Origin of the sequence: Chitinophaga ginsengisoli, assembly GCF_003014595.1 — a bacterium.
GTDB classification, from domain to species: Bacteria; Bacteroidota; Bacteroidia; order Chitinophagales; family Chitinophagaceae; genus Chitinophaga; species Chitinophaga ginsengisoli.
Window position 1 is genome coordinate 115,343 of record NZ_PYGK01000010.1, and the last position, 57,671, is coordinate 173,013.

Here is a 57,671-nt window from a genome sequence, read left to right on the forward strand (position 1 = left end):
TTTTCGTATTGCGAAGGTACCTTTGATAACATTTGGGTTCACTGATACTTTTCAATTAAAAAACTGCAAAAGATCACTTTTTGCCACACCGTCCATTACTATGAGTTTAGCAGGGTTATTTCCTATTGACAAATGGAATTTTAAATCTCAGTCCATTTTGAATAATCTGCCGGAGGATGAGCGCGCAGATCTCTACTCCCATATGCAGGAACAGCGATATGGTAAGGGGGAGATCATTTTTAGGGAAGGGACCGTGGCTTCCGGTATCTTCTTCATCAAAAAAGGGAAAGTCAAAAAATACCAGGTGGACCAGGCCGGAAAGGAACAGATCATCTATGTAGCTAATACAGGAGAATTAATGGGTTATCACGCTATTCTGGCGGAAGAATATTACCCCGACTCTGCCGCCACATTAGAGGAATGTATCATTTCATTTATTCCCAAGGAAGATTTTACTGCTGTATTGGAGCGCTCCAGCGTATTACCCCGCAGGCTGCTGAAAGCGCTCAGTCATGAGTTTACCGTGCTCACGAATAGTATTTCCGTATTTGCCCACCGTTCGGTGAAGGAAAGGCTGGCTATTGCATTAATTGTGTTACGCGAGAAATTTAAAGCGGAAACATTGCCCGGAGAAGAAATAGTGATCAATCTTTCCCGTAGCGACCTTGCCAATATGGTAGGCACAGGCAATGAGAATATTGTCAGGTTTCTCACAGAATTCAAGGCTGCAGGCATTTTGAATACCCAGGGAAGAAAGATCTGGATCACAGATGTAAAAGAGCTGATCAGGTTGTCTGGCTATGGTATTTCCGGATGATAATATAACCACCCCTATTTACCTGCATGGGCATAGTCGTTGTACCCTTATATACTGGCCCGTTCTCTCATCTCCCAATCAGTTATATGGATACATCTCCGCAATTCCTCGTGGTAACAGGTACATCCGCAGGCGGTTTGTCTGCACTCCGGCAATTGCCTGGCAGCGTCACCACTGATGGAGATGTAGCTTATCTGGGGGTGGTGACATTCCCACGGACTCATTATAGAATATAGGGATCATTTACCGAATTAAAAAATTTGCTTTTTATTAGAAACTCACTAATTTAACATTAGATGCAATCGATTGGCAAACCGAAACAAACGTTTACTCTTTAGATAAAGTTCAATTCCCTCATTTCCCTTCACCTCAAAATTTCCGTTATGAAAACATCCCTACGATGTGTTATTACTATGCTTTTTTTGTTTTCCATGTCTCCCCTTTTGCAGGCCCAGGTTACGTTATCAGCGAATGGGCCCGGCGATACATATGAACTTATTGAAAGCGTTTTAGGCAGTGGCACGGCCGGAGAAGTGCCGGACTGTGGTCATACTTCTTTTGGCAGGCATATTACTGAGGAATTTGACTCCCAGCTTAACAGATATGTCTTTGTATTCCACATCCATGTAACACCCGACAATGATCGTTGCAATGGCAGCACAGACAGGCAAAGGAATGAAATTAAAACACAGGGTAACTCTCCTGCCAATGTGAAAGGGTCACTGAATGAAACAGTTACCTATCGCTGGAAGTTTAAGCTGGACGCCGGTTTTAAACCTACGGCCAACTTCTGCCATATTCACCAGATTAAAGCCGGAGATGGCGATGATGGTGCTCCTATCATCACCATTACTCCACGTGCCGGCAATCCACAGAAACTGCAGATCATCCACAGCACTGGCAGTGGCGGTACGGGAGGGGAAGTCCATAGTGCTGATCTTTCGGCATTCAAAGGCGTATGGGTGGAAGTATTTGAGAAAATAAAATATAGTACGAGTGGCTCTTATGAGGTAGTCATAAAACGGGTAAGCGATGGCGCTACGCTGCTTAGCTACAGCAACAGTAATATCAATATGTGGCGGGATGGCACTACCTTCTGCCGTCCTAAATGGGGCATTTATCGCAGTCTCAACAGTATATCAGACCTGCGTGATGAACAGGTCCGTTTTGCAGATTTCTGTATCGCAGAGGGCAATGCTACCTGTCCCAGTGATGTCGGCAATGGTGGCGGCGGAGAAACAACTACATTAACGCCCACTGCAGATGCCTATGTAAGAAGTGGCACTTATGCAGGTACCACACATGGCAGTACGGATGCCGGCATTCTGATAGCCAAACTTAACTCTTCCGGTTCTGCAGACAATGACCGGCAGACCTATGTAACTTTTGACCTGAGCAGTGCTGGTGCTGATATATCCTCTGCTGTATTAAAGTTATACGGAAAGATCGACGATACCAGGTCATCAAATGTACCTGTTGGGGCGTACAGTGTATCCAATACTTCCTGGTCAGAATCTTCCATTACGTGGAATAATAAACCAGCTACTTCCAGCGCTGCACTTAGCACTGCAACGGTTACAGATGCCACTGCCAGGTATTACACATGGAACGTGAAAGACTATGTACAAAGTGAAATTAGTGCAGGTCATACAAAAGTATCCTTTGCATTAAAGAGTACACAGATCACTGATCCGAGAATAACTTTCAACTCTAAAGAAACAGGTACTAATCCGCCACAACTGGTTATTAATGGTGCCAGTGCGGATATATCGGAAGCGCCGCTTGCTTATTCGCATATAGAAAAAACAGCAACAACTGATCTGGCAGTGAATGTGTTTCCAAATCCATTGGGAAATAACACCACGATAGATCTTAACTTAAAACAGGCCGGCCGCACCCAGGTAGAAGTATTTGATCTGCAACAACGGAGGGTAGCCGTGCTGGTAAATGCCTATCTGCAGGCAGGAGTGCATCGTACTGTTTTCGACGCGAAATCTGTTCCTGTGGGTACTTATATCATAAGAATATTGCACAATGGCCAGGTAGTGACAAAGAAAATCTCCAAACAGTAACACAACATTTTATTTCCACATCATTTATTAACTGACCAAATCAACAACCATGAAAATCCCGGCAATAAGCAGTAATGCTATACAGTTGCTATGGCAGCTAAGAACACTGCTGATACTCTCTCTCATCGTTTTTCTTACCGGCAGTTGTAAAAAAGAGGCGCAAACACCCGATGAACATTCGTCCTCTTTATCTGAAACACAAAAGACTGCCAACATCAATGGAGATGTAACAATAGCTGCTGCAGTGGGTAGCGGATGGGTGGCATACTCCCCTACCAAAAAAATCCACCTGGACGATGCAGACGGCCTGCAGATATTTAACTGGACGTCTTACAAGTCGGTTGGAGACCCTATCTGTGCAGACTACCAGTATGACAATGGCACCGAGACCTTCCGCATTGTGAACAATCAATCGAACCGGTCAGAAATACGGCTACAGAATGAATACTCTTCAGGCAGTCGTCAGTTTGAGGGTTATGTCACTTTCAATGCTCCGCTGGACGATGAATCGCTGATGCAGATCTTCGGCAGTACCGAGGGAGCCACCCAGTTAATGATCCGTGGCTATGCCGCTGATGGAGGCTCTATCAGAGGAGCAGGCCAGACACTGGCGACAAACGTTTATGGGAAAGAAGTGCATATAAACGTCATTCATCTGCAGGAGGACAAGGGCAACAGGATCAAAATCTACATCAATGGTGTTAAGAAAGCAGATATTGCAGATAATGAAGCAGTCACCAACTATATGAAGTATGGCAATTACGGTACGCTTAGAACCGGTACTGCTACTGTAAAATGGAGAGGTGTGAAGGTGTACAGAGATGGTACTGCACCTAACTGATTTCTTTACGAACCTACAAATCAAAAAGGCTTTCAAACATTGTCTGAAAGCCTTTTTACACGTTTATTATCCGCTGTATTATTCTTTTATATCTACTACGCTTCCATCATGCGCATGGAGGCTCACTGTGTATTTACCAGAGAATCTTCCCAGGCTTTTACCGGTCCAATGATCGGTCATTTCACATGGCTTGTCCAGTTTAACGGTGATCGTTTTGGCAGTACTATCCCAGTTTAACAATACCAGGCTTTTTCCGTTGGGTGTAGACAACCTGCCTATTTCAAATTTCGTATTTTCAAAAGCAGCAGCATGGGCGGTGGGTGGCACTGTTTTCCGTAATATATTTAAGCGTTCCGGAGAGATCGTCGTCAGGTCATCTCCACTCAGCAGCATTCCACCGGTACCATATATCAATGCGGCGTGGAAACGGAACTCATTATCCGGCATTTTACCGGTCAGCAGCAGGCAGTCAGGGTCATTCCACCACAACCGTCCATTCTGCCAGGAACGGTACAAATTCTCCCTTCCTGAGCGCTCAAAAGTAGTCCATTGACGTTTGATATCCATGGAGCTGCGGGAGCCGTGTATAAGGCCTAATGAAGGCCAGAGCGGATGATTACAACCAAGGATAAAAGCATCTCCGGTACCCTTCAGTATAGCCTCCATGCCACGGCGATAAGCCTCTACACGGGTGGCCTGCTTATCATAGAAGTAGCCACCATGTATTGCACCCCAGAAATTGGCATCCAGTTTAAAATAGGTGCATCCCCATTGCTCACGCATGGTGCGGAACAGCGCTTCCAGGTGTTTTTGCACAGCAGGATTAGTACCATCCAGCACATACCAGGGCTTCAGGCGCCAGCCGCCAAATGTTACCAGATCACTACGCAGTGGTTTACCATTTGCGTCTTTTACCAGCCAGTCAGGATGCTCTTTATACACGGTTGAATTGCTGTCGCAAATAAAGGGAGCCACCCATATGGCAGGCTCAAAGCCTTTACTCTTTATACTATTCAGCACCGGCTGTATATTGCCGCCAAATGATTGCCCTGTTGAGAGCCAGTCGCCCATATGCGGCTGATAGCCGTCATCTATCTGTATATATCGCAGGGCGGGTATATTGGCCTTAATGTAATCCAGGTTATCATAGATATTCTGCGCAGTGACCCGCGGACCAAAACAATACCAGCTGCACCATCCGGTAGGTGGCTCCTTAAAGTCCAGTCGATGATGATGATGATTGATCCGGGCAGCGAATTTCTCCAGCAGGGCATTCCCTTCCCTGCCTTTCAGCAAGGCCCATTCTTCCAATTGAAAGCTTGCCCCGGGCGCTAGCGACAGGTTCTCCAGGTCCATTATCACTTTGACAGTGTCTGCGTTAAGATAGAACTTACCGACAAAACGCCTGCAACTGGTGAAACCTGCCAATAGCTCCGGCTCTCCTGCGGGATATAGCCGGAGCAGGTTGTACACCGCCAGGTATCCGGCAGGTTGTGGCATCCTGTAATGTCCTTCATCGGTGTAGTTACCCAGTACCTGTGGTTTTTCAAGGGTGCCACTTGTTTGTGTCAGCATCTGGAATCCCTCTGCATAGAAAGGTGTATTGCGCGGTAATATGCGACCTGCCTGCGCCAGTATTACTTCCCGGAGGTGTACCGGTGTATTGCCGGTGTTTACAATCCGGGCAGTACAAAAATCGCCTTCCCAGGTACGAGAGATCTGTATGGTAGCCGGCGCAGGTGCTCCATTGGCCGTAATAACAGTAGCTTTACTGCTTTTTAGGGCCTGCAGGAACTGATCTGCAGGACCAGCCTGTAGTACTCCTCCTGCCAACAGAGAGACCAATAAAGAGGCTAAAAATGGTTTCCTGAATATCATCTGTTTGCAATTTTTTGTCAGCTATTAAGGTGCTAAAGTGATCTCGAATAATTTCATCAATTCCTTACCATTGATCGCCTCCGGCCGGATACTTAAAGTATGTACACCAGCAGGTAAGGACAGATCGCCCAATGACTGTATCATAATTGTTTCCTTTGAGGATATTGCCTGTGTCTTTCCATTGAGTGTTTTCCCGTTTACCGTCACGATGAATTTATTCTCGCTGGTGGTGGAATCTGCCGCATATTTGATATTCGTGTGGAAATGCGCAGGTGCTGTCAACCGGAATGTCCAGCTGATATACTGTTCAGGTCTGGTCCAGTTATATACGTAATATTTAGGCGCTTTGCCATCACCATACAGGAAACCTTCTCCATGCAGCGTACCGTCGAAGGCTCGCAGTACATTGGTAATAGAGTGGGTATCCAGTATGCGGATGCTATCGGTCTTCACTTCCTGCAGGTCCAGCACTATTACGCTATTCATGGAGTCAATGGCTTTGGCCGGCAGCGCGATTGTAATGTCCTTGTCGTTCACCCGTTTTACTGGCAGGGCTTTGTGTTGCGGGTCTGCCAATAACCAGGCTTTGCGGACATTACTTTCTAAGCCACCTACATACAAGGGACCTTTCTCAGGCCAGGTGAATACATGCAGGTATAGGCGATTGCCTTTCAGGGTACTTTCCCCCCAGGGCTGTAAAGGAAGTGGAGAAGCGGTCGTACCATAAATGCTCTCTCCGTTCGTCTGCATCCAGGCGCCAATACTATGCAGTATAACTGTATCCCGTGGATCTACCAGTCCATTGCCCATAGGGCCAATATTCATCAGCAGGTTACCTCCTCTGGCGGCAGCCTTCGCCTGCAATCTTACGAAGAAACCGGCGGGCTTATGGCTGTTGTCAAACTTTGAATAACCGTAAGATTCGTTTGTAGTAGGAATGGCTTCCCAATCGCCGGTAACCGGGTAAAATTCTGCAGGACGATCCGAAGTGTTGATATAATCCCCAAAAGAGATACGTGCAGTACGTGCCAGACGACCATTTATCACCACGTTGTTATCTACTTCACGGATCGCTTTTAAGATGCGGATATTTTCACTCAAGGGTAATTTGCTCGGAGTATCAAACCATAGTATATCAGGGTGGTATTTCTGGATCAATTCTACTATCTGCGGTATTGCCTTTTCATTCACGTACTTTACGGCTTTGGGTAGCAGCTCTGGGTGAACATCAAACCAATTCAGGCCGCCATGCAGACGCAGGTCACCGGCAGGGTTATCGTAATCCCAATCATTACCCGGCGCATCCGGATGTTCCCAGTCAAAAGCATGGGAATAGTAAAAGCCGAAACGGATGCCATACTTCTTGCAGGCGGCAGACAGCTCCTGCATAGGATCACGTTTAAATTTAGAAACGCTGATATTCATATCGCTTACTGCAGAAGGATACATGGCTACGCCGTCATGATGTTTGGAGGTGATGATCAGGTAGCGCATACCGGCTGCTTTTATCATTCTCACCCAGGCATCAGCATCAAACTGTTCCGGGTTAAATGTTTTCAACAATTTCTCCCTGTACACAGCCCTGGGGATTCTTTCCTTCCGCATGAGGTGTTCTGCATAACCATCCACTTTCTTACCTTCCCATTCTCCGCCTGCGGCTGAATACACGCCCCAGTGAATAAAGCAGCCAAACTTCGCTTCCCGCCACCAGGCAATGCGGGCATCATGATTTTCCATGCTGTGTTTCCACCAGCCATTTACAGCTTCATTGATGGCTGCCTGATCCCGTTCAGCTCCTTTTTGTAATAAAAGGCCCTGCTCATCACCTTTGTCGGAGGCGCCAGCCTGCGTTTGCGCCTGTAGCCGAAATGACAGTATTATAATGACTACACTGAAAAATATTTTCCTCATAGTATTATGCGTTTATGGGTATTAAATCTGGTTATCTTTTGTGGTTATTTCAAGCTGCGTTACAAAGCAATAAATGCTGCCGGTATTCCTTTTACGGTAGCGCCTACCATACTTTTCCCTTTATTCAACTGCACGCTGATCTGCGCCTGTCCATTGGCCAGTTGTACTTTACGTGATCCTCCGGCAGTTCCCAGATCATCTATCAGCATACCACTGCCTGCAATGGAGAAATTGATATAATCTGTTGCATCCAGGCAGGGCACACCCTGTGCGTCTAACAGCTTTACCTTTATTACAGCGGTGTCGCCGGTGATTGTCTGCTCCATCATCAGCCTGGCAGGAGAAGTCCATTGGTCTGTCTGATAGGCAAAAGACATTTCATCCGTTACGGTTTCTTTTCCTTTGCGGGTGATAACTTTCACCTGGTAATCTCCTTTGTGTAAGGGCAGCTGCCAGCGAAGGCCTGCTGCGGGGAAGTCCTGGCTATTACGTTTCTTAACGCCATAGCTTTTGCCGTTCACAAATAGTTCAGCTTCCGGACAGTTTGAGTACGCCCATATCATTTTTTCTTCTCCATCTTTCCCCCAGCGTATAGGCCAGTTGTGTCCGTAAATATGCGCCATGGGCTGTGTAGTCCAGTAGGATTGAAATACATAGTAGGATTCTTTCGGCGTGAGATCGCGGGCTACTACGCCTTTCTGATTGACGTAGGGTATGGGATTATCTGGCCGTAAAGGAGTGGAGAAATCTTTAAAAATCCAGTAAGCGGTTCCGGTGAGTTGTGGTATAGTTTCCTGTTCTTTCAGGTGCCAGTCGATCAGGTTACATGCATAGGTTTCTGACCAGTCGCCATCTTTAGAAGCACGGGCACTGCCGCCTGTCAGTGCAAAGTCGCCGGTACGTTCATCTGCACCTTTACCTGTGGCTACTTTTTTCAGGGCAGCTTCAGGATATTCTGCATGCCGGCCCTGATGGCTGTCGGCGCCCCATTCTGCATGAAAGAAATGTGGTACGTCGGCAATGGCTTTTAAGGTTTCATCCTTATACTCTGTATAACGGCCACGATACCAGCCAGCCCAGATGGAAGGAGAATATACATCTACAATATCCTTACAAAAATCACATCGGCGGATGGTTGTTTTACGAGAGCTGTCCAGCTGATGTGCCAGTGCATTTAGTTCGCTCATGAAAGCGCGGATCTTTTGTTTGTCAAACTCAGGGAAATCACCGGGCCAGTCATTTTCATTTCCCAATCCCCATAAGATGACAGCCGGATGATTACCATGCTGGCTGATCATGTTTGTCAGCATACGGCGAGCCTGTGCTTTATACACCTCACCTCCCAATCCGCCACGGCACCAGGGAATTTCTTCCCATACCAGTATGCCCAGGCTATCACATAACTCCAACACCAGGGATGACTGCTGATAATGTCCCAGTCGTATGAAGTTAGCGCCCATATCTTTTATCATTTTCATCTCCCGGCGTATCATATCTTCAGTAAGTGCTGCGGCAACGCCGGCACCGTCTTCATGCCGGTGTGTGCCTTGTAATAACAGGCGCTGCCCGTTCAGTATGAAAGGACCATGGGTGACAAATTCGAAATGCCGGAAGCCAAAGTGTCCGCTCCATACAGCATCACCAGCGGTACTTTTGAGAGTAGCCTGCACTGTATATAATTGTGGTTGAGCCGGCGACCATAACAGGGGCTTCCTGATAGTAATGGAAGGTATGGTCAGTATGCTATCTTTCAGTGATACCTGCTGTGTGAGGTGTTGGACTACCTTTTTCTGCGGATCAAGTATATTGATATCAAGTGTAGCCTGTGCTGTGTGTTGTGGATTACGAAACGCTGCATATAGTTGTACTACACCTGTTTTCCCCTGTGCATCTACCTGCGGATGGATATGTAATTGCTCAAAGGATAATGCGGGAGTATATACCAGGTTTAAATACCGGTAGAGACCTCCGTACACATTAAAGTCAGACATGGAAGAAGGGATCATCTCTGCATCCCGGGCGTTGCTACACCGGAGTTCCAATGGTACTTTTCCTTTGTATCTTTTAGCATCTGCGCCTTGCAGGAATTGTTGTATTGCATCGGTGATATCCACCGTCCATTCATCATAACCACCCGTGTGATGGGCGACGAGTGTCGTGTAAATGTATACGTCTGTCTTTTGTCCGGCACCTTCGAAGTGTAACAATGTACGCCCCTGTGTATAAGGGTTTTTAATTTCCAGTGCCGCTCTGTACCAGCCAGGTCCCTGGTAATAGTTTACATCCGGATCCACAGCATCTTTTGCATTGAAGCAATGAGGCAAGGTAACTTTTTCCCATAGCGGTACAGATTCCGGGCTTCCTTCTGTAGCGGGGCGAACGGCTTCCCATGCACTGCTTAAGTCTTCCCCTAAGAACTCCCAGTCCTGTGTAAGGCGTTTGCTTTGCTGCGCCTTTGTCGCGGATAATAATAGACAAAAAATGAGTCCTGTTAATAGCAGGTGACGGATCATTATTAATATCGAATTATGTGTGTTAATACTGACGTTTGTGCATTACAGGCAATGGCCCGGCCATGCGTTACCTTTGCTGGCAACGGTGCTGTAATGATGGTATTTTTAAATTGAGAAAAAGAGGGATGGATAGTGGGTGTTTAATCCTTCTTTTTCATAAACCTGGAATCTTGTTGTAAGTTATGCAATCGTTTGCATTAAATGAAATTATTGGGGGAAAATTGAGTACTGGGGAATACTCGGCAGTTAGGATAGACGGGGATGTGGAGGATAAAATGTAGAATAATACCCTATCCTGATATTATTTTATCAAAAATAAAACATAGGTTAAGTGACGCCAGGTGCTAGTAGAAGAAGTGTGCGTATCTATAGGTTAGAAATAGTTTGACAGCGCAGACTTGTTTAGAGATTCCCGTAAGAAACGTTTCAAATATTTTTATATTTAACGTAATGGAACTATTAACAGAAAACGAGTTAATCTGGTCACCCATTGTTGCCAATAACCGGATGAATCGCAAGCGCATCGCAAGTGGAGTAAACAGCTATGAAAAGGAGTTGAATTTTAATCCGGGCATGTATTTGGATAAATGCCTGGAAGAACGAGGGCATGCGAAATGGCTGGATCTATGTTGCGGAGAAGGTAATGCGTTATTACAATATGCCGTAGAGGCCACAGACAAAAAGCAGCAGGATCGTATTACACTGAAGGGCATTGATCTTGTAGATCAGTTTCAATCAATCCCACCCGCTGTTAACTGCCTGCAATTTGAAATATGTTCTCTTGTCGACTGGGAAGAGAAGGAGCAGTATGATCTGATCACTTGTATTCATGGGCTTCACTATGTTGGCGATAAGCTTAAGGCCCTGATAAAGGGATTGAAGGCTATTAGCGAACACGGCGTGATGATGGCTAATCTTGATTTGAATAATATTAAAATTGAGGGTGATCAGAAAGGGAATTATCTAAAGAAGCTGTTTAAGGAAAATGAGATCGGATATAACGTCCGAAGGAAATTAATTACGTGTGAAGGTCCGAGGGATATTAAACTAAACCTTACTTATAAAGGTGCAGATGATAAGGCCGGTCCTAACTATACCGGGCAAGCCGCTGTAGATTCTTATTATTCAATAAGTGATTAAGCTCAATTCATCCAGTCTTTACCCCGATAATAACATCTGATCTAAAACCGTGCCCTCAAAGTTGAACTTTGCAACAAAGCAAATTGACCTTTATAGCAAAAGACACTATCCCATGCCACTGTAATTTTGCTAAAAAAGGAACAATGAAATACATAGATCGCATTTACATCAACGGACAATTTGTTACACCGAAGGGAACAGAGAAAGCAGATATCATTAGCCCTGTGGATGGTTCAGTCGTAGCGCAGCTCACTTACGCGAACGAAAGTGATACAAATGACGCTATTGCGGCGGCCAGTGAAGCTTTTAAACACTATTCCCAAAGCACGATAAAAGAACGGGCTACCTATCTTCAAAAGATCCATGACGAGATTATGAAGAGGATGGATGATCTTATTGAAGCCACCATTATTGAATATGGTGCTACCAAAGAGAGGGCAAAGTGGTCGAACATGCTTGCTGCAACTACATTTTCAAGTCATATATCAATCCTTGAACAATATCCATTTGAAAAGAAGGTCAATGAATCGAAAATTGTGATGGAGCCGGTAGGAGTGGCAGCACTATTTACCCCCTGGAATTCCAGCTCCGGGTCAATTGCAGTGAAGCTCGCTCCTGCGCTGGCTGCAGGTTGTACAGTGATTCTCAAGCCGAGTGAATTCAGCCCCTGGCAGTCGCAGATCATCATGGAATGCATTGATGCGGCAGGCTTACCTGCTGGTGTGGTGAATATGGTCAATGGACGGGGAGACGTTATCAGTAAGGCGCTGATGGAAAGTCCGGCTGTTACAAAGATCGCTTTTACCGGTTCTACACAAGTGGGAAAAATCATTGCGCAGCAATCAATCGCTACGATGAAAAGACTCACATTAGAGCTCAGTGGCAAATCTGCCAATATTATCTTAGATGATGCAGACCTCTCTATAGCGATTCCCATGGCCCTGCAGGCATCTTTCATGAACAACGGACAGGCATGTATTGCAGGTTCGCGTTTACTGATACCTGAAGGCAAAACGGCTGAGGTAAGGGAAGCGTTGTTAAAGGCTACCGGAAACTTTAAAGTAGGCAAGCCATATAATGATGGCATCAATGTTGGTCCGGTTGCTAGCCAGAAGCAATATGACCGTATACAACAGTATATCGGCATCGGTATTGAAGAGGGCGCCGAAGTAATATGGGGTGGGCCAGGTCGTCCTGAGGGACTTAGCGACGGCTTTTATGTGAAGCCTACTATTTTTATGGGCGTCAACAATAACATGCGTATCGCACGGGAAGAGATCTTTGGACCGGTTCTTAGTGTCATCCCATACCGTAACGAGGAAGAGGCTATTGCTATTGCCAATGATACTGATTATGGGTTGATGGCTTATATCAGTTCGAAAGATGTAAGTCATGCCGAAAAGGTGGCATCTAAGCTTAAGGCAGGCAGGGTATTGATCAACACACTGAAACATGATCCATTGGCGCCATTCGGCGGATTCAAGCACTCAGGCATCGGACGGGAGAATGGTACATTCGGATTGGAGGCGTTTATGGAAGTGAAGGTGCTTATCTCTTAATTCACTGATTGCTTACTCATTATCTAAATAGCAAGAGGCGGGAGCTCCCCCAAACTGATGACCGTCTGCTTTTGTAATGACCATACAGAAGCCTTGTCCATGCATCAGCAGATATCAGTTACCGTACAATAAAGGCTTCAGGTTTGTAACCTGAAGCCTTTATTGTTATACCTAATTTATTCATTTGTTGGTCGAATATTGCAGCCTGACACGGCTAAGCGTTTCACGGCTAACACCAAGGAATGAAGCTACCATGTGCAACGGTACCCGGCTGTAGAATTGAGGATAAGACTTAATAAAGTTTACATATCGCTCTTCAGCAGTTTCACTGATATTACTCATTATTCTCTTCAGACTGGCATCATAACTTCTGGCCTCCAGTCTTTCTCTAAATAGCCTAAACTTAGCAATTGTATTGGTTAACGCATCGAAATCCTGCTTTTTGATAAGCAATAATTCACTGTCCTCAATAGCATCGATATTACCTTTTGCAGGATCGCCAGAATTATAGCTTTCATAATCACTCATCCACCAATTCTCAACCGCGAATCTTAAGATATGTTCTGATCCGTCCTTACCAATACGGTACAGCCGCAGGCATCCTTTAGCGACAAAACAATTATAATGAGCAACGTCACCTTCCTGGAGCAGGTATTGACGCTTACGCAGCTTTTTCTCTATTGTGACTTGCTTCACAAGGTCCAGTTCTTCATCGCTCAGCCCCGCCCCTTCTCTCAAATAAACGGCAAAAGACTCAAACATAGTTTCATCACTTTTGACAAAGCTATGCAAAATCATTAACAGGGTTATTCTTAGGGAAACATGCAATTGTAAAAAATGCCCGCAGGAGTACTACGGGCACACGATTGTCACCTGGACTTTTGACTATTTCATCAGGCTGATATTTGTCATACCACCATCTACAAGGATCTCAGTACCAAGAATGAACGAAGATTCGTCAGACGCCAGGAATACGGCGGCTTGTCCGATATCAGCCGGCTGTCCAATTCTTCCAGCTGGGATAAGATTTACCCACAGTTGTTTCACCTGATCAACCTGGTCTTTAGGCGCTAATTTGTCGAATACAGGTGTGTCAATCGTCCCGGGCGAAAGTACATTCACTCTGATCCGCTTCTCCATTAAATCCAGGGAGAGTCCTTTGGCAAGCGACGCTACAGCAGCTTTGGCTGCACTGTAAATCGCCATTCCCGGAGCGGCGCGATGTCCGGCACTGGAACCGATGAGTACAATTGAGCTCCCGTCATTCAGGTATGGAAGTGCTTTTTGCACCGTAAAGTAGACGCTTTTCAGGTTCAGGTCCATGTATTGATCATACCCCTCTTCTCCGGTCCTGGTAATGGTATCCATTTGAGTGCCATCAACAACCCCACCCGCGTTCACCACGACGGTATCAATCCTGCCAAATTTTTCGAACGTTGTTTTGAAAACATTTTCGAGATCGTCCATATTGGTTACATCGCCTTTTAATCCGATGAAATTCTTCCCTAATTGTTGCACTGAAGCGTCGATTGTCTTCTGATTTCTGCCGGTGATAGCACCCTTAGCACCTTCATTGCTGAATGCTTCGGCAATCCCAAAACCTATGCCGCTGTTGCCGCCGGTTACCACGGCTACTTTGTCCTTTAATCTCATTTTGTTATTGATTTATTACAGTCCAAAGTTGAGCTACATTTGCGCTACAGCACAAGGATATTTGATAATAAGTTTGTGTGATAAATGTCACCATCCCGACGAAATAAAAGGGAGACAAGCAGCAAAAACCTGAAAACGAAACTGACCATTCAGGCTGGTTCCTCCTGTACATTCCGTGGAGATGACATGTTCCCTCCTATGCATCCGGAAATGGAATACTGGATCGACTGGTTAGAAACGTATGAATATTTCAGAGATGAAGGGAATGTGGTTATGCCGGAAGAAGATGATGAGTAATAATGTATTATTAAACTCCGTGTAAGTTATTTTACACGGAGTTCTTTTGACGCAAGAAATGTCTCAGGTTATAACTCAGGCCTTTTTGCCTTGTATCTCAAAACTTCACGCCTAAGTGTAAAGAAAAAAATAGGTGCTGAAATTAATAACATAATTACTCCAATAATAAGCAGGATGTGTATAAGACATCCATCACCACCACAAGGTTGTGATCCTTCTATAAGGAGTGTTATAGAACTTACAATACCTACAAAAGAGATAAGACAGCTAAATATATTGAGAATCTGGCCCATGGTTTAAAGATAGTAACTATATGAATTTTAGGAGAAGAATCTTGTTTGAAATAAAGAGGATCAACCTGCATTAATTCCTTTAACATTGTAGCGGGACCGGCGGATAATCCAACCTGTTGCTATCAGATTTGCTATCTTTAAGCTTCCTGATTACCTGACATTACATTGGTTAAAACCCAGAAAAAAGTAAAAATATATGAATACTCAAAGAGATAAGAGCAAAATAATAACCTATCCGCCAGAGACCTTAAGGACCTTTATCGTAGAAGCGTATCAGTGGATAGATAACCTGAATTTCACCATTAATCCGGAAGAGTGTTTGAAAAACGCGGAAGAATATATCAGTATAGCAAGGGAAATGTTTTTGGATGCGGGCTGGGAAGGAGATGGAAAAATAGAACTCATGTGGATTCCTCCTTTCATGTTGCAGGGTGGAATAACGGCGGCATCTACACTTGGCGTTACTATCTGGCATGTTAAACAATCAGAAGATGGTGTATCCTGGCTTTTATCACCAAATAGGATTACCACATTCAACTTGATCCGGAATCATGTCTCAGTTGATGAATAGTTTGAAAAAATCCCGCTATACCAGAAAAAGAAAAATATATGACTAGTCAAAGAGATAAAAGTAAAATAATAACCTATCCACCAGAAACATTGAGAACCTTTAATGTGGAAGCGTATGAGTGGATAGATAACCTGAATTTCACTATTAGTCCTGAAGAGTGTTTGAATAACGCGGAGGAATATATCAATATAGCAAGGGAAATGTTTTTGGATGCAGGCTGGTATGGTGACGGGAAAATAGAACTCATGTGGATTCCTCCTTTTATGCTACGTGATATATTAACGAAGGAATTAACAGTTGGCGTTACTATCTGGCATGTTAAACAAGAAGAGGATGGCACATCCTGGCTGTTGTCACCAATAAAATTGCCATGTTGATTATCTAAGCGACAATATAGAATTGGATAATTTAGAAGTAGTACCGGGGACTACATTATTTCAATTTCACTTAAAGAAAAAGGCTTTCAAGCGTCTGCTTGAAAGCCTTTTTACCAGTGTAGCGAGAAAGGGAGTTGAACCCTTGACCTCAGGGTTATGAATCCTGCGCTCTAACCGCCTGAGCTACCTCGCCATATTTCCACCGCTCCACTCGTCCAAAACGGGAGTGCAAAGATAATAGGGAATTTCCTAAAAGCCAAGAGCTACCCTTAAAAAGTTTCTAATATTTAATAAGCTAACAATTCTCTCATAGCTGCCGCTACCTTTTCAGGATTCGGCAACATCGCATTTTCCAGTATGGTATTGATCGGTACCGCCGGCAGATCAAGGGCTCCCAGCGTAAATACCGGTGCGTCCAGTGATTTGAAACAAGTGCGCTGAATCCGTCCTGCGAGTGCCTGTACAAAGGAATTATTCAGTTGTTCTTCTGTTAAGATGAGCACCTTGCCATGTTTTTTAACGGTAGAGAAGACCAGTTCTTCGTCCAGCGGGAATAGCGTACGCAGATCAATGATCTCTACCTGACCAGGGAAATGGGTGGCGGCTGCCTGCGCCCAGTACACGCCCATACCATAAGTGATAACGCAGAGCGTATCTCCTTTTTTCAGATCACGTGGATGGGCGGGTTGCACGACTCTTCCTTTACCTAATGGTAATACGTAATCGGAGTCTGGTTCTACAGTGATGGCTCCCTGTGTGCCAGGTACCTTACTCCAGTAAAGACCTTTGTGTTCCAGCATGACCACAGGATTAGGATCAAGGAAGGCGGCCTTCATCAACCCTTTCATGTCAGCGGCATTGGAAGGATATACCACTTTGATGCCTTTGACGGTCAGCAAGGTAGATTCCACGCTACCGGAATGGTAAGGTCCGCCACCACCATAGGCGCCGATAGGGACGCGTATAAGTGTCTGCACGGGGAACTTTCCATTGCTCAGGTAACAGGATTTGGAGATCTCCGTCACCAGCTGGTTAAAGCCAGGATAGATGTAGTCAGCAAACTGGATCTCTACTATGGGTTTGACACCCACAGCTGAAAGGCCGGCGGTCGAACCAACGATATAGGCTTCCTGGATGGCGGTGTTGTACACCCTGTTATCGCCAAATTTTTCCGCCAGCGTAGCTGCCTCCCGGAATACGCCTCCGAGCCTGCGACCTACGTCCTGACCGAAAAAGATAGCTTCGGGATACTGTTGAAGAATCTCCTCTACCGCGTGCAGAGCGGCGTCTACCATCATTACCTTATTACCGTTGGAGGGGAACCTGTTACCTTTTTCAGCGGTAACAGCTGCCGGAGCAAAGATGTGATCCGCTACTGAATCAACAGTAGGGTCTGATGCCTCTTTTGCCCGGTCGAATTCAAGACTGATGTATTTTGGGGTGTCTGACTCTATTGCCAACAGATCCTTCTCCAACACACCTATCTCCAGCAAGCGCTCTCTCAGCAGCGGTTTGGGATCCTTTGCCGCATGCAGCGCGAGATCTTCTTCAGTGCGGTACCACTCCTTCCTTACACCAGAGGTATGATGCCCTAACAAAGGCACACAGGCGTGTACTAAAATAGGTTTCCGCTCCTGGCGTACATAACCGATAGCGGCTCCCATTGCATGAAAGCATTCCTCGAAATTGCTACCGTCCACACGCATGCGTTCCATGCCTTTAAAGCCGGCCGCATATTCATATGCATCCATTACCCGGGTTTCTTCTGCACTGGCTGAAATACCCCATTCATTGTCCTGTACGAGGTAAATAATGGGCAATTCCCATAACACAGCACTCTGCCAGGCCTCACTCACCTCTCCTTCCGTCACACTGCCATCACCCAGGGAACAAAGCACTACCGGCGCTTCCCCTTTAGGTCCAGTCCTTAAGGAAGTAGCACCTATCTTTTCCAGGTAGCGGATACCTTGCGCCATACCGGTGGAGGGGATCACCTGCATGCCGGTGGCGCTGCTCTGATGCGGAATGCAGGGCTTCTCGGGGTCCAGACTGCTCGGGTGGCTGTAATAAGAACGCCCTCCGGAGGAAGGATCGTCTCTTTTGGCCAGCAGTTGCAGCATCAGTTCATACGGCGTAAAACCCATCGCCAGGAGCATGCTGTCATCCCTGTAGTAAGGACTGGCATAATCCCATGGACTTAACTGCATGCCGGCAGCTATCTGAATAGCTTCATGACCGCGGGAAGTGGAGTGTACATATTTGCAGATATTGCGGTTCGCTTCATAGACGGCAGCCATCTCAACCGCCTGACACATGAAGCGGTAAGCCTTTAATAGTGTAGCCTGTTTGCCGGAAGACCGCTCCTTACCGGGAACAGCAGCTTTTAAAGTTGGAACACTTATGCTATCTTTAAACACGTAAGAATTGTTTTGGTGTGTGATTATTTTAGTTGCTAAAGCAACTATTGCTATTGCAAATTAACGAATATGACTGATACTTTTGTAAGCAATCCGTCTTTTTTTAAGTTGGACGCTACCTTAAAACGGATACGGAATTACTGGCAAAAAACCTTTGACGCCCACAAAAAAGACATTACTGTAGACCAGTGGTTATTAATTGAAAACCTCTATAAGCACAAGAAAATCACCCACAATGAGCTTGCCAGAGTGACCTCAAAAGACATTACCACTGTATCCCGCATTATTGAACTGCTGGTAAAAAAGGAACTGGTGATCAGGGAAGGCTCCACGCATGACCGCCGTAAGGTATTTCTCCAGCTGACCACCAAAGGCTCGGATAAGTATAAGGATGTAAGACCCCTGGTACTGGAAATGCGAAAAACAGGTTGGGCGGGATTAACTGAAAATGATTATGCTGAACTGACCAGGATACTTGATGTGATCTACAATAATATTCCCTGACAACCACAACAGTGAATTGAAGACTACGCACGTCCTGACTATGAATGTTACCGTCTGACATCTGTCGTTAACGTAAGCTATCTGCCAGCCCTTCACCTCATCAATGAAACTTTCCGGATAGTCGTTTTGTTCTGCCAGTTTAGTAATACACTGCGCCATGCGCGGTGGGCGGATTATTGTGCATCATTGGTTGTATATAACACTGTCTGTCGTGCTAAATTCCCTTTCATGACGCTGAGATGTACATTAAACAAGAACGCTTAACGCAACAGATAGCAGTTGGCGTTAAGCGTTCTTTATAATTGCAGACGTTTATTTTATCATGAATTCCAGCAGGCTGTCATTTTCAATAAATGCTTCCAGCGTATCCCCTATCTCAACCGGTCCTACGCCGGCAGGGGTGCCTGTAAATACCAGGTCCCCAATGTTCAGGGTGAAGAATTTTGAGATGTAGGCAATAAGGAAATCAAAAGAGAACAACAGGTCTTTGGTATTACCCTGCTGCATCAATTCCTTATTCTTATAGAGACAGAAATTGATATCTTTCTTGTCCATCTCCGGCGTAATAGGAATGAACTGTCCTACCACAGCGGAATTATCAAAAGCTTTGGCGATCTCCCAGGGCAATCCTTTCTGCTTCTGCTTGTCCTGCAGATCGCGGGCGGTAAAGTCAATGCCGACACCTATATGATCGTAATATTTATCCGCAAATTTCTCCTGGATATGCTTACCGTTCTTGCTGATACGCAACACCAACTCACATTCGTAGTGAAGATTGTCGGTAAATTCAGGATAGTAGAACGGATGATTGTTCTGTAACAATGCATTCTTTGGCTTCATGAAAATCACTGGTTCGGTTGGTACCTCGTTTTTCAGTTCCTTTGCATGATCAGCATAATTTCTTCCAACACAAATAATTTTCATGACAGATTTTTCTTGGTTTTAAGGTTAAATAAACGCATCACAGCAGATTTCGTAAATTTATGGCTAATAAGGATAGACCAGGGTATTAAAGATATTCATGGTACGCGGTAAACCCACAGACGCAAAACTTTCGATCAGTTCCACACATTTCCCCAGCTTAGCCATCACAATAGCCCATTCCTCATTACTCCATTTACCCAAGACAAACTCTACCTGCCGGCCACGGGGAAAGTTATTCCCGATACCGAAACGCAAACGGGGATATTCTTTAGTACCCAACATTTCCTGGATGCTTGTCAGCCCGTTCTGACCGGCGTCACTACCACCAGCGCGAAGACGTATCACTTCCAATGGTAATGCCAGATCATCTACTAATACCAGTATATTTTCCAGCGGTACTTTCTCTTTGTCCATCCAGTATTTCACCGCCTTTCCGCTCAGGTTCATGTACGTGGTGGGCTTGATAACTACAAAAGTCCGTCCCTTCCATTTCACTTCGGCTACATCAGCCAGACGGTCATTCCGGTAACTACCTCCATGCTTTTCCACGAAAGCATCGGCAATATCAAACCCTATATTGTGGCGTGTATGCTCGTATTCTGCACCTATATTACCTAATCCTACTATCAGGTATTTCATCGGATTACAATTTTAATGCTAAACATCTGCATTACGCCCTGCCTATATATACGAAAGGAACGAGGAAACGTAACGCAGGGCAAAAATAGAAAAAGTCCCATCCCGGACGAGCCGGAACAGGACTTTTTGTAAAATATTCTGAAAGAAAACTTATTTCTTTTTGCTGTCTGCAGCTTCTTCCTGACGCAGCTGACGAGTCATTACTACGGAAGCGATAGGAATACGCGGAGAGTTCAGGATCTCGATGTTCTCAGCAACCACATCTTCTACACGGATGTTACCGTTCAGCTGCAAGTTGTCGATGTTCACCTCAACGTTCTCACGCAGGTATTTAGGCAGTGCCTTCACTTTCAGCGCTTTGATCTTAACTACCAGTTTACCACCGGCTTTAACACCTTCGGACTGACCGGTAATTCTGATTGGCAGCGTAACAGCAACAGGCTTATCTTCTACCATTTCCAGGAAGTCGATGTGAGCCAGTTCGTCGGTAACAGTGTCAAACTGTTTGTCTTTCAATACACATTTATAGGTTTTGCTACCTATTTTGATTTCAGCGATCTGAAAATCAGGTGTATACACCAGATCCTTGAAAGATACTGCCGGAGCTGAAAAACTTACGGTTTCTGCACCCCCGTAAATAACACAAGGCACTTGTCCCTCAGAACGTACCTGGCGGGTGGCTTTTTTGCCAAATTCGCTCCTGAGTTGTCCTTCGATTGTTATCGTTTTCATTGATTAAACATTTATGATTGTTATAAATAATGCTTGTTCTTATTACCTCCGGTGACTATGAACGAACAGGTTCGTGATAGACCTGTTTTCGTGCATATTGCGGATGGCTACTGCAAAGAGGTCCGCCACACTGATCACTTTGATCTTAGCACTCTGCTGTTTTAGCGGCATTGTGTCGCATATTACCAGCTCTTCCAGTACGGAGTTCTCGATGTTTTCGTAAGCCTTGCCACTCAACACCGGGTGGGTACAAAATGCTCTCACACTTCTTGCCCCTTTCTCTTTCAACAGATTAGCTGCCTTGGTCAATGTACCTGCAGTGTCGCAGATGTCATCTATCAATACAATATCCCTGTCTTTCACATCTCCTATCACCACCATGGAAGCAATTTCATTGGCACGCTTACGGTGCTTATCACAGATCACCATTTCAGCATTGAAATAGGCTGCTACTTCCCTTACCCTGTTGGTACTACCCACATCAGGGGACGCAAAGGTAAGATTTTCCAGCTTCAAATTCTCAATGTACGGGATGAAAATTGCGGAACTGTCCAGGTGATCTACCGGGATGTCAAAGAAGCCCTGGATCTGAGGAGCATGCAAATCCATGGTTATCACACGATTAGCACCTGCTGAAGTCAACAGGTTAGCTACCAGTTTGGAGGCTATAGCCACCCTGGGCTTGTCCTTCCTGTCCTGCCGTGCGAAACCAAAGTAAGGGATCACAGCAGTGATATAACCTGCTGAGGCCCTTTTCGCCGCGTCTATCATCATCAACAGCTCCATCAGGTTGTCTGAAGGGGCATTGGTACTTTGTATCAGGAAAACATAATCACCGCGGATACTTTCCATATAAATTGGCTGGAACTCGCCATCGCTGAACTTCTGAATGGTCAGCTTACCAAGACCGTTACCGTAACGCTTTGCAATTTTTTCTGCAAGAGCTGTATTACTGTTCCCTGTGAAAATTTTTACTGATGGTTGCATGGATTAATAGAAAGAGGTTGCAAAACTATGCTTTTTGGAGTAGCTATTTCTTATTTTTTTAGTCATTATACCCTATGGTACACAATTCCTGTATTTCCCAAATAGATAACGTGATTATTTACAATGCCTTACATTCACACTTTATATTGTGGTTCCTTATTGGTAGGCTAATTTAAATTAAATTGGGGGAAGTGAAAAAAAACCGGAGGGAAAGGGATACATTTGCTAATAATTTTAGCAAAATGGAAATGATAGTTAACCCAACAAATCACGTCGCAATCAAAGATTGGGCGGTAGACGATAAACCACGGGAAAAACTGATCAATAAAGGATGCACTGCTCTCAGTGATGCAGAACTATTAGCTATTCTGCTTAACAATGGTCATAAACAGAAGTCTGCAGTGTCCCTTGCCCAGGAAATATTACGCCTGTCTTCCGATAATCTCGGTGAAATGGCCAAGCTGAATGTACATCAGCTAAAAAAGATACAAGGTGTTGGCATCGCTAAAGCCACCACCATTGTAGCCGCCATGGAACTGGCCCGCCGCAGGCAGGCTGGTTATATGCATGCTAAAAAGACGATCCGCACCGGCGCCGATGCGGCCCTCTATTTTAAGCCGATACTAGGCGATGCTCCTTATGAGTCATTTCATGTACTCTATCTCAACCACGCCTGCCGTGTATTGGAGCACCGTTGCATCAGCAATGGAGGCGTAGCCGGTACCGTCATAGATGTCGGCCACATTTTTAAGGCCGCTATTGAGCTGAGCGCTACACAACTGATACTCTGTCACAACCACCCATCCGGCAATCTGCGCCCAAGTACAACAGATATTCACACCACCAAAAAACTCATACAGGCAGGCAGCTTATTTGATATCCGCATACTGGACCACATCATAGTGTCTGAGGCCGGTTATTGCAGTATGGCAGAGGAAGGATTCATCATATAATATCTCGATATAATACTCTTCTTTTTCCTTACATTCGCAATTATTTTATTATCAGATACTAACATGCTCAAAATAGGAATCTTCGGTGTGGGGCACCTGGGCAAGATACATCTATCCCAATGGGCCACTATGAAAGACGTAGAAATAGTCGGTTTTTTTGATCCAAGCAATGCCAATGCCGACAGTGTAGCGCAGCAGTACCCGATTCCGAGATTCGCCTCCGCGGAAGAATTGATACAGGCATCAGACGCGATAGATATCATCGCTCCTACTACACAGCACTTCAAATTATGTGAACAGGCCATCCGTAACGGGAAACACATCTTCGTGGAAAAGCCGATGACCAACACCATGGAAGAGGCTAAAACACTGGTAAAACTGGTGGAAGAAGCCAACATCAAATTCCAGGTGGGCCACGTAGAACGCTTCAACCCGGCCTTCCTTGCCCTCAAAGGACATGAACTGAAACCTATGTTCATCGAGGTACACCGCCTGGCGGAATTCAATCCCCGTGGTACAGATGTCAGCGTGATCCTCGACCTGATGATCCACGATATTGATATCGTCCTGAGCATCGTACAATCCACCGTCAACCGCATCTCTGCCAGTGGCGTAGCTGTCATGAGCGATACTCCCGACATCGCCAATGTCAGAATAGAATTCCACAATGGCTGCGTAGCAAACCTGACTTCCAGCCGCATCTCCCTGAAGAAAATGCGTAAAATGCGCCTGTTCCAGAAAGATGCCTACATAGGGATTGACTTTCTCGATAAAAAGACCGAAATCATCAAGCTGAAAACGCCTGAAGATGAGGGACTCTTTACACTGGATATAGATACCAATTCTGGTAAAAAGACCATCGCTATTGACAATCCGGAGATCAAACAGGTAAATGCTATCCGTATGGAGCTGGAACTATTCCGTGACAGTATCCTCTTCAACAAGCCTGTGCCGGTGAATGCAATAGATGGCTTACAGGCCATGGAGGTTGCTCACCAGATCCTGGCGAAGATCAATAAGAGCCTGTCTGCAGACGTAGCTTAATAACTATAAACTAGCTATTCTTTTCTTTCAATAAAGCGCTGGCAATCGTCAGATCAAGCGGGCGCGTGATCTTTATATTCGCTTCTTCTCCGGGTACCAGGTGTACACGATGACCTTGCCGCTCTACTACTGTCGCTTCATCCGTAAACAACGGATCATAAGGTAATTCAAACGCAGGCAACAACCATTCCGACAAAAACGTCTGTGGGGTCTGTATAATCTTGAACTGTTCGCGGTCTACCGCTTTATTCTCCTCTCCTTCCACCTGCCGGATACTATCCTTCATATCAATAACGGGAATAGCGCTTCCTTTCGTTAAAGCTGCTTCGTAACAGGTACGGATCAGTGAAGTGCTGATCAGCGGACGTACCCCGTCGTGTACAAACACAACAGAAGGCATCTTCACTTCCTGCAAACCATTCCTCACAGAATGGAAACGGGTTTCTCCTCCTTTTACCAGTGTAACGTTAGCGCTTGTATTAAATTCATGTAGCCAGGGTTCAACATATCCAAAATGCACTTCCGGCAATACCAATACAATACGGATATCGTTGAAAGCACTTACAAATGCATTCACGGTATGCCATAATACGGGCTTCCCTGACAGATCGAGGAACTGTTTGGGAATAGAGCTTCCCATACGGGAACCGGACCCGCCGGCAACAATGATCGCTATTTTATTACGCTGTTCCATAAATGGCCTTACATGAATAGTCCTGTCCCGTATGGATACGAGACAGGACCTTTTTCAATAGTTCGTTATCGCTTAGATGATCAGCATGGCATCGCCATAGCTGAAGAAACGGTATTTTTCTTTGATTGCCTGCTGGTAAGCTTCCATTACCAGATCATAACCTGCAAATGCGCAAACCATGATCAGTAGACTTGTCTTAGGCAGGTGGAAGTTGGTAACCAGTGCATTCGGAATAGCGAAATCGTAAGGAGGGTGAATGAACGTGTTCGTCCATCCTTCTGCTGCTTTCAGCAGGTTCTGCGCAGTTACGGAAGATTCTACCGCTCTTACGGTAGTGGTACCGATAGCACAAACCTTCCGGTTTTCTTCTTTCGCTTTGTTGACAATCTTAACAGCATACTCGTCGATGTTGAAATACTCAGCATCCATCTTATGCTTGCTCAGGTCTTCCACCTCAATCGGACGGAAAGTACCCAAACCGGTGTGCAGGGTTACTTCTGCAAATTTAACACCCTTGATCTCCAGACGTTTGATCAGCTCGCGGCTAAAGTGCAGACCAGCAGTTGGTGCTGCTACGGCGCCTTCGTACTTAGCATATACGGTCTGATAACGTTCCTTATCCTCATCTTCCGGCTTACGTTTGATGTACTTAGGCAGTGGCGTTTCACCCAGGGTGTCGAGCACCTGCTTGAACTCATCGTCATTACCTTCGAACAGGAAACGGATAGTACGGCCACGGGAAGTGGTGTTATCAATTACCTCTGCTACCAGCGATTCGTCATCGCCAAAGTATAATTTATTACCTACCCTTATCTTACGGGCAGGATCTACTATTACATCCCATAGGCGGTTCTGCTTGTTCAGCTCACGCAACAGGAAAACCTCAATCTTTGCACCGGTTTTTTCCTTACGGCCATAAAGACGTGCAGGGAATACCTTGGTGTTGTTCACCACCATGACATCCTTATCGTTGAAGTAGTTGATAATATCACGGAAAACTTTGTGCTCAATTTTTCCGGTGGCACGGTTTACCACCATCAAACGTGCTTCATCTCTTGTTTTGGAAGGGTGCTGTGCAATCAGATTTAAAGGAAGATCGAATCTAAACTGTGATAGTTTCATATTACGGTATGAATAAATTTAAAGGCTGCAAAGGTATTGATTATTATACAATCTATCAAAAATGATTATAGTAAGATTGTCATTCACAAGTTTATACATAAATATTTTTAGGTATAGAATTAATTAGCTGCTTTGTATATGCACTCTGCGGATTTTCATAGACCTCAGCAGCCGGACCCGCTTCTTCAATTCGCCCCCTGTTCATCACCATCATCCGGTCGCTGATAAAACGTACGACCGACAGGTCGTGAGAGATAAAGATACTGGTAAATCCGAACTCTTCCCTCAATTGCATCAGCAAATTCAGCACCTGGGCCTGTATACTGACGTCTAAAGCAGCAACAGACTCGTCGCAGATGATAAAGGAAGGGTTCAGTGCCAGGGCCCGGGCAATCACAATACGCTGCCGCTGCCCTCCGGAGAACTCATGCGGATACCGGTCATAATGTTCCGGCAGCAGGTTCACCTTTTCCAGCAACTCCTTTACCTTTTCCCGGCGACTGACCTCATTACCATATAAGCCATGCACTTTCATGGGCTCCTGAATGGCCTGTCCTATGGGCAGACGTGGATTAAGAGACGAATAAGGGTCCTGGAAGATGATCTGAATATCTTTACGCAGGTCCCGCAGTTCGGCTGCCGGTAAAGTGGTGATGTCTCTCCCTTTGTAGAGAATACTGCCTGATGTTGGTTCTACCAGGCGCAGCAAGGTCCTGCCCAATGTGGTTTTACCACAACCGGACTCGCCCACGAGTCCCATCGTCTCCCCTTCCCTGACGTCAAAACTCACACCGTTGACAGCCTTGGTCCAGCTAAGCACCTTTCCGAAAATGTTCTTCCTTGCCGGGAACCAGGTATGCAGCTCCTTCACTTCCAGCAAAGCCGGACGCTGTGATAACTGTTGTTCTCTATTGAGGATAATATCCTGGGGTACCTCCAGACTATGGACGAATGCTTTTACTTCCTGTGCTTTTTCAACAATATTGCCCTGAGGATCTATCTCCATAAAATCCCGTGTTACGGGGAGCCTGAACAGCCGTTTGTCTAATGGCGGCCTGCAGGCCAGCAACCCTTTTGTATAGGGATGCTTCGGATGGGTGAACAATTCCTGCACAGTGCCCTCTTCTACAATGCGCCCCTTGTACATTACCGCTACCCTGTCGGCTATTTCTGCGATAACGCCCAGGTCGTGCGTAATAAAGATCACGCTCATACCTGTCTGACGCTGCAGTTCTTTCAGCAGTTCCAGGATGGTCTTCTGAACGGTTACATCCAGGGCAGTAGTAGGTTCGTCGGCTATCAGCAAACGGGGCTGGCAGCTGATGGCCATTGCTATCATGACCCGTTGTTTTTGTCCACCGGATAGCTGATGGGGATATCTCTCCATCAATAACTCAGGATCCGGCAGGCGGACCTGTTTGAATAAGGCCAGTGTTTGCAGCCGCGCTGCTTCCTTGTTTAGTTTTTTATGCAGATGCAAGGCTTCCATCACCTGGTAGCCACATTTATGTAGCGGGTTCAGAGAGGTCATTGGCTCCTGGAAGATCATGGCGATTTCATTACCCCGCCAGGAACGCAGCTCTGGTTCAGACAGACGGACAATATCCTGCACAGGCACCTTACTCCCTCTCAACTGATACAGCAGGTTCCCCCCGGTTATCTTACCGGGATGTTGCAGCAGGCGCATAAGCGATAATGCGGTTACGGATTTCCCCGAACCGGATTCACCTACAATGCCTACGATCTCACCCGGCATAATGTCCAGTGAAATATCATTGACAGCCTTTACGCTGCCAAAAGAAACCGTCAGATGCCGGATAGATAATAATGGTTGCTGCATATTGAGAAAACGGTGTTAGAACCGGAGGTGCTTCACTGTCTGGTGACTGTTAATCAGATTCTTCAGGGAATCAATGCCAATCCGGATATGTCTCTCCACATATTCGGTGGTCACTTTCCTGTCGCTTTCTTCTGTTTTTACTCCTTCAGGGATCATTGGCTGGTCGGATACCAGTAATAAGGCGCCGGTAGGGATCTTGTTGAAGAAGCCGACAGAAAAGATGGTGGCTGTTTCCATATCTATGGCCATTGCCCTGATCTTTTCAAGATAACGCTTGAACTCCACATCATGTTCCCACACCCTGCGGTTGGTACTGTAGCAGGTACCCGTCCAGTAATCACAACCGTATTCGCGGATGGTGGTGGAAATTACTTTCTGGAGGGCGAAAGACGGCAGGGCCGGCACTTCGGCAGGGAAATAGTCATTGGAAGTACCCTCCCCTCTTATGGCTGCGATAGGGAGTATCAGGTCACCAATGCTGTTCTTTTTCTTCAGTCCACCGCATTTACCAAGGAACAATACAGCTTTCGGATGGATAGCACTGAGGAGGTCCATTACTGTTGCCGCACTGGGGCTTCCCATACCAAAGTTGATAATAGTGATATCATCTGCAGTAGCACATTGCATGGGTCTTCCGACACCTATAATTTCTGTATTGTGCCATTCAGCGAAATAAGTGAGGTAATTACTAAAGTTGGTGAGCAGGATGTGGGAGCCAAAGTTCTCCAGCTTTTCTCCTGTGTAGCGCGGGAGCCAGTTAGCTACAATGTCTTCTTTTGTCTTCATAGCCTTTTGGCAAACGAATATACGGAAAAATCTCCGATCTCAGGCCCTTCCGGTAGTGTTAATCATGTGTTACGTCTTGCATTAGTAAAGGGCATCTATCAGTTATCTTTGTGGTATGATCGCTATTGAGTTTCCCGCACCGGATTTCAAAATTGTACAGGAGAATGGTAAAACGCTCATTTTTGACCGTTTCCGTAAAAAGCATGTGGTATTGACTCCGGAGGAATGGGTACGGCAGAACTTTCTTAATTACCTGGTGAGCATCCTTGGATATCCTGCTTCGCTGATCGGTATAGAGAAGGAAATATACCTGGGGGAACTCCGGAAGCGATGTGATATTGTCGTTTATAATAGAGATATGCAGCCCTGGATGATCGTGGAGTGTAAGGAGATGGACGTGCCACTTACCCAAAGCACGCTGGAGCAGATCGTCCGTTACCATATGGTACTGCCAACGGCTTACCTGGTCATCACCAACGGGGTAAACACCTTCTGTTGCCAACATATGATAGATGCACAACAATGGCAATTCATAGCACAGTTACCTGCTCATTTGTGATATTATTTTAACATGGCTTGTTTTTAATGGCCTGTTACTTGGGGATGATCTGGTTAAACCCAGTACTATCGCCCTTGTATACATGAAGTAAGGGTGGACTTAAGGTGGAGATGAGGTGGACTTGAGTTGGACTTAATATCAGAACAAAATAGAGAAAATGATATAAAGAGAGGGTGTACCCTGCAAAGATACACCCTCTTTTGTAAACTTTTATATTGATATACATATCAAGGGAAAATACCTAACTGGTCGTAAGCAGCTCCCACTTTATCGATAGCACATACGTATGCGGCGGTACGCATATCGTGAATATCAGGGTGATTGACCATGATAGTCCGCACTTCATGCAGTGCAGCATGCATGGTTTCTTCCAGACCGGAATACACCAGATCAACTTCATCTGCACCGTGTGCAATAAATTTCCTTTCTCTTTCTGATACTTTTTTTCCGGTGAGGTCTTCGATCACACCCAGGATGTGGATATTCATATTCTCATCGAAGCGTTTTCCCAGACGGCCATAACGCACGTGGCTGAGGTTTTTCAACCATTCGAAGTAAGAAACGGTCACACCGCCGGCGTTGAGGAACATGTCAGGTACTACGATAACACCTTTCTTGTTCAGGATCTCATCTGCTTCCGGAGTGATAGGGCCGTTAGCACCTTCACCGATTATTTTAGCCTTGATACGTGGAGCGTTCTCTTTGTGGATCACGTTCTCCAGCGCTGCTGGTATCAGGATATCACAATCCATTTCCAGGCCTTCTCCATTTGCTGCCAGTGTTTTTGCACCCGGGAAGTTAACAATGGAACCTGTTTCAGCCCTGTGTTTCAGCACGGCATCAGGATCCAGGCCTTTTTCGCTGTACAATGCGCCATCCCATTCTATCAGGCCTACGATGATAGCACCTGCTTCATGAAAATATTTAGCAGCATGGTAACCCACATTACCCATACCCTGTACGATCACTCTTTTACCGATGATACCCGGTTCGAGACCGATACGGCTCATATCTTCCTTGATGTTGCAGAGTTCCTGCAAACCAAAGAATACGCCAAGACCGGTAGCTTCTTTACGGCCACGTACACCGCCCTGGGAAACCGGTTTACCGGTTACGCAACCGTAACCGTCTACTTCGCCCGGACGGAGGCTCATGTAAGTATCCAGGATCCAGCTCATTTCCCTTTCACCGGTACCATAGTCAGGGGCAGGAACATCCACTCCGGGTCCGATGAAATTCTTCTTTACCAGTTCCGCGGTGTAACGGCGGGTAATGTTTTCCAACTGGAATGGGGAATAGTTACGTGGATTGATCTTGATACCTCCTTTGGCGCCGCCAAAAGGAACGTTTACGATAGCGCATTTGTAGGTCATGAGCGCAGCGAGCGCCATTACCTCATCCTGGTTAACGGCATCGCTGAAACGGATACCACCTTTACAGGGCAGTTTGTGGTGTGAGTGTTGAACGCGGTAGGCTTCTATTACTTCGATCTTGTCCCCAATGCGTACCGGGAATTTAATCTGGTACACAGCATTGCAGGCCTTGATCTGTTCAAGAATCCCGTTTTCCCATTTCGTGAATTTTGCGGCTTTGTCAAAACTTCTTTCTACGCTCTTAAAGAAGTCATAATGTTGCTCTTGCGCCATAAGACAATTGTTTTGGTAAAATATGTAGAGTTGGACTTATTTGCCGTGGATGCCGTCCCGTCGTTCCAGCCTGGTTATTTTCCGGTCGAGCGCTATCAAAAAGATCACAATGCCGATAAAGATAATCAGTAGCACTCCTACTATAACATATATCTTGCCATTGCTCCGGAAAAATTCGTTTACAGGCCCTGTCTCCGTATTCTGATTCTGGTTTTCCTGCGCATTAGCGAAAAGAGAAACGAGTAACAGTAAGCAGGTACAGCAGAAAGAAAACGCTTTGTTGATCATTTAAAAATATTTTTTAGCTCTAGTTTTTTATACCGTACAAACAGGGTATAGATCCATACACTCAACAAGACCCAACCAATGAATGCCGGGTATAATACCATTCTCATATGGTCGTCGGTGTCACTGGATGCAAATCCAGGCGTGGTGGCGCTTCCGGGATGAAGGGAATCCACCATACGTGGGATGATATACGTTAAGGGAATCAACAAAGCGAATGCGAAAACGTTAAATACGGCTGAGATCCTGGCGCGTTTGTCAATGTCAGGGATGGACAGACGCAGTACGAGATAAGCCATATAGATCATGAGTGCCACAGCGGTCAGCATCTGTTTGGGATCGCTGGTAAAGGAGCCTCCCCATGTGTAGGTAGCCCATAGTGTACCTGTTGCGAAACCCAGAATACCATAAAACACGCCTACATTGGCTGCTGCGCTGGCATATACATCTCTGCGGAGGTCGTATTTAGAAAGATAGAGAACGGAATTGACTACGGAGATCGTAAACATGGTGTACATGCACATCCACATAGGAACGTGAAAGAAGAGGCCGCGGGAAGACTGCCCGTTTGTGCCGATAATCGGTATTTCAATTGTAAATCCCGCTATGATTACATAGACAAGGAGTAATACCGCTAGAGCTTTCCACCAATGCTTTGCCATTTGAACCAACTATATTGTGGGCAAACCTACACGTTTTATCACTAATCACAAAATTCAGTAACCTGTTTCCCGTCATCCGGGCTCAGGTTGTTAATCTTTCCATAAAAATGGGAATAAAACCAGCGACAGGGCAATGATCAGGATGTCCATGCTTCCTAACATAAGGAACATTTTGGGCAATCCTGGCTGGTATACTGTGATGAAAGAAGACTTGGCGATATTAGACAGCAGCATGAGCAGGGGCAGCATGATCGGGAACCCCATAATAGCCATCAATGCGGCATTCTGGTTGGCCTGGGCCGCAATAGCCGCCAGCATGGTAAAAAGCAGGGACAGACTGATACCGCCCAACAGGCATATTCCTGTAAAATACAGGAAACTGGTAACCGGATTGCCCAGGAACATCATACAACACACGATCGTGATCAGTGTCATGACGGACATCAATATAACATTGTAGATCAATTTGGCCACTATAAAGCTGCGGGGATGTACGAGGGAATAGAAATACAGGAGACGGCCCCTGTTTTCCTGCAGGAAGCTTTTGGCAACGGCATTAACGGCCACGAACAGCTGCACCACCCAGAAAAGTGCATTCCAAAGCTTTTCCTCCGGCTTATTGATCATCAGGTTAATCACAAATACGGTAGATATAATATATAAGAGGATACCGTAAAAGGCATACTTCTGCCTCAATTCCAGCAGTATGTCCTTTTTTACCAGGGTGATTGTTTGTCTGAAAGGGCTAGATTTCATGTTGGCGCAAAGATAGGAGAATCACTTATATTCGCTTCCATGAAAAAAATACTGGTAGCCAACCGTGGTGAGATTGCACTGCGCATTATGCGATCAGCCAGGGAAATGGGCATCGCAACAGTAGCCGTATATTCCGAGGCCGACCGTGCTATGCCATTTGTACAATATGCAGATGAAGCGGTGTGTATAGGCCCGGCCCCCTCCAACCAATCCTATCTGCTGACAGATAAGATCATGGGCGCTGCCCGGCAGACCGGGGCAGACGCTATCCATCCCGGATATGGTTTTCTCAGTGAGAATGCCCGTTTTGCACAGGCGGTAAAAGATGCCGGCCTTACCTTTATTGGTCCCAGCCCCTCCTCCATTGAGGTAATGGGTAGCAAGCTGGCGGCTAAACAGGCAGCCCAGCGGTTTGGCGTTCCCATGGTACCCGGTACTGAAACGCCCTTGCGCAGTATCGATGAGGCCAGGGAAGTGGTAAAAAAGACCGGATTCCCCATCCTGATCAAGGCTTCCGCCGGTGGTGGAGGTAAGGGGATGCGGGTGGTCAACCATGCCGATGAGCTGGAAGAACAAGTCAGACTGGCCAAAAGTGAGGCCATGAGTGCATTTGGAGATGATGCGGTATTCATTGAGAAGTATGTAGGCGCGCCCCGGCATATCGAGATCCAGGTACTGGGCGATCAGCACGGCAATTATGTTTATCTGTTTGAGCGTGAGTGCTCTATACAGAGACGGCACCAGAAACTGATCGAGGAGGCGCCCTCCTCCTGCCTGACACCCGACATCCGGGAAGCAATGGGTAAATGTGCACTGGATGTAGCCCGCGCCTGCCAGTATTATGGGGCCGGCACCGTTGAGTTCCTCGTAGACGAAAATCTGCAGTTTTATTTCCTGGAAATGAATACCCGCCTGCAGGTGGAACACCCTGTTACGGAAATGATCACAGGGCTGGACCTGGTAAAAGAGCAGATCCGGGTGGCCAGGGGCGAAAAGCTCGCCTTTAGTCAGGCCGACCTTAAAATAAACGGACACGCCATCGAACTGCGCATCTGTGCGGAAGATCCGGCCAATAACTTCTTACCTGACACGGGTACACTCACCACCTATGTGCGTCCGCAGGGTTATGGCATTCGCGTAGATGACGGTTATGAGCAGGGAATGGACATCCCCATCTATTATGATCCTATGATCTCCAAACTGATAGCCTGGGGAGTCGACCGGGAAGAAGCCAGGGAACGGCTGCTGCGTGCTATCAGTGAATACCATGTAAAAGGCATCCGTACTACGCTGCCATTCGGCAGCTGGGCGCTGCAACAGCCCGCATTTATTAATGGCGCTTTTGACACTAATTTTATCGGGAAGTATTTTACCCCGCAATCGCTGGACCATTCGGACCCTGAAGCGGCAAAAGCCGCGGCCATACTGGCCGTACAGGTATGGCAGGACCAGCAACGCAGGGATAAACAGCAACCTGTGAACCTGCAGCAAAAACTTTGGAAGAACAGAAAATTGTTAAGATAATATAAAAGCGCAGTACAGTAACGGTAAAACTGACTAGTTTTGTTGCTGTACAAATATTTTATGAAAAGGTTCATTTTACTGGTATTAGATTTTTTTTACCAACCCTTCGCAAAGCTGATGCCTTTGCAAACCTTCCGTTACCTTGCCTGTGGCAGCGGTAATACGGCGATGGATATCCTATTGTATTACATCAGCTACCATTTCATCCTGAATGAAAAACCTGTACATTTCTCCTTCCTGACCATCAGTCCGCATATTGCTGCATTGTTTATGGCCATGACGGTTACATTCCCTACAGGTTTCCTGCTGAGTAAATACATCGTCTTCTCTGAATCCAACCTGAAAGGAAGGATACAGCTGGTCCGCTATTTTATGCTGGTGGGCATCTGTATCTGCCTGAACTATGGATTTATGAAGCTATTCGTTGATTATCTGCACATCTATCCAACGATTGCTAAAATATTGACAACCATCTTTGTAGTAGGGTTCAGCTATCTGACACAGAAGAAATTCACGTTTAAGGTGAAAGAGGCCTGACACTCGTCACAAAAGTTAAAGATATAATTGAAAAGGCCGTATCAGGTGATTCTGATACGGCCTTTTCAATTATATGCGCGGTGTACATCAGTCTACATTGTTATAATAGCAATGCCTGCATCGGGGCTCGTACACGTCTGTTTCTCCGAGCAATACGGTGCTCTTTTCTTTCGTCTTCCGGTAGGAGTAATTGGCGATATTGCCACATTTTACACAGATGGCGTGGAGCTTGGTAATATAGTCGGCCTTTGCCAGCAGGAAAGGCATCTGTCCGAAGGGCTTGCCCAGGTAATCCATGTCCAGCCCCGCCACTATTACCCTGATACCACGCAATGCCAGCTGATCACAAACTTCGGGCAATTCACCGTCAAAGAACTGTGCTTCGTCAATGCCCACGACATCGACTTCCTGCGCCAGGAGCAATATTTGCTGGGAGTTTTCCAGTGGTGTGCTGATGATACGGCTTTCATCGTGAGATACGATGTGTTGCACGTCGTAACGTGTATCAATCACCGGTTTAAAGATCTCTACTTTTAAGTTGGCTATCCGGGCCCGTTTCAATCTTCTGATCAATTCCTCCGTCTTCCCGGAAAACATTGAGCCACAGATTACTTCTATCCACCCTCTTCGCCCTCCTGCTAGAGAAGGTTCAATAAACATATTTTAGTATTTGATTAACAGTTAATTAAAATGCCCTAACTTTATGCAAATAAAATAAATTCCCCCATATCGCGTTAACAATTAAGGCATGGAACGCATTTTGCATTCAATTTATTTTTTTTACTGCTATGGAAAAAATAAGTGCATTAATTGATAAGTTACAGGAATTAAAGAACTCAAACGCCGGGCTGCAGTCGATATCGTACTATGTACAGCTTTTACAGGCAGAGATCTTACACGCAAGGAATCTTCAAAGGGAGGAGGAACGCATACAGCAAAGGCAGGACAGCCATGTTGCAGTGATCATGCCAGCTACTCCCCTTACAACGACGGCGACTCCAGCCACTATTATTGTTGAAGTACCTGTAACAACATCATCCAGAGAGACATTACCGGAAAATAAACAGGAACCCGTAACGGAGGCATCGACCTTAATGTTACCGTTGCAAAACACGTCCCTACCCAAACCCGCAGCAGCACCTGCGGCTACGATGAACGGGCACGCCGATGTTCCTGTCAATGCTCCTCAACCTACAGTTGCTGCCACCAACGGCGCTACTTCCTATCCATCTACCGCTGCGGCTCCTTCTTTCACTCCTCCGCAAACGGAACAGGCTCCGGACAGGAAACCGGCCTTCGTTACCATCTATAGTAATACAGATGTACCGAAACCGGTGGTTAGCACGCCATCGGTCAACGGCGAGAAAAAGCCTGAAACCAACGGTGTACATAAGGAGCTGAAAGAGCTGAACCAAATGATCGCTCAGAACACTACCTCACTCAACGATCGCCTGAAGCAAACGCAGACGGAATTGGGAGACCGATTCAATGAAATTCCGGTCAAAGACCTGCGCCAGGCTATCGGGATCAATGATAAATTCCAGTTCATACAGGAATTATTCCGCGGTGATGTAGATACTTACGAACGTTCCGTTAAGACCATCAACGAGTTGCATTCTCTGCAGGAAGCGGAATACTGGATTGAAAGAGAATTAAAGATCCGTCAGGGATGGGTGGACGACAACCGTACTGTAAGGCAGTTCTACAACCTCGTCAAGAAGCGTTTTTCCTGAATATACTGTAGTATTTTACTGGTAGCTCCCTTGTTTTCAGCCACATAGTCTTTGGCGTTGGCGCCTACTTGCAGGCGGATGGATTCATCCTGCAACAGCTTGCCCATCTGTGTATCAAAAGTACTCAGATCATGAATGCTGATGCCTCCGCCGGCAGCGATCAATGCAGCGGCTTCCGGGTATTTATGGAATACAGGCCCGAACAGTACAGGCTTGCCATAGGTAGCGGGTTCCAGTATATTGTGAATGCCATCTTTCCCAAAACCTCCTCCCACATAAGTTATAGCAGCATAGCGGTATAATACCGACAGCATGCCTATATTATCTATCAGCAATACACGCCCCGGTTGCTTCTTCTCTGTTTTTATCCATGCAGTATATCTTATGGCTTCCGGGAACAATTCCAGCAGCTTACTGATATGAGCCATCTCTATTTCATGAGGAGCAATGACGAGGCAGGGGCCATCCTTGTCCTGTTGTTGCTTCCACCACGCGGCCAGCAGGGTTTCATCTGCATCCCAGGTGCTTCCGGCGATAATAGCCTGCCGGGTACCAATAAATGCTCCGATACCGGGCAGTGAGCGTTCTTCCTCCTGTAGGGCCCAGACCCTGTCAAAGCGGGTATCGCCCGCCAGGGCTGTGTGTTGGATGCCTATCTGTTCCAGCAGGGACATGGATTCCCTGTTCTGCACAAAAATGTAGCTGAACTGCTGCAACAGCTTCCGGAACATACCACCGTAGGGTTTGAAGAAAGGCTGTCCTGGCCTGAATATACCCGAAATAAGGAGTACCGGCACCTTTTCCCGGTAGAGGCGTGTGAGCATATGGTACCAGAACTCGTATTTGATAAAGATGGCCAGGGCCGGCTTTACGATACGGATAAAATCCTTTGCATTCTGAGGTGTGTCCAGGGGCAGATAGCAGACATAGTCCGCACCGGGATAGTCTTTACGCACCTCATAACCTGAGGGCGAGAAAAAGGTAAGCAGGATCTTACAATGCGGATATTGCTGCCGGAGGGCTTCCAGGACAGGGCGTCCCTGTTCAAACTCTCCCAGGGAGGCGGCATGTATCCAAACGATGGGACCGGCATTGGGCAGGTGCTGTTCCAGCGCCGTTCTCCAGTGGCGGCGCCCTTCCAGCCACTTCCGGGCCTTGGCATTGCCTGTAGCTGCGGCCAGGGCCACTCCTGCTTTGTATCCTCTTATTCCCAGATTGTATATGATGGTGCTTACCGGCATGCCTGAAGGTACTTTAACTGTTTTTTGGATCGGCTGCAAAGATACTGCCCATCCTATGTCAATTTTTGTAAATTTGCTCACTTTAAACAAAATATCTATCCCACACATGGTTCCTATTCAAATGGTGGATTTAAAACGCCAATACTTGAAAATAAAGCCGCAGGTAGATGCTGCGATGACTGAAGTGCTCGATAATGCTGCTTTTATTAATGGTGCACCAGTACAACAATTCACCAATGCGCTGCAGACTTACCTCGGTGTAAAACATGTCATTCCCTGTGCCAATGGTACCGATGCACTGCAAATAGCCATGATGGCGCTCGATCTTCAACCGGGCGATGAAGTGATCACTCCTTCCTTCACTTTCATTGCTACTGCGGAGGTGATTGCCCTGTTACAGCTGAAACCTGTATTTGTGGACGTAGATCCTAAAACATTCTGCCTGGACCCTGTGCAGGTAGAAAAAGCGATTACACCAAAAACAAAGGCGATTGTTCCTGTACACCTGTATGGTCATAGTGCAGAAATGGAGCCTATTATGGAGATCTCCAGGAAACATAATATCCCTGTTATTGAAGATAATGCACAGGCGATAGGCGGACATTATACTTTTTCTGACGGCACTACCCAGAAACTGGGTGCAATCGGACAGATAGGATGTACCTCCTTCTTCCCTTCCAAAAACCTGGGTTGCTACGGAGATGGTGGCGCTATCTTCACCAATGATGATGCGCTGGCCGCTAAAATAAGAATGATTGCCAATCACGGACAATCTGCCCGTTACTACCATGATGTAGTGGGTGTAAACTCCCGCCTCGATACGCTGCAGGCGGTTGTACTGAATATCAAACTACCATTGCTGGATGAATATATTAAAGCACGTCGCGCTGTAGCGGATGCTTATGATGCCGGTTTTGCAGGCATCCCACAGATCACTACTCCATACAGAGCCGGCAACAGCTATCATGTATATCATCAGTATACACTGCAGCTGAACGGCGCTGACCGCAATGAATTACAACAATATCTTGCGGAACGCAAGATACCTGCAATGATCTATTATCCTGTTCCTGCACACCGTCAAAAAATGTTCGAGAATTTCGGTGGTGCTGAATTCAATCTTCCGGTTACAGACAACCTTACCTCAAAGGTCATTTCATTACCGATACATACTGAGATGGACGCTGACCAGCTACAGTACATCATTGATTCAGTTAAATCATTCTTAAACCAAAACTCCAAATGAAAATTACAGTAGTAGGTACAGGCTATGTAGGCCTGGTTACAGGTACCTGCTTCGCTGAGACGGGCAATGACGTTGTCTGCGTTGACATAGATGTCAACAAAGTCAACAAGCTCTCCAACGGGCAGATCACCATCTATGAACCTGGACTTGAGAAATTGTTCGAGCGTAACCTCAAAGAAGAACGTCTTCATTTCACTACCAATCTCGCTGATGGTGTAAAACATGGGGAAGTGATCTTTCTTGCCCTGCCTACACCTCCGGGCGAAGATGGATCTGCTGACCTTTCCTATATTCTGCGTGTAGCAGATGAATTGGGAAAGCTCATCACAGATTACAAAGTGATTGTTGATAAAAGTACTGTACCCGTAGGCACTGCCGAAAAGGTACAGGCTACCGTTGCGCGACACTGCAAACATCCTTTTGATGTAGTCTCCAATCCGGAGTTCCTGCGTGAAGGAGTAGCGGTAGATGACTTTATGAAACCTGACCGCGTGGTGATCGGCACCCGCTCAGAAAGGGCGCGTAAAGTAATGGGAGACCTGTTTGCGCCGTTCGTGCGTCAGGGTAACCCTATACTGTACATGGATGAGAAATCTGCAGAACTGACTAAATATGCAGCGAACTCCTTCCTGGCCACCAAGATCTCTTTCATGAACGAGATCGCTATTCTGTGCGAAAAACTGGGCGCTGATGTGGATATGGTACGCAGAGGTGTGGGCAGCGACGACAGGATCGGTAAACGCTTCCTGTTCCCTGGCATTGGTTACGGCGGCAGCTGCTTCCCGAAAGATGTGCAGGCGCTGGTAAAATCATCTGAAGATGCCGCGTATGAGTTCAAAATACTGACGGCAGTAATGGATGTGAATGAGCGGCAGAAACTGTTCCTCATGCCAAAGATCGAGGCATGGTTCAAAGATGAACTGAAAGGCAAACATTTCGCACTCTGGGGACTGGCCTTCAAACCTAATACAGATGACATCCGCGAAGCACCGGCATTATACATGATAGATGCCCTGCTGGCTGCAGGAGCGACTGTAACGGTATTTGATCCTGAAGCAATGGCAAATGTGCACCGTCTCATTGGTGACAAAGTTACATATGCCTCCAGCCAGTATGAATGCCTTGCAGATGCAGACGCCCTGATCATTGCTACAGAATGGAGCGTGTTCAGGACACCTGATTTTGACAAGATCGGCACTTCTCTTAAAAATAAACTGATATTCGACGGAAGGAACCTGTTTGATGTAGCCCGCATGGCTGAACTGGGTTTCCATTACGAAAGTGTCGGACGCGCTGCTGCTACTAACTAACTTATCACACATTGAAAATGCCTATTGAAATGAAAAGAGTACTAATTACCGGCGCTGCCGGCTTCCTGGGATCACACCTGTGTGATCGCTTTATTAAAGAAGGATACCGTGTTGTAGGGATGGACAATCTCCTGACCGGCAACATCAAGAATATAGAACATCTTTTTCCTTTACCGGAATTTGAATATTACCATCATGATGTAAGCAAATTCGTACATGTACCAGGTGAACTGGATTACATCCTGCACTTTGCTTCTCCAGCCAGCCCTATCGACTACCTGAAAATGCCTATCCAGACATTGAAGGTGGGTTCATTAGGTACGCACAACCTGCTGGGTCTTGCCAAAGAAAAAAAGGCACGTATCCTGGTGGCGTCTACATCTGAGGTATATGGCGATCCGACAGTGCATCCACAGCCGGAAGAATACTGGGGTAATGTGAACCCGGTAGGTCCCCGTGGCGTGTATGACGAAGCTAAACGTTTCATGGAATCCATCACCATGGCTTATCACAATTTCCATGGTGTAGATACAAGGATCATCAGGATCTTTAATACCTATGGTCCGCGTATGCGCCTCGATGATGGCCGTGCACTGCCAGCTTTCATGAGCCAGGCGCTGACCGGACAGGACCTCACCGTTTTTGGCGATGGTTCCCAGACCCGCTCTTTCTGTTATGTATCTGACCTCGTGGATGGTATTTACCGCCTGTTGCTAAGCGATTATCACCTTCCGGTGAACGTCGGCAACCCGGCAGAGATCACCCTGAAAGAATTTGCAGAAGAGATCCTGGCATTGACAGGCAGCAAACAAAAGATTATCTATCAGCCACTTCCTAAAGATGATCCGAAACAAAGAAAACCGGATATCACGAAAGCACAGGAAATACTGGGCTGGGCGCCAAAAGTGGACAGGAAAGAGGGACTGAAGATCACTTTTGAATATTTCAAACAGGCGCTGAATAAATAATTCCGGATAGCGGGTGAGCCTTTACTACCTAAACAGGTTAGATAAAGGTTCATCCGCAATTCGTAATTTGTAGCCCGAAATTAAATAATCATTATGCACAACACCATATTAATCACCGGTGGCGCAGGATTTATTGGGTCTCATGTAGTTAGGTTATTTGTCAATAACTACCCTCATTACCAGATCATCAATCTGGATGCACTAACCTATGCCGGTAATCTTGAAAACCTGAAAGACATCAAGGATAAGCCTAATTACAAGTTTGTGAAAGGTGATATTACTGATGAATCATTCATCGATGAGCTGTTTGCTACGCATAAATTCGATGGCGTGATCCATCTGGCGGCGGAGAGTCATGTGGACAGATCTATCATGGATCCGCTGGCCTTTATCAAGACCAACGTGATGGGTACTGCCGTGCTGCTGAATGCTGCCAGGAAGTATTGGAAAGACAATTATGAGGGCAAACTGTTCTATCATGTGTCAACCGATGAAGTATATGGTAGTTTGGGAGAAGAAGGTTTCTTCACCGAAGAGACTGCATATGATCCCCGTTCCCCTTATTCTGCTTCTAAAGCAAGTTCGGATCATTTTGTGAAGGCATATTATCACACTTATCATTTGCCCGCTATTATATCCAACTGTTCCAATAACTACGGATCAAATCATTTCCCGGAAAAATTAATTCCGCTAGCTATCCACAATATCAAGAACAACAAGCCGGTGCCGGTATATGGTAAAGGTGAGAATGTACGCGACTGGTTGTTTGTGGAAGATCATGCCAGAGCAATAGATACTATTTTCCATAAGGGCCGCGTAGGGGAAACCTACAACATCGGTGGTTTCAACGAGTGGAAAAATATTGACCTTATTAACCTGCTGTGCATCATCATGGACAAAAAGCTCCAACGTGCACCGGGTACTTCTGCTAAACTGATCACTTTCGTAAAAGACCGCGCCGGCCATGACCTGCGCTATGCTATTGATGCTACCAAGCTCAATAAAGAACTGGGCTGGGCACCTTCCCTCCAGTTTGAAGAAGGTCTTGAAAAAACAGTGGAATGGTACCTCTCCAACGAAGAATGGCTGGAACATGTAACCAGCGGGTCGTATCAGGATTATTACAGTGAGCAGTATCAAAAGAGATAACTATGCCATTTACCGAAACAGGGATACCGGGGTTATTAGTATACGAACCCAGGGTGTTTAATGATAGCCGTGGCTACTTTTTTGAGAGCTACAGCGCACAAACCTTTGAACAGCAGGGATTACACCTGCCTTTTGTACAGGATAACCAGGCTCGTTCCACCTACGGTGTACTGAGAGGATTACATTACCAGCTGGAGCCATATGCGCAGACAAAACTGGTGAGGGTACTGGAAGGAAAGATCATAGATGTGGCCGTAGATATCCGTAAAGGCTCTCCTACTTATGGTAAGGCTTTTACCATAGAACTGAGCGCTGAAAATAAATTACAGCTGCTGGTGCCGAAAGGCTTTGCCCACGGTTATTCCGTGATAAGTGAAACAGCAGAGGTGATGTATAAATGCGATAACTTTTATCATAAAGCCAGTGAAGGAGGTATTATCTATAATGATCCGGCACTGAACATTGACTGGGGTATTGACCTGGCTGATGCTATTGTGTCAGAGAAGGATATCGTGCTGCCTACACTCGAAAACTGTACGCATAACTTCGTTTTCAATCCAAATAATTAAATGAAAAATATTCTGGTAACCGGCGCCAATGGCCAGCTGGGACAAGCATTGAAAAAGATTGCTGCGGATTATTCCGGGTTTTCCTTCGTGTATACCGACTTCAATGAGCTGGATATTACCAGTGAGGAAGCTGTCAGTAACTTTTTCTCGCAGCAGGAAATACACGCCTGTATCAACTGTGCGGCGTATACTGCGGTAGACAAGGCGGAGAACGATGAGGAACTGGCCTTCAAACTGAACTTTGAAGCAGTACTGAACCTGGCTAATATTTGCCAGCAGCATAATGCGCGGCTGGTACATATTTCCACTGACTATGTGTTTGACGGCAAACAGAACGTGCCTTATACAGAAACTGACGATGCCAGCCCTACCAGCATCTACGGAAGTTCCAAACTGCGTGGTGAAGCTGCCGCTGTAGACGTTAATCCGGATACGATCGTGATACGCACCTCCTGGTTGTATTCCGAATTCGGTGTCAACTTCGTAAAACGTATGCGCGAGCTGATGCAGGAGAAAGAACACCTGAATGTGGTATTTGACCAGGCAGGTACGCCTACCTATGCAGTAGACCTGGCAAAAGCCATTCTAAGCGCCCTGACTAAAGTATGGGATGCGCCGGGTAATTATGGCGGGGTATATCACTTCAGCAATGAAGGGGTGACCAGCTGGTATGATTTTGCAGTAGCTATCCGCGAGCTGACAGGAGCATCCTGCACCGTGGCGCCTATCACTTCTGATATGTATCCCACTCCGGCCAAAAGACCGGCTTACAGTGTCCTGAACAAACAAAAGATCAAAGATACTTTCGGATTACAGATCCTTCACTGGCGTGAGAGCCTGAAGGAGTGCCTGAAAAGCCTGTAAAACCGGGTTCAAAAAAAGAAAGCCTTCCGTCAGGGCGGAAGGCTTTCTTTTTTATATCATCAGGTTATTTCTTTACATGGGTAATCTCCATATGGCCGGCCAGTTTACCATCTTTGGAGGTTTCCGTTTTCACTACGCCAAAGCCAGGAGCAAACCATTCTGCTGCCACCATCTCCATCGGGATATTCATTCCCATCATTTTCATAGAGAGACTCATGTTGTAAGTGATCTTATAACAATCCCAGCTACCGCCAGCAGTCGTCACCTTTTCCTTACCAGACACCTTACGGTCGCTCACTTTATACTGGAGGCTCATATCCATGCCATTAACGTTACCGCTCATTTCGAAAGCACCGTCCGGCAGTGACTGCCCTTCCTTCAGGTTGGCCGGGTAATTCAGAAAGGCATTCCCGTCAGACTCCATTTTCATGTCCTGCAACTGGGGAAGATTGGGTAGGGACATTTTCATATCAATCATGATCTCCCCTCCATTACACTTGAATTTTCCCTTTCCTGAAGAGATCGTCTTTCCTTTTACATCTTTAAGCGTAGAAGTAAAGTCAGATACGCTGGCAGTCCCTTCCTTACTGACAGACAATACATTGTAAACATTCTTAGCGACAGCAGTCCCCTTTGCATCGAACATGGTCATCTCTACTTCTGCATTGTTCAGCATATAGTAGTAGTTCTTACAGTCCTGGGCACTTAATGCGCTGACTGTCAGCGACAGACATGCGATTAAAAACAAGATTTTTCTCATAGTGTACTCTTTACAGAAGATGGCGGTTTTATCCGGGATTCAATGTACGAATTTAAGGTACATAGCCGTTCCCCCGCATATCGTTTAAAATTCTTTTCTTACGTTTGCAAAAATTATCCCAATTAATCATGAACCTGATAGAGGAATTACGCTGGAGAGGAATGGTGCAGGATATAATGCCGGGCACAGAGGAGCAATTATTAAAAGAAATGACCAGTGCTTATGTAGGATTTGACCCTACGGCAGACTCCCTTCATATAGGTAGCCTTGTGCCGATCCTGCTGCTGGTACACTTACAAAGGGCTGGCCATAAGCCATTTGCGCTGGTAGGTGGTGCTACCGGTATGGTAGGCGATCCTTCCTTTAAAGCAGAAGAGCGGAAAATGCTGGACCTGGATACCCTGGCGCACAACCAGAAAGGTATCAAGGCGCAGTTAGAGAAATTCCTGGATTTTGATCCGGCAAAGCCTAATGCCGCTGAAATGGTCAATAACTTCGACTGGTTTAAAGACATTTCCTTCCTGGATTTCATCCGTGACGTAGGTAAACACATTACTGTTAACTACATGATGTCCAAAGATTCTGTAAAAAGGAGACTGGAAGGAGACAGCGGTATGTCATTTACAGAATTCACCTATCAGCTGATTCAGGGATACGACTTTTATCATTTATACACTGCGAAGGGCGTTAAGCTTCAGATGGGCGGCTCCGACCAGTGGGGTAATATAGTGACGGGTACGGAGCTGGTCCGCCGTAAAGCGAATGGTGAAGCGTTTGCGTTTACCTGTCCGCTGTTAAAAAAAGCAGATGGCTCAAAGTTCGGAAAGTCAGAGAGAGGAAATGTGTGGTTGGACCCTCAGAAGACGTCTCCATATCTGTTTTACCAGTTCTGGGTGAAGACAACTGATGAAGATGCCAAAAACTATATCAAAATCTTTACTTTCCTTAATCAGGAAGAGATTGATGAACTGATTAAAACCCATGATCAGGCACCTCATCTACGGCTGCTCCAAAAAAGACTGGCTCAGGAACTTACCATCTTTGTCCATAGTGAAAAGGAATATGAATTTGCTATAAAGGCAACTGAAATGCTGTTTGGTAAAGACACTGCCGACGTATTGCAATCACTAACTGAACAACAACTTCTGGAAGTGATGGACGGTGTTCCTCAGTTTGAATTTGCCGCATCCGAATTGGAAACAGGAAAAGATATCGTTTCATTCCTGGCAGAAACGGGTATTCTGCCCAGTAAAGGTGAAGCCAGAAAGATGGTACAGAACAATGGTATCAGCGTTAACAAAGTAAAGGTGACTGGGATAGACATGGTGGTCAACAAAAACCAGCTGCTGAATGGCAAGTATATACTGGTACAGAGAGGCAGTAATAAATTTAATCTGGTAATAGTAAAGTAAATACCAAAATAGTATAAGAACAAGGGCTGGCATTTCATCATTGCCGGCCTTTGTTATTTAATGCCTTTCCGTTGAACCTGTAACAATTATTCTACTCTATATCCAGTTCCCCATGCTCCCCTTCCTGATACTTCTTCCCTGTAATAATCGACGTCAGCATATTAAAGAAGATCACCATTTTACTGGAAGAATTATCCCAGAACCAGGCTTGTTTTGTATCTACCTTCAGCAGACATAAGTGGGGATCATCAACCCCCTCGGGGAACCAGGCCTCTACTGCAGGTGTCCATAACTGCTTCATTTTCTCCCGGTCAACGATGATAGAACCGATACCGAAGATATTCAGGTAAGTATTATGACCGGGATGGGAATAAATGAGGTTTAGCTCGTTATTCTCTGAAATCTGGGTCACTTTTCCCGAATATTCGTTGGAAAAGAACCATACATTTCCCTCTTTATCCACATCAACAGTGGCCATGGGCCTGGAAATGACGTGTCCGTGATCATCTATGGTGGTGAACATGCATATCCGTACTTCGTTGATCAGATCGCTGACTTTCCGGATAGCATCTTCTCTTTTAAGGATTGCACCCATTTTACTGTGTTTGCTATGAACAATAAAAATTCATGCCATAACTCAAAAAAAAGCAGGGTATTGTTAGTACAACACCCTGCTTTTCAACTATTTTCCTGATTAGTTACTTCAGTCCGTACTTATGTTTATAACGCTCATACAGCTGTTTGTGTTTATTATCCAGGTTGAGCTCCCTACCCTGGATAAAGGCGTGGGTAACAACACTACTGCGCATATCCAGTAAATCTCCGGTACTGACAACGATATTGGCATCTTTACCTGTTTCCAGGGAACCGGTACTTTTATCAATACCCAGGATGCGGGCTGTATTTAGCGTCACCGCACTCAGCGCCTGTTCTTTGGTAAGACCATAGGTGCTGGCTGTACCTGCTTCAAAAGGCAGGTTACGCTGTTGCCAGAAGCCTTCATTGCTCAGGCAATACAATACGCCCGCCTGCTGTAGTTGAGCAGCTGTTTTATATGGCTGATCAACATCATCATCCTGCGATACCGGCAGGCTATGTGGCTGGATCAGCACTACGGCAATATTATTTTGTTTCAGCACATCTGCAATCATCCAGGAGTCTGCTCCTCCAGCAATCACTACATCGATCCCAAACTCTTTTGCAAAGTCAACAGCCACCAGCATTTCCTTTACGAAGTTACAGTGAATGAAAAGTTTCTGCTCTTTCGTAAAAAGCTTTCTCACAGCTTCAAACTTCAGGTTCACTTCATTGTGTTTGTCTTCCTGCAGATAGGCCTTTGCCTCACGCAGGAAGGTACGCACCTTCGCGGTCTTTTCTGCAAATTCCGCAGCCACATCTTTCGTAACAGGGAAACGTCCTGGTACAGAAGGCGGCGGCAACAGGCTGGGCATATAGAAATGGATGGCCCCGTCTTTCTTATAGGCAGCATCTTCCCAGTTCCAGGCATCGAGCTGTACTACGGAGGAGGAGCCCGGTATCATTCCACCTTCTGGTGTTACCTGTGCCAGCAGGATACCGTTGGAACGCAGGGTATTGATCACTTTTGAGTCGGTATTATACGCTACCAGCGAACGTACGGAAGGGTTGATCTCACCTACTTCACTGAAGTCATTTGTAGACCTTACAGCTTCCACTTCCGTCAGACCAAGATTACTCAGTGGTGCTATAACGCCGGGATATACATGATTTCCCTTCAGGTCCATGATAGTTCCATCGGCGCCGGGCGCAGGAAGATTATTACCTATGGCAGTGATCTTACCATTGGAAAAGGTCAGTGCGCCATTTTCGATCACCTGTCCGTTACCTACGTGAATAGTGGCATTGATGAGATATACAGTCTTTCCCTGCAGCGGTGCAGGATATATTGTTTCCTGGGCAAATGCAGCCGTACAGGAAAGCGCGGTGATATATGTTAATATGATCCGTTTCATGATGTTTAGTTGATGCGTCGGGCAATTACAATTCGTTATTTCCATCTGTCAGGCGCTGCTGGTGGCCTCCCTGCAGATCTTCACAATGATACATTTCGTCTACGGTAGCAGCAGCTTTCTGAGTAGGCGTCCCTTTTTTCTTTTCTCCCAGCATTTTCTGCACCAGGCGGTTGCGCTCAGCGCTGATACGCTGACGCAGCTCCAGGTCTTTCTCACGGTCGAAGTATACAATACCGTCTACGAGCGTTTTATCAGCCTTTGCATAGACGCTAAGGGGGTTATCACTCCAGAGTACCAGGTCAGCGTCTTTACCTGCTTTGATACTACCTACATGTCCGTCTACATGCAGTAGTTTAGCCGGATTGAGCGTCACCAGTTTCAGTGCTTCCTCTTCTGTCATGTTACCATACTTGATACTTTTTGCCGCTTCCTGGTTCAGTCTGCGGGCCATTTCGGCATCATCAGAATTGATGGCAACATTTACCCCTACACGTTGCATAATAGTAGCGTTGTAGGGAATAGCATCCTGTACTTCCATCTTATAAGCCCACCAGTCTGCGAAGGTTCCTGCGCCGGCGCCATGTTGTTTCATTTTATCAGCTACCTTATATCCTTCGAGGATGTGCGTGAATGTATTCACCCGGAAGTGGAAGGTATCTGCCACATGCAGCAGCATATTGATCTCGCTCTGTACGTAAGAGTGACAGGTAATAAAGCGCTTGCTGTTCAGGATCTCTACCAATGCATCCAGTTCCAGGTCGCGGCGTTTGTCTGCGCCTGCTTTTTCATAATCACGGGCGCGGGTAAAGGCGTCTGTCAATACCTGTTCCACTCCCATACGCGTTTGTGGGAAACGTTCACGCTGACGCTCTCCCCAGTTGGACTGTTTCACGTTTTCACCCAATGCGAATTTGATGAACGGATCAGCACCGGCAAACTTCAGTTCTTCTGCATCAGCACCCCAGCGCAGCTTTATCAGCTGGCTCTGTCCGCCGATAGTATTGGCTGAACCATGCAGCAGGTGAGAGGCTGTTACACCGCCACTCAGCTGCCTGTAGATGTTCACATCATCAGGATTTACCACGTCTGCAATACGCACTTCTGAAGTTACTGATTGCGTACCTTCATTCACTCCTTTGGAAATAGCGATATGCGAGTGCTCGTCAATGATACCTGCTGTAAGGTGTTTTCCTGTACCATCAATCACGCGGGCATTACCGGCAGGCAGGTTCTTTCCTATCTGAGCGATCTTGCCGTTGCGTACCAGTACATCTGTATTTTCCAGTTTACCCTCCTGCTCGTTTGTCCAGACGGTGGCGTTCTTTATCAGCAGATCCTGCTGTTTAGGCAATGTTTCCCATCCGTAGCCATTGAAAGGGAAATAGATATTCCCGATCTGCGGAGCAGTCTTTGGTTTGGCTGTATCCTGTTTGGTATAGGCAGCGCTGAACACCGCATTCCATTTCACCCATTTTCCGCTTGTATCTACGCCTGTACCTGTCCATTCTGCATCGCCAGCTATACCGCTCAGGCGTAACTGAGCGCCACCTTTTTTCAGAGGAAATGCCAGTTTTACCAGCTCACCATTTATGGTAACAGTACCTGCCAGTGTATCCTGCTGTAGGAGCGACAGTGCAGGTGCGGCAGCTGTTCCTTTTAACAGAAGGGTATATTTGGTATTGCCGGGATTCACAGTGAGTGTATAGGTACCTCGCACATCTTTCCAGCCTTCATCTTTTACAACATATTTTTTTCCCTGTATCCAGTTTTGAAACAGTACAGTATTCTCATTGAAAAGGGTACCGGAAGTTACCAGGAAGTTAGCCAGTTTACCAGCTTCCAGTGAACCTACCTGGTCATCGGCCTTAATGATACGTGCAGGCGCCAGCGTCAATGCATCCAATGCTTTCTGTTCACTGAGACCGTATTCAATAGATTTCCTTACAGCTGCGAGCAACTGTTTTACATCTTTCAATCCCGAAGCGGTAAAGCAGAAAGGGATATTCGCCTTTTCAAAAGCAGCGGCTTCTGTAGGGGCCAGTTCCCAGTGTTTCATTTCACTCAGGGCCACAAAGCGCGCATCATTGGGATCTTCTACATCTATAGGCTGAGGAAAGTTTAAGGGCAGGATGAATGATGCTTTTGTAGCGATCATTTCAGGCATACGCTGATATTCATTACCACTGGCTTTGATGATATATTGTACACCGAATTCGTCGCCTATTTTATCTGCACGTAATACATCCCATTTATCAGCTACTTCAAATACCTGCGGTAAGGCACGGTTGTCATTCCAGGCCTGCAGGGTGAGGTTAGTACCCTCTTTTGCCGGATGTGACTGATACCACTGGGCATCAAGATATGTCTGCCGCAGCAGGGCAATGCTCCCCATTAAAGAGCTGGGATAGTTCTGTGTAGAACTTCCTTTATCGAAAGAATAATGTGCACTTGCTTTCTCTTTTATCAGCGCTTTATTATCACGCCCATCTGCCAGCGTTACCAGTACGCCGGTACCACGGGCTATACCATCCTGCTGATGCGCCAATACAGTACCGAAACCTACGTTCCTGAGTGCTTCTGCCTCAGTGCCATCTATCGTAAAAACAGTAGCTGCATTCACTTCACTCTTGATGGCCTGGTTCCAGCCGTAGGCGCCTTTTGTGGCAGACAGGAACTGTACCTCACTTCTGTAACCACCCGGGGCTTTCTTCACGGCAGGTGTGCCGTAATCGCTATACAGGTCTACGAAAGAGGGATAGATATATTTGCCTTCACAGTCGATCACTACAGCGTCTTTAGGTACGGGCCCATTGCCAACACTCACTATACGGCCATTACGGATCACCAGGGTAGCATTGTTCAGAACAGTACCTGCGTTTTTTACAATAGTAGCTTTGACAAAGGCATAACAGCCTTCTCTGTTGTCAGCCACACCATTCACAGGGAAGGTCACCTGTGCTTGGGCATAACTACCCGCAAGCAGGCCGCCCAGCAGGAGACACAGACGGGAAAGCCGCTTACGCGGCAAAGAAAATTTACTCATTGGCTTTTGTTTGACTATTTAGTTTAGATTTTGGGTTCATAGCAACCTGACTATCAGAAGGGTTCTACAAGGCGATAATACCAGCTGACCCTTAAAAATAACAAATGATTAATGCGCTGTCTGCATGTTTATCAAGTTTTTTGATGATTGGTATTAATATTGCAGTAATTACCTATATTTAACAGGAGAACAATTCCCTTTTTATGAAAAGACATATGATCCGGATCAGTGGGCTGCTGGTATGTCTGTTACTGGCTTTCAGCGGTACCAGCATGGCGCAGCAAGGAGATAGCACCACAACAAAAAAAGTACGCTTTACACCCGAAGACCGTGCTAATAAAATGAGCGATAAACTTGACCGGCGGTTGAACCTTTCCAGACAGCAGGACAAAGACATTCATACGATTAACACTGATATAACCCGTCGTATGGAAGAACTCAAGCATAACACCACGCTTTCCAAAAAAGATAAGATGCAGCAGATAAAAGCATTGAACGAAGAACGCAGCCAACGTTTTAAATCAGTGCTGACGCCTGACCAGTTTAAGAAATGGAATGACTGGGAAATGAAGAAGAAAGAACAAATGGAAGCCAGAATGGACAAGAGACAACAAAAACGCAATGCCCGCTGACGATATATGGTTGTCAATAACCTGCAATGCAGGACGCCATTGAATTGTTGTTCCATCCCTGCTGGTCCTGCAATTGGCATTACAGTAATGCCGACTGATTGTATTAAATCCTGCATATCAGTCATACCACTGCATCTCACCATATCAATCTTACCTTTATTTAACCTGCTTCACTACCTGCATCTCAGATTATTTTTCTAATATTATGCGCGCTGTACAGCCAGCATAGAGTGTATGTTACAACATATTTCTGCGGAGCCAGTCCGTTTATTATAAAACCTTTCATGTGGATCGACAGGATCTTTATACACAGTTTCGCCAACTATTCCAGGAATTCTATGACCCTCTTTGTAAGTATGCATTTCACCTGATAACTGACAGAGACGGCAGTGAAGATATAGTCCAGGAAGTATTTACCCGTATCTGGGAAAAACACCAGGATGTCATTTTATCCCCGAAGATCCGGGCTTACCTGTATCAGGCAGTACGGAACAGCTGTTTTAATTTCCTGGAACAAAAGAAGCGTTTCCCGGTGTCCAGCACTGACTGGCATACGGAAGATGAAACGGCTGCTGCCTGGGACCTAGCCGACGGAGCAGAAGAGGATAACCTGCAGGCTTACAGGGAATTACTCAAGAACGGGATTGACCAGCTTCCCCCAAAATGCAGAGAGGTATTCCTATTGAGCCGGACGGGACACCTCAGTAACCAGGAAATTGCCGACAACCTGGGCATTTCTGTCAATACCGTCAACAACCAGACCTGGAAGGCCATGAAACTGCTCAAGGCTTTTGTACGACAGGCGAGAATATGGGTGTTACCTTTTTTTTCATTTTTTCTGCAAGACAATAGGAGTTTTTAAAAAAGTCTTGTCTTACATCGGGGATAACTTATGATACAGATACCTGAACATATCGTTTCGATCATTATTAAACATTTACGCGCCATTCAGACCGCTGCTGAGGAGGATACATTGCTGGCATGGATAACGGAGAGTGAAGAACATGAAAAAGCTTATCAGCAGGTAGTCAGATTATGGAATGATTCCGGCAGCATACTGGGGCAGCCCGCGTTTGATACTGCCAGGGCATGGGAAAAGCTGGACAGTTCCCTGGATCATGGCGCCCCTGTGGGGAAAACGGTGAAGATCCGCCTTATGCGACTGGCAGTGGCGGCCTGTATGGTGGGTATACTTGCGCTTGCCGGCTGGATATTTTACCAGCAGCAGGATAAGACCATCCTGACGATTGCAGCAGCAGGCAAAGGCAGCCAACGGCTGACGCTTCCTGACGGCTCCCTGGTCATACTACGGGAAGGTGCCTCCATCCGTTACCCTAAGGCATTTAATGCCAGAGAAAGGGCCGTTACAGTTACCGGGGAATCTTATTTTGATGTACAGCAGGAAACCGGTCATCCCTTCCGGATACAAACCGCCAGGGCAACTATCGAAGTATTAGGCACCTCCTTTACCATCAACAGTAATGAGCATCAGGACCGGCTGATAGTAAGCAGCGGAAAAGTGCTTTTTACAGGCAAAGACCAGCATGCCGGCCAGCATGTCGTTACGGCACAGCAAGACGCTGTATTGGACGAAAAAGGCATTAACATCGTACCGGTCAAAGATTCCAATTACCTGTCGTGGCAGACAGGGATCCTGCAATTTGATAATGCTCCTTTTGCAGCCGTAGTGATGGCCCTTGCCGACTACTATCACCTGCATATAAAGGCAGACAGTCTGCTGACAAGGCAACCGGAATTATCCACTATTACTGCCCGGTTTGAGCATCAGCCATTGGAGCAGGTGCTGGAGGAAATCAAGCTGTTGATAAATGTGAGTTACCGTAAGCAAAACGACACAATCATATTCTATCAATCACAATAAAACATCCTGTATCCGTTTTCTCAAATGCCTATATTCCGTTTAATCCTTGCCCTGGCAGGCTGCTTTATCCTGTCAGAAAGCGCAGCACAGGGCAGCCTGTTAAAGACGAAGTTTTACTGCAGGGCCACTTCCGGAAAGACCGCTGCCATACTTCGTGAGCTATCCGGCTATTGTGGTGTGCCCATTGAGTTTTCACCTTCCAGCCTGGATACCACAAAAAGACATACACTCACGGCGGGGCGCACTTCACTGGGCGCAGTACTGGACAAAGTTCTGGCAGGCCAGTACGTTACCGTCACAGAAAGAAATAATAAGATCATCATTGGCAAAGGCAGCACTCCCCTGCCTGATGGTTATCTACAGGAGAAATATATGCTGTATGGGTACATACAGCAGGAAAGCGGCCTGGAGCCCCTTCCCTTTGCCTCCATCACCCTCCTGCCCAATAACCGGACCATCCAGTCGAACGTACACGGCTTTTACAGCCTTAACCTGCCGGCGGGCAAGTATGTACTGCTGATCTCCTTTTCCGGTGCGTCTTCAAAGACTGTAGCAATAGATCTGCAGGAAAACACGGTCATGAATCTTGTGCTCTCACCTGTGTTGCTTCCGGAAGTACAGGTCGATGCAGGTAATCTTCCCCGCCGGGATGCAGGCGTAAAACTGGACAGATACAAAGGAGGGATGTACAGCAATATGCTGGGAGAAACAGACCCCGTCAGGTCTATGTATCTCCTGCCAGGTAATACGGAAAGCCAGGAATCCGGTGGTAAACTGCTGGTACGTGGAGGAGACCCCGGGCAAAGCATGTTCCTGCTGGATGGCAATCCGGTGTTTAATCCAGCACACCTGCTTGGTGAAGTTTCGATATTGGGCAATACTAGTATTAAGTCTGTGTTACAATATAAGAATGATTTCCCCAGCCGTTTCAGCGGCGGACTTTCCTCCATCACTGCCATCAATACAAAAGAAGGCAACATGGAACAATGGAGCGGAGAAGCAGAGGCAGGGTTTAGTTCTCTGGCCTTTGCCATTGAAGGGCCGCTGAAACCGCAACGTACTGCCATGATGGTGTCTGCCAGACAAAGCCTGGGAGAGTCGGTCTACCATGACATATTCACCTATGATGCCAATTTTGGCGATATACACCTCAAGCTGACACACCTCTTCAACAAGCACAATAAACTGATGGTCAGCAGTTACATAGGCAACGACAGACTGGAATTAACACAAGACAACAGTCAGTACCTGCATCGATGGAATAATACACTGACAACCGTGAACTGGAACAGTATTATCGGTAAACGCGTATTTGCGACTACTGCTATTAACTACAGCAGTTATAACAATTACATGGGCATCATGTATACCCCTCCTTTTGAAGGTGTTATCGGTGGTTTGTCTGAAAGCGCTTCTTTGAATAACTATTCTTCCGGCAGGCGGTATGAGGGGAAAACAGATATCGAGATCACTACCAATAATCATTGGCAGCATTTTTTCGGAGGAAGATTTGAACATACCACCATACAGCCTTACCGTACATTGCTGAACGATGATCTTAAAGAAGATGCAGATGATTTCAGCAGCAGGACGGCTCTTCCATTTACAGATCTCATGTTGTATTATGAAACTGCCATAAGCATCGGTAACAGGTTGTTGCTGAGGGCCGGGATGCATTTCAATGAATACAGGCATAACGACTTTCATTTCCAGTCTTATCAGCCCAGGTTTTTCGCCAGTTATATGATTGACGAACGGCAAAGCCTCAGCTTAGCCTATACACATATCAGCCAGCTGCTGCACATGATCACAAGTCCTTATACAGGCATTGACAGGGAACTATGGATTCCGGCCAATGAACGACTAAAACCAGCGGAAAACAGAATGGTCAATATCGGCTATGAATACAAAGATCACAAGTCGATCCATATTACTGCAGACGTTTATTATAAGAACCTTAGCAACCTGGCGATGTTTGCCGGGAAAACCAATATTCTATACAGTAACGACAGCATAGAAAAAAGCATTGTTACAGGTACAGGATGGAGTTACGGCGCTGAAGCGGCCATTGAAAAAAGATATAACAAATGGAAGATGCTCTTGTCTTATACGTTGTCATGGAGCTGGCGCAAGTCTGACAGTTTGAATAATGGCATTAAACAACCATACCGTTATGACAGACGTCACAATGTGAATGTCTTATTGGGTTATCAACCTTTGAAGGGACTTGAGGTGAGCCTGCTCTGGCATTTTCATACAGGCGATTTTATTACACTACCGGCACTGATTTCCTTCAAGCCGGAAGAAACATTTAATACCAATATGGGCAATGTGCCTTTCAGGGGAACTATTTACAACAGGATGAATCTGAATGCCAGCTATCGTATTCCTACCAAAGGCCGGTTCAAACATTCCGTAGCTAGTGGTGTACATGCTATCATGCAATCACACGAACAATATATCACAACAATAACAACGACTTCAAGAAACTATACCATGCCCTTATACCAGGAACAGCTATTCAGGTTTAACCCTTATTTCACCTATAAATTAAGTTTCTAAGTCTTCCGCATAATTTTTTTTCCTGCGCATAGGAGTTTTTCAAAACATGCTGTCTTAACTACAGAAATCATGTTTAATCCTTTTACACTTATGCGTATCACAACATTAAGAGTTTTACTATTACTGACAGTAATATATTCGATTGCTTCATGCAGTAAAAAAGATACTAACATTCTTCCAGGAGACGTTCCCAATCGACCCAACCCGCCTGACTCTTCTCATCAACCGGGCGATTCCCTGCCGGGAGATTCTGTAATAGTAGCCAACTATCTTTCATTTACCAGTCATGGACAAGAGATCGCAGATGAAATAAATACGGCCACTGTAGCGCTGAAACTGGACAAGCCCGCAGCAAAACAAATCACTGTTACGATTGAGCTTAGCAATAAGTCCATTGAATATGGAAAGGACTATACGACGGTGCCTGCCGCTGACCAGGGAAAACTGAAAATAAATATTCCAGCAGGAACAAGTACATCGAGCTTTATAGTAAACGTGCCGGCAGACAAACCATTTAAAGAAGGCGATGGTATTGATTTCAGGATCACAGCTGTGGATACGCCCATCAGGATCGCAAATGATTCCGTACATGCGCTCCGGTTCCTGGAGAAGCAATATCTTGATTCATTGGCTAAGATGAAAATCAATACGGGACCTTATGGTGTATACAAAGTATTCGTTGATCTCAGTGAAAACAAACAGCTGGCAGTGGCACCTACTAAATGGGATTTCGGTTTCTATTCAGGTGGAGATGATTTCAGGGTAGTACTTAATTCTTCTGCCGGCATGCTGGTAAAACGCCTGGATAAAAACGACCTGAATGCAGTAACAGTGAAAGATACGACGGACATTGCTATAGCAGAAGAACTCATCTTCAGTGATCCACCTCATTATTTTGGCGCATCCGCTTCCTATTTTGACGATGCCAGCGGAGACCTTTCAAAGACAGCCATTGCAGCGATATCTGCCAATGCTGCCGATAACAAGGTGTATATCGTTAACCGTGGCTGGAACACTGGTACGACCAACGGGAAGCGCCCATGGCAGAAAATCCGCGTGCTGCGTAATAATTCCGGAGGTTACACTTTACAGTATGCAGATATCACTGCAACAAACTACAAGACAATCAATATTCCTAAAAATGACAGCTATTACTTCAATTATGTATCGCTTACCGAAGGATTGACAACAATAGAGCCTGAAAAGAAGCAATGGGACATCGCGCTTACCTGGCTGCCTATCAATGAAAAGACTTCAGGTGGTGAGGATGCGCCCTATTTCCGGTCGAATGTTTTCGTACAAAACAGGAATGTAACGGAGGCACAAGTCTCAACGAAGACCCGGTCTTTTGCTGCTTTTACTAAAGCTGATCTGACAGGATTAACATTCAGCAGTTCCCAGATAGCCATTGGTGCTTCCTGGCGTCTTTTATGGAACGATGTATATACAGTTCACCAGGACATATTTTATGTAGTTAAAGATGGTAATGGCCGCATATACAAACTCCGCGTCACCAACCATGGCGATCAGTACTCGCCGGAAATTGAGTATGCGCCCGTTAAGTAAGTTGCCAATGATAACCATATCCTGTTACCAGGTCCCGCACATGCGGGGCCTTTTCTATTGAAATACGTGGGTATTTACTTTAATTTAGGGCAGATATGATCAATATGACACGGGAAGATGCTATCTCTATATTCAATGCTGCGATAGACGCCGTGCAGCCCTCACACCTGATGCAGGAGCATGTGCAGCTACACGATGGCATACTAACAA

At 46.0% G+C, this 57,671-nt stretch carries 53 protein-coding genes and 1 tRNA gene (1 of these 54 cut by a window edge); 29 read left to right on the top strand and 25 right to left on the bottom strand.

Translation table 11 applies throughout. The features are described 5' to 3' along the window. The first annotated feature begins 157 nt into the window (after positions 1-157). The 4 genes from CLV42_RS22245 to CLV42_RS22255 all read left to right on the top strand — a co-directional run bounded on the left by CLV42_RS22245 (position 158) and on the right by CLV42_RS22255 (position 3,730). A complete protein-coding gene (locus CLV42_RS22245; protein ID WP_245901715.1) occupies positions 158-817 on the top strand; it encodes a Crp/Fnr family transcriptional regulator in 660 nt (219 codons plus the stop codon). Positions 818-903: 86 nt separating this feature from the next. Beyond that, complete coding sequence (locus CLV42_RS33990; protein WP_170117604.1) at positions 904-1,053, top strand: hypothetical protein; 150 nt, start codon at positions 904-906, stop codon at positions 1,051-1,053. Positions 1,054-1,200: 147 nt separating this feature from the next. Further along, positions 1,201-2,889, top strand: a complete 1,689-nt coding sequence (locus CLV42_RS33730) for a CBM96 family carbohydrate-binding protein (protein ID WP_146154451.1) — start codon at positions 1,201-1,203, stop codon at positions 2,887-2,889. A 49-nt stretch (positions 2,890-2,938) separates the two neighbouring features. Then, entirely contained in the window at positions 2,939-3,730 is a 792-nt protein-coding gene (locus CLV42_RS22255; RefSeq protein ID WP_106604129.1) for a hypothetical protein, read from the top strand. Between the two features lie 78 nt (positions 3,731-3,808). On the opposite strand, the gene CLV42_RS22260 is transcribed toward CLV42_RS22255, so the two are convergent. Genes CLV42_RS22260 through CLV42_RS22270 form a run of 3 tightly spaced genes read right to left on the bottom strand, consistent with a single transcriptional unit; the run spans position 3,809 to position 10,032 of the window. Continuing rightward, complete coding sequence (locus CLV42_RS22260) at positions 3,809-5,608, bottom strand: glycoside hydrolase family 36 protein (protein ID WP_106604130.1); 1,800 nt, start codon at positions 5,606-5,608, stop codon at positions 3,809-3,811. Positions 5,609-5,632: 24 nt separating this feature from the next. Then, positions 5,633-7,519, bottom strand: coding sequence for an alpha-L-fucosidase (locus CLV42_RS22265; protein ID WP_106604131.1), 1,887 nt, complete (start codon positions 7,517-7,519; stop codon positions 5,633-5,635). A gap of 59 nt (positions 7,520-7,578) precedes the next feature. Further along, positions 7,579-10,032 carry a glycoside hydrolase family 2 protein gene (locus CLV42_RS22270; RefSeq protein WP_106604132.1) on the bottom strand — a complete coding sequence of 818 codons (2,454 nt, stop codon included), beginning with the start codon at positions 10,030-10,032 and terminating at the stop codon, positions 7,579-7,581. Positions 10,033-10,482: 450 nt separating this feature from the next. Between CLV42_RS22270 and CLV42_RS22275 the strand changes: the two genes are divergently transcribed. Together CLV42_RS22275 and CLV42_RS22280 are read left to right on the top strand one after the other, a co-directional pair. After that, a complete protein-coding gene (locus tag CLV42_RS22275; protein WP_106604133.1) occupies positions 10,483-11,172 on the top strand; it encodes a class I SAM-dependent methyltransferase in 690 nt (229 codons plus the stop codon). Between the two features lie 143 nt (positions 11,173-11,315). After that, positions 11,316-12,731 carry an aldehyde dehydrogenase family protein gene (locus tag CLV42_RS22280; protein WP_106604134.1) on the top strand — a complete coding sequence of 472 codons (1,416 nt, stop codon included), beginning with the start codon at positions 11,316-11,318 and terminating at the stop codon, positions 12,729-12,731. Positions 12,732-12,911: 180 nt separating this feature from the next. On the opposite strand, the gene CLV42_RS22285 is transcribed toward CLV42_RS22280, so the two are convergent. Both CLV42_RS22285 and CLV42_RS22290 read right to left on the bottom strand, forming a co-directional pair. Beyond that, positions 12,912-13,529: a Crp/Fnr family transcriptional regulator gene (locus tag CLV42_RS22285; RefSeq protein WP_245901716.1), complete on the bottom strand. Its 618-nt coding sequence runs from the start codon at positions 13,527-13,529 to the stop codon at positions 12,912-12,914. Positions 13,530-13,616: 87 nt separating this feature from the next. Further along, on the bottom strand, positions 13,617-14,384 hold the full coding sequence (locus tag CLV42_RS22290; RefSeq protein WP_106604136.1) for a glucose 1-dehydrogenase: 768 nt from the start codon (positions 14,382-14,384) through the stop codon (positions 13,617-13,619). A gap of 84 nt (positions 14,385-14,468) precedes the next feature. Between CLV42_RS22290 and CLV42_RS22295 the strand changes: the two genes are divergently transcribed. The 3 genes from CLV42_RS22295 to CLV42_RS22305 all read left to right on the top strand — a co-directional run bounded on the left by CLV42_RS22295 (position 14,469) and on the right by CLV42_RS22305 (position 15,922). After that, positions 14,469-14,681, top strand: coding sequence for a hypothetical protein (locus CLV42_RS22295; RefSeq protein ID WP_106604137.1), 213 nt, complete (start codon positions 14,469-14,471; stop codon positions 14,679-14,681). Between the two features lie 489 nt (positions 14,682-15,170). Continuing rightward, positions 15,171-15,545 (top strand): hypothetical protein, encoded by a 375-nt coding sequence (locus tag CLV42_RS22300; RefSeq protein WP_106604138.1) that lies wholly within the window; start codon positions 15,171-15,173, stop codon positions 15,543-15,545. Positions 15,546-15,583: 38 nt separating this feature from the next. Further along, a complete protein-coding gene (locus tag CLV42_RS22305; RefSeq protein ID WP_106604139.1) occupies positions 15,584-15,922 on the top strand; it encodes a hypothetical protein in 339 nt (112 codons plus the stop codon). A gap of 119 nt (positions 15,923-16,041) precedes the next feature. Here the strand turns inward: CLV42_RS22305 and CLV42_RS22310 are convergent. Continuing rightward, positions 16,042-16,115 (bottom strand) — tRNA-Met (locus tag CLV42_RS22310). A 94-nt stretch (positions 16,116-16,209) separates the two neighbouring features. Then, the gene (locus CLV42_RS22315) at positions 16,210-18,339 is read right to left on the bottom strand and encodes an alpha-ketoacid dehydrogenase subunit alpha/beta (protein ID WP_245901717.1); all 2,130 of its coding nucleotides are present in this window, start codon (positions 18,337-18,339) and stop codon (positions 16,210-16,212) included. Positions 18,340-18,408: 69 nt separating this feature from the next. On the opposite strand from CLV42_RS22315, the gene CLV42_RS22320 reads away from it, so the two are divergent. Beyond that, positions 18,409-18,843: a MarR family winged helix-turn-helix transcriptional regulator gene (locus CLV42_RS22320; protein ID WP_106604140.1), complete on the top strand. Its 435-nt coding sequence runs from the start codon at positions 18,409-18,411 to the stop codon at positions 18,841-18,843. 312 nt (positions 18,844-19,155) lie between these two features. On the opposite strand, the gene CLV42_RS22325 is transcribed toward CLV42_RS22320, so the two are convergent. The 4 genes from CLV42_RS22325 to CLV42_RS22340 all read right to left on the bottom strand — a co-directional run bounded on the left by CLV42_RS22325 (position 19,156) and on the right by CLV42_RS22340 (position 22,125). Next, positions 19,156-19,767, bottom strand: a complete 612-nt coding sequence (locus tag CLV42_RS22325) for a fumarylacetoacetate hydrolase family protein (protein WP_106604141.1) — start codon at positions 19,765-19,767, stop codon at positions 19,156-19,158. Positions 19,768-19,830: 63 nt separating this feature from the next. Further along, complete coding sequence (gene pth / locus CLV42_RS22330) at positions 19,831-20,406, bottom strand: aminoacyl-tRNA hydrolase (RefSeq protein ID WP_106604142.1); 576 nt, start codon at positions 20,404-20,406, stop codon at positions 19,831-19,833. A 150-nt stretch (positions 20,407-20,556) separates the two neighbouring features. Beyond that, a complete protein-coding gene (locus CLV42_RS22335) occupies positions 20,557-21,138 on the bottom strand; it encodes a 50S ribosomal protein L25 (RefSeq protein WP_106604143.1) in 582 nt (193 codons plus the stop codon). A gap of 42 nt (positions 21,139-21,180) precedes the next feature. Continuing rightward, on the bottom strand, positions 21,181-22,125 hold the full coding sequence (locus tag CLV42_RS22340; RefSeq protein WP_106604144.1) for a ribose-phosphate pyrophosphokinase: 945 nt from the start codon (positions 22,123-22,125) through the stop codon (positions 21,181-21,183). 242 nt (positions 22,126-22,367) lie between these two features. Here CLV42_RS22340 and radC point away from each other — a divergent pair, with 242 nt between their 5' ends. Further along, entirely contained in the window at positions 22,368-23,078 is a 711-nt protein-coding gene (radC, locus tag CLV42_RS22345) for a RadC family protein (RefSeq protein WP_106604247.1), read from the top strand. A 63-nt stretch (positions 23,079-23,141) separates the two neighbouring features. Further along, entirely contained in the window at positions 23,142-24,122 is a 981-nt protein-coding gene (locus CLV42_RS22350; RefSeq protein WP_106604145.1) for a Gfo/Idh/MocA family oxidoreductase, read from the top strand. Between the two features lie 10 nt (positions 24,123-24,132). Here CLV42_RS22350 and CLV42_RS22355 read toward each other — a convergent pair whose 3' ends face one another. The 4 genes from CLV42_RS22355 to CLV42_RS22370 all read right to left on the bottom strand — a co-directional run bounded on the left by CLV42_RS22355 (position 24,133) and on the right by CLV42_RS22370 (position 28,564). Next, a complete protein-coding gene (locus tag CLV42_RS22355) occupies positions 24,133-24,816 on the bottom strand; it encodes a 2-C-methyl-D-erythritol 4-phosphate cytidylyltransferase (RefSeq protein ID WP_106604146.1) in 684 nt (227 codons plus the stop codon). A 72-nt stretch (positions 24,817-24,888) separates the two neighbouring features. Continuing rightward, positions 24,889-25,938 carry a tRNA preQ1(34) S-adenosylmethionine ribosyltransferase-isomerase QueA gene (gene queA / locus CLV42_RS22360; protein ID WP_089835339.1) on the bottom strand — a complete coding sequence of 350 codons (1,050 nt, stop codon included), beginning with the start codon at positions 25,936-25,938 and terminating at the stop codon, positions 24,889-24,891. Positions 25,939-26,029: 91 nt separating this feature from the next. Continuing rightward, positions 26,030-27,778, bottom strand: coding sequence for an ABC transporter ATP-binding protein (locus CLV42_RS22365; protein WP_106604147.1), 1,749 nt, complete (start codon positions 27,776-27,778; stop codon positions 26,030-26,032). Between the two features lie 15 nt (positions 27,779-27,793). After that, positions 27,794-28,564, bottom strand: coding sequence for an AMP nucleosidase (locus CLV42_RS22370; protein ID WP_106604148.1), 771 nt, complete (start codon positions 28,562-28,564; stop codon positions 27,794-27,796). 115 nt (positions 28,565-28,679) lie between these two features. On the opposite strand from CLV42_RS22370, the gene CLV42_RS22375 reads away from it, so the two are divergent. Continuing rightward, positions 28,680-29,123 carry a type I restriction enzyme HsdR N-terminal domain-containing protein gene (locus CLV42_RS22375; RefSeq protein ID WP_106604149.1) on the top strand — a complete coding sequence of 148 codons (444 nt, stop codon included), beginning with the start codon at positions 28,680-28,682 and terminating at the stop codon, positions 29,121-29,123. Between the two features lie 227 nt (positions 29,124-29,350). On the opposite strand, the gene CLV42_RS22380 is transcribed toward CLV42_RS22375, so the two are convergent. The 4 genes from CLV42_RS22380 to CLV42_RS22395 all read right to left on the bottom strand — a co-directional run bounded on the left by CLV42_RS22380 (position 29,351) and on the right by CLV42_RS22395 (position 32,472). After that, complete coding sequence (locus CLV42_RS22380; RefSeq protein ID WP_106604150.1) at positions 29,351-30,769, bottom strand: Glu/Leu/Phe/Val family dehydrogenase; 1,419 nt, start codon at positions 30,767-30,769, stop codon at positions 29,351-29,353. A 36-nt stretch (positions 30,770-30,805) separates the two neighbouring features. Further along, positions 30,806-31,057 (bottom strand): CcmD family protein, encoded by a 252-nt coding sequence (locus CLV42_RS22385; RefSeq protein ID WP_106604151.1) that lies wholly within the window; start codon positions 31,055-31,057, stop codon positions 30,806-30,808. Further along, entirely contained in the window at positions 31,054-31,716 is a 663-nt protein-coding gene (gene ccsA, locus CLV42_RS22390; protein ID WP_106604152.1) for a cytochrome c biogenesis protein CcsA, read from the bottom strand. Before ccsA ends, CLV42_RS22385 begins: the two co-directional genes overlap by 4 nt. A 90-nt stretch (positions 31,717-31,806) precedes the next feature. Continuing rightward, complete coding sequence (locus CLV42_RS22395) at positions 31,807-32,472, bottom strand: heme exporter protein CcmB (protein ID WP_106604153.1); 666 nt, start codon at positions 32,470-32,472, stop codon at positions 31,807-31,809. A 39-nt stretch (positions 32,473-32,511) separates the two neighbouring features. Between CLV42_RS22395 and accC the strand changes: the two genes are divergently transcribed. Both accC and CLV42_RS22405 read left to right on the top strand, forming a co-directional pair. Continuing rightward, positions 32,512-33,996: an acetyl-CoA carboxylase biotin carboxylase subunit gene (gene accC / locus CLV42_RS22400; RefSeq protein WP_106604154.1), complete on the top strand. Its 1,485-nt coding sequence runs from the start codon at positions 32,512-32,514 to the stop codon at positions 33,994-33,996. 60 nt (positions 33,997-34,056) lie between these two features. Continuing rightward, positions 34,057-34,533 carry a GtrA family protein gene (locus CLV42_RS22405; RefSeq protein WP_106604155.1) on the top strand — a complete coding sequence of 159 codons (477 nt, stop codon included), beginning with the start codon at positions 34,057-34,059 and terminating at the stop codon, positions 34,531-34,533. A gap of 87 nt (positions 34,534-34,620) precedes the next feature. Here the strand turns inward: CLV42_RS22405 and CLV42_RS22410 are convergent, their stop codons facing one another. Then, positions 34,621-35,193, bottom strand: a complete 573-nt coding sequence (locus CLV42_RS22410) for a thymidine kinase (RefSeq protein WP_106604156.1) — start codon at positions 35,191-35,193, stop codon at positions 34,621-34,623. 128 nt (positions 35,194-35,321) lie between these two features. Between CLV42_RS22410 and CLV42_RS22415 the strand changes: the two genes are divergently transcribed. Continuing rightward, positions 35,322-36,266 carry a hypothetical protein gene (locus CLV42_RS22415; RefSeq protein WP_106604157.1) on the top strand — a complete coding sequence of 315 codons (945 nt, stop codon included), beginning with the start codon at positions 35,322-35,324 and terminating at the stop codon, positions 36,264-36,266. Here the strand turns inward: CLV42_RS22415 and CLV42_RS22420 are convergent. Beyond that, a complete protein-coding gene (locus CLV42_RS22420; protein ID WP_170117605.1) occupies positions 36,236-37,588 on the bottom strand; it encodes a 3-deoxy-D-manno-octulosonic acid transferase in 1,353 nt (450 codons plus the stop codon). The genes CLV42_RS22415 and CLV42_RS22420 overlap by 31 nt on opposite strands. 25 nt (positions 37,589-37,613) lie before the next feature. Between CLV42_RS22420 and CLV42_RS22425 the strand changes: the two genes are divergently transcribed. The 6 genes from CLV42_RS22425 (at position 37,614) to rfbD (ending at position 43,613) form a co-directional block, all read left to right on the top strand. Continuing rightward, complete coding sequence (locus CLV42_RS22425; protein WP_106604159.1) at positions 37,614-38,753, top strand: DegT/DnrJ/EryC1/StrS family aminotransferase; 1,140 nt, start codon at positions 37,614-37,616, stop codon at positions 38,751-38,753. After that, the gene (locus CLV42_RS22430; RefSeq protein WP_106604160.1) at positions 38,750-40,063 is read left to right on the top strand and encodes a UDP-glucose dehydrogenase family protein; all 1,314 of its coding nucleotides are present in this window, start codon (positions 38,750-38,752) and stop codon (positions 40,061-40,063) included. Before CLV42_RS22425 ends, CLV42_RS22430 begins: the two co-directional genes overlap by 4 nt. Before the next feature lie 29 nt (positions 40,064-40,092). Continuing rightward, positions 40,093-41,031, top strand: coding sequence for a UDP-glucuronic acid decarboxylase family protein (locus CLV42_RS22435; protein WP_245901718.1), 939 nt, complete (start codon positions 40,093-40,095; stop codon positions 41,029-41,031). Positions 41,032-41,124: 93 nt separating this feature from the next. Next, the gene (rfbB, locus tag CLV42_RS22440) at positions 41,125-42,180 is read left to right on the top strand and encodes a dTDP-glucose 4,6-dehydratase (protein ID WP_106604161.1); all 1,056 of its coding nucleotides are present in this window, start codon (positions 41,125-41,127) and stop codon (positions 42,178-42,180) included. Between the two features lie 2 nt (positions 42,181-42,182). Continuing rightward, the gene (rfbC, locus tag CLV42_RS22445) at positions 42,183-42,749 is read left to right on the top strand and encodes a dTDP-4-dehydrorhamnose 3,5-epimerase (protein ID WP_106604162.1); all 567 of its coding nucleotides are present in this window, start codon (positions 42,183-42,185) and stop codon (positions 42,747-42,749) included. After that, positions 42,750-43,613 (top strand): dTDP-4-dehydrorhamnose reductase, encoded by an 864-nt coding sequence (gene rfbD, locus CLV42_RS22450; protein WP_106604163.1) that lies wholly within the window; start codon positions 42,750-42,752, stop codon positions 43,611-43,613. A 64-nt stretch (positions 43,614-43,677) separates the two neighbouring features. Here the strand turns inward: rfbD and CLV42_RS22455 are convergent, their stop codons facing one another. After that, on the bottom strand, positions 43,678-44,373 hold the full coding sequence (locus CLV42_RS22455) for a TapB family protein (RefSeq protein ID WP_106604164.1): 696 nt from the start codon (positions 44,371-44,373) through the stop codon (positions 43,678-43,680). A gap of 128 nt (positions 44,374-44,501) precedes the next feature. Here CLV42_RS22455 and tyrS point away from each other — a divergent pair, with 128 nt between their 5' ends. Beyond that, positions 44,502-45,785 carry a tyrosine--tRNA ligase gene (gene tyrS, locus CLV42_RS22460; protein ID WP_106604165.1) on the top strand — a complete coding sequence of 428 codons (1,284 nt, stop codon included), beginning with the start codon at positions 44,502-44,504 and terminating at the stop codon, positions 45,783-45,785. A 91-nt stretch (positions 45,786-45,876) separates the two neighbouring features. Here the strand turns inward: tyrS and CLV42_RS22465 are convergent, their stop codons facing one another. The 3 genes from CLV42_RS22465 to CLV42_RS22475 all read right to left on the bottom strand — a co-directional run bounded on the left by CLV42_RS22465 (position 45,877) and on the right by CLV42_RS22475 (position 50,819). Beyond that, complete coding sequence (locus CLV42_RS22465; protein WP_106604166.1) at positions 45,877-46,380, bottom strand: pyridoxamine 5'-phosphate oxidase family protein; 504 nt, start codon at positions 46,378-46,380, stop codon at positions 45,877-45,879. Positions 46,381-46,483: 103 nt separating this feature from the next. Continuing rightward, a complete protein-coding gene (locus CLV42_RS22470; RefSeq protein ID WP_106604167.1) occupies positions 46,484-47,776 on the bottom strand; it encodes an amidohydrolase family protein in 1,293 nt (430 codons plus the stop codon). A gap of 25 nt (positions 47,777-47,801) precedes the next feature. Continuing rightward, the gene (locus CLV42_RS22475) at positions 47,802-50,819 is read right to left on the bottom strand and encodes an amidohydrolase family protein (protein ID WP_106604168.1); all 3,018 of its coding nucleotides are present in this window, start codon (positions 50,817-50,819) and stop codon (positions 47,802-47,804) included. A 203-nt stretch (positions 50,820-51,022) separates the two neighbouring features. On the opposite strand from CLV42_RS22475, the gene CLV42_RS22480 reads away from it, so the two are divergent. The 6 genes from CLV42_RS22480 to CLV42_RS22505 form a co-directional block, all read left to right on the top strand. Then, positions 51,023-51,451 (top strand): hypothetical protein, encoded by a 429-nt coding sequence (locus CLV42_RS22480; protein ID WP_106604169.1) that lies wholly within the window; start codon positions 51,023-51,025, stop codon positions 51,449-51,451. Between the two features lie 286 nt (positions 51,452-51,737). Continuing rightward, positions 51,738-52,313, top strand: coding sequence for an RNA polymerase sigma-70 factor (locus tag CLV42_RS22485; protein WP_170117606.1), 576 nt, complete (start codon positions 51,738-51,740; stop codon positions 52,311-52,313). A 30-nt stretch (positions 52,314-52,343) separates the two neighbouring features. After that, a complete protein-coding gene (locus CLV42_RS22490; protein WP_106604171.1) occupies positions 52,344-53,333 on the top strand; it encodes a FecR family protein in 990 nt (329 codons plus the stop codon). 24 nt (positions 53,334-53,357) lie between these two features. Further along, the gene (locus tag CLV42_RS22495; protein WP_106604172.1) at positions 53,358-55,895 is read left to right on the top strand and encodes a TonB-dependent receptor; all 2,538 of its coding nucleotides are present in this window, start codon (positions 53,358-53,360) and stop codon (positions 55,893-55,895) included. Positions 55,896-55,985: 90 nt separating this feature from the next. Then, the gene (locus tag CLV42_RS22500) at positions 55,986-57,461 is read left to right on the top strand and encodes an HmuY family protein (RefSeq protein WP_170117607.1); all 1,476 of its coding nucleotides are present in this window, start codon (positions 55,986-55,988) and stop codon (positions 57,459-57,461) included. 95 nt (positions 57,462-57,556) lie between these two features. Next, positions 57,557-57,671: the start of a glycerate kinase type-2 family protein gene (locus CLV42_RS22505; RefSeq protein WP_106604174.1), read on the top strand. The gene runs 1,196 nt beyond the window's last position; the window shows 115 of its 1,311 coding nt (coding positions 1-115); the start codon lies at positions 57,557-57,559; its stop codon lies off the right edge, out of view.

Excerpts from the sequence above, each read along its gene's own strand:
- CLV42_RS33990 (WP_170117604.1), top strand. The coding sequence starts at position 904 with ATGGATACATCTCCGCAATTCCTCGTGGTAACAGGTACATCCGCAGGC.
- CLV42_RS33730 (WP_146154451.1), top strand. The coding sequence starts at position 1,201 with ATGAAAACATCCCTACGATGTGTTATTACTATGCTTTTTTTGTTTTCC.
- CLV42_RS22255 (WP_106604129.1), top strand. The coding sequence starts at position 2,939 with ATGAAAATCCCGGCAATAAGCAGTAATGCTATACAGTTGCTATGGCAG.
- CLV42_RS22260 (WP_106604130.1), bottom strand. The coding sequence starts at position 5,608 with ATGATATTCAGGAAACCATTTTTAGCCTCTTTATTGGTCTCTCTGTTG.
- CLV42_RS22265 (WP_106604131.1), bottom strand. The coding sequence starts at position 7,519 with ATGAGGAAAATATTTTTCAGTGTAGTCATTATAATACTGTCATTTCGG.
- CLV42_RS22270 (WP_106604132.1), bottom strand. The coding sequence starts at position 10,032 with ATGATCCGTCACCTGCTATTAACAGGACTCATTTTTTGTCTATTATTA.
- CLV42_RS22275 (WP_106604133.1), top strand. The coding sequence starts at position 10,483 with ATGGAACTATTAACAGAAAACGAGTTAATCTGGTCACCCATTGTTGCC.
- CLV42_RS22280 (WP_106604134.1), top strand. The coding sequence starts at position 11,316 with ATGAAATACATAGATCGCATTTACATCAACGGACAATTTGTTACACCG.
- CLV42_RS22285 (WP_245901716.1), bottom strand. The coding sequence starts at position 13,529 with ATGATTTTGCATAGCTTTGTCAAAAGTGATGAAACTATGTTTGAGTCT.
- CLV42_RS22290 (WP_106604136.1), bottom strand. The coding sequence starts at position 14,384 with ATGAGATTAAAGGACAAAGTAGCCGTGGTAACCGGCGGCAACAGCGGC.
- CLV42_RS22295 (WP_106604137.1), top strand. The coding sequence starts at position 14,469 with ATGTCACCATCCCGACGAAATAAAAGGGAGACAAGCAGCAAAAACCTG.
- CLV42_RS22300 (WP_106604138.1), top strand. The coding sequence starts at position 15,171 with ATGAATACTCAAAGAGATAAGAGCAAAATAATAACCTATCCGCCAGAG.
- CLV42_RS22305 (WP_106604139.1), top strand. The coding sequence starts at position 15,584 with ATGACTAGTCAAAGAGATAAAAGTAAAATAATAACCTATCCACCAGAA.
- CLV42_RS22320 (WP_106604140.1), top strand. The coding sequence starts at position 18,409 with ATGACTGATACTTTTGTAAGCAATCCGTCTTTTTTTAAGTTGGACGCT.
- CLV42_RS22325 (WP_106604141.1), bottom strand. The coding sequence starts at position 19,767 with ATGAAAATTATTTGTGTTGGAAGAAATTATGCTGATCATGCAAAGGAA.
- pth (WP_106604142.1), bottom strand. The coding sequence starts at position 20,406 with ATGAAATACCTGATAGTAGGATTAGGTAATATAGGTGCAGAATACGAG.
- CLV42_RS22335 (WP_106604143.1), bottom strand. The coding sequence starts at position 21,138 with ATGAAAACGATAACAATCGAAGGACAACTCAGGAGCGAATTTGGCAAA.
- CLV42_RS22340 (WP_106604144.1), bottom strand. The coding sequence starts at position 22,125 with ATGCAACCATCAGTAAAAATTTTCACAGGGAACAGTAATACAGCTCTT.
- radC (WP_106604247.1), top strand. The coding sequence starts at position 22,368 with ATGGAAATGATAGTTAACCCAACAAATCACGTCGCAATCAAAGATTGG.
- CLV42_RS22350 (WP_106604145.1), top strand. The coding sequence starts at position 23,142 with ATGCTCAAAATAGGAATCTTCGGTGTGGGGCACCTGGGCAAGATACAT.
- CLV42_RS22355 (WP_106604146.1), bottom strand. The coding sequence starts at position 24,816 with ATGGAACAGCGTAATAAAATAGCGATCATTGTTGCCGGCGGGTCCGGT.
- queA (WP_089835339.1), bottom strand. The coding sequence starts at position 25,938 with ATGAAACTATCACAGTTTAGATTCGATCTTCCTTTAAATCTGATTGCA.
- CLV42_RS22365 (WP_106604147.1), bottom strand. The coding sequence starts at position 27,778 with ATGCAGCAACCATTATTATCTATCCGGCATCTGACGGTTTCTTTTGGC.
- CLV42_RS22370 (WP_106604148.1), bottom strand. The coding sequence starts at position 28,564 with ATGAAGACAAAAGAAGACATTGTAGCTAACTGGCTCCCGCGCTACACA.
- CLV42_RS22375 (WP_106604149.1), top strand. The coding sequence starts at position 28,680 with ATGATCGCTATTGAGTTTCCCGCACCGGATTTCAAAATTGTACAGGAG.
- CLV42_RS22380 (WP_106604150.1), bottom strand. The coding sequence starts at position 30,769 with ATGGCGCAAGAGCAACATTATGACTTCTTTAAGAGCGTAGAAAGAAGT.
- CLV42_RS22385 (WP_106604151.1), bottom strand. The coding sequence starts at position 31,057 with ATGATCAACAAAGCGTTTTCTTTCTGCTGTACCTGCTTACTGTTACTC.
- ccsA (WP_106604152.1), bottom strand. The coding sequence starts at position 31,716 with ATGGCAAAGCATTGGTGGAAAGCTCTAGCGGTATTACTCCTTGTCTAT.
- CLV42_RS22395 (WP_106604153.1), bottom strand. The coding sequence starts at position 32,472 with ATGAAATCTAGCCCTTTCAGACAAACAATCACCCTGGTAAAAAAGGAC.
- accC (WP_106604154.1), top strand. The coding sequence starts at position 32,512 with ATGAAAAAAATACTGGTAGCCAACCGTGGTGAGATTGCACTGCGCATT.
- CLV42_RS22405 (WP_106604155.1), top strand. The coding sequence starts at position 34,057 with ATGAAAAGGTTCATTTTACTGGTATTAGATTTTTTTTACCAACCCTTC.
- CLV42_RS22410 (WP_106604156.1), bottom strand. The coding sequence starts at position 35,193 with ATGTTTATTGAACCTTCTCTAGCAGGAGGGCGAAGAGGGTGGATAGAA.
- CLV42_RS22415 (WP_106604157.1), top strand. The coding sequence starts at position 35,322 with ATGGAAAAAATAAGTGCATTAATTGATAAGTTACAGGAATTAAAGAAC.
- CLV42_RS22425 (WP_106604159.1), top strand. The coding sequence starts at position 37,614 with ATGGTTCCTATTCAAATGGTGGATTTAAAACGCCAATACTTGAAAATA.
- CLV42_RS22430 (WP_106604160.1), top strand. The coding sequence starts at position 38,750 with ATGAAAATTACAGTAGTAGGTACAGGCTATGTAGGCCTGGTTACAGGT.
- CLV42_RS22435 (WP_245901718.1), top strand. The coding sequence starts at position 40,093 with ATGAAAAGAGTACTAATTACCGGCGCTGCCGGCTTCCTGGGATCACAC.
- rfbB (WP_106604161.1), top strand. The coding sequence starts at position 41,125 with ATGCACAACACCATATTAATCACCGGTGGCGCAGGATTTATTGGGTCT.
- rfbC (WP_106604162.1), top strand. The coding sequence starts at position 42,183 with ATGCCATTTACCGAAACAGGGATACCGGGGTTATTAGTATACGAACCC.
- rfbD (WP_106604163.1), top strand. The coding sequence starts at position 42,750 with ATGAAAAATATTCTGGTAACCGGCGCCAATGGCCAGCTGGGACAAGCA.
- CLV42_RS22455 (WP_106604164.1), bottom strand. The coding sequence starts at position 44,373 with ATGAGAAAAATCTTGTTTTTAATCGCATGTCTGTCGCTGACAGTCAGC.
- tyrS (WP_106604165.1), top strand. The coding sequence starts at position 44,502 with ATGAACCTGATAGAGGAATTACGCTGGAGAGGAATGGTGCAGGATATA.
- CLV42_RS22465 (WP_106604166.1), bottom strand. The coding sequence starts at position 46,380 with ATGGGTGCAATCCTTAAAAGAGAAGATGCTATCCGGAAAGTCAGCGAT.
- CLV42_RS22470 (WP_106604167.1), bottom strand. The coding sequence starts at position 47,776 with ATGAAACGGATCATATTAACATATATCACCGCGCTTTCCTGTACGGCT.
- CLV42_RS22475 (WP_106604168.1), bottom strand. The coding sequence starts at position 50,819 with ATGAGTAAATTTTCTTTGCCGCGTAAGCGGCTTTCCCGTCTGTGTCTC.
- CLV42_RS22480 (WP_106604169.1), top strand. The coding sequence starts at position 51,023 with ATGAAAAGACATATGATCCGGATCAGTGGGCTGCTGGTATGTCTGTTA.
- CLV42_RS22490 (WP_106604171.1), top strand. The coding sequence starts at position 52,344 with ATGATACAGATACCTGAACATATCGTTTCGATCATTATTAAACATTTA.
- CLV42_RS22495 (WP_106604172.1), top strand. The coding sequence starts at position 53,358 with ATGCCTATATTCCGTTTAATCCTTGCCCTGGCAGGCTGCTTTATCCTG.
- CLV42_RS22500 (WP_170117607.1), top strand. The coding sequence starts at position 55,986 with ATGCGTATCACAACATTAAGAGTTTTACTATTACTGACAGTAATATAT.